This window comes from Aquipseudomonas alcaligenes NBRC 14159, from assembly GCF_000467105.1.
GTDB classification, from domain to species: domain Bacteria; phylum Pseudomonadota; class Gammaproteobacteria; order Pseudomonadales; family Pseudomonadaceae; genus Aquipseudomonas; species Aquipseudomonas alcaligenes.
The window spans coordinates 1-53433 of the sequence record NZ_BATI01000013.1 but is presented as its reverse complement, the minus strand read 5'-3'; the positions used below and the strand labels follow the sequence as shown (position 1 = coordinate 53433).

Genomic DNA, 53433 nt, shown 5'->3' with positions numbered 1-53433 from the left:
ATCACCACGGCGTCGGAGGGGGTTTCCTTGAGGGTCGAGAGCAGGTACTGACTGGTACGCATGTTTGGCCGTTATGTCGGTTGCGGGGGCAAATAATGACTCGGCATTGTACGGTGCCAGCCATGTGGCGTACAGGATGGAGCGGGAGTCGAAGATGGCGGAGCTGACGGCGGGCCAGGTGCAGGCCCTGATCCGGGCGGGGGTGCCGATGGCCGAGGATATCGATCTGCGGATCGACCGCCTTGAGGCCGATCTGGCGGTGGCGCGGGTACCTTTCCACGGCAAGCTGGTGCGGCCGGGGGGCACCCTGTCGGGGCCGACCATCATGTCACTGGCCGATGCCGCCATGTACGCGGTGGTGCTCGGGCGTCTGGGGCGGGTGGAGATGGCGGTGACCGCCAACCTGAACATCAACTTCCTGGCCAGGCCCAAGCCGCTGGACCTGATCGCCGAGGCGCGCATCCTGCGCTTGTCCAGGCGCCAGGCGGTGTGTGAGGTGCAGCTTTACTCGCAGGGTGAGGAGGGCGAACTGGTGGCTCATGTCACCGGGACCTACGCGTTGCCACAATAACGCAATAAGTTGCGACGGCGTATAAAAAGAACCCGGCCTAGGCCGGGTTCTTTTACAGCTCGAAGGATGCTTACAGAATATCCAACGGATATTCGGTGATCACGCGAACTTCGTCCAGCGCGCTGGAGCCGCCGGAGTAGACCCAGCCCATGTCATTGTTGCTACGCCAGGTGGCCTGGCGGACGGTGATGGAAAGATCCTTCGCGGGGCCTTCCTGGAACACATACTTGACTTGAAGGTCGCGCTCCCACTCCTTGCCGTCGCTACCATAGGCGCCAGCAAATGCACCGTTCACGTCGGCATTGGTGCCGTCGACATCGCTGCCGGTGATGTAGCGGGCCATGAAGCTCAGGCCGGGTACGCCGAAGGCGGCCATATCGAGATCATAGCGGACCTGCCAGGACTTCTCGCCAGGGCCGTTGAAGTCGGAGTATTGGACGGAGTTGGCCAGGAAGACCGAGTCACCGTAGTTGAAGCCATCCATCATGATGTAGTCCATAGGTTCGTCGCCGTTATTGCGCTGATGGGCGAGGGTGAACTTATGGGCGCCTAGGGTGTAGGCAGCAGCTAGGGAGAAGATTGTGTTGTTTAGTTCGCCGGCCTTGGCTGAGCCTTCGTCCACGGTACGATAGATGTTGAAATCGAAGTTCAGTGCTTGGCTGTCGCTGAACGCAATGTTGTAGTTGGCGTTGCCGTAGTACTGGCGCCAGATGTCTTCCAGCTCGGAGCCGTACAGGCTTACGCTGAAGTCATCGCTGAAGCTGTAACTGCCGCCGACATAGTCGGCGCTTTTAGCTGTAACGCCAGCATAGGAAGTGGCGATTTCGCCGTCGCTGTTGGTGCTCATGCTGCCGTCGCGAATGGACGTGAAGTGGCCGGCATCCAGGCTAAGGTTCTCGATTTCGCTGCTTGACAGCTGGAAGCCTTCTGCACTGGCTGGCAGCAGGCGGGCGGTGCTAGTGGCGAAGACCGGGGCGGTCGGGAACAGGTTGCCGTACTTCAGTTCGGTATTGGAGATGCGCATCTTCACCGCGCCACCGGCGTAGGAGTAATCGTCTTCCGCGCGACCATCGCTGTCGATCGGCAGCAGGCCGGTGCCTGTAGTGCCGCGGCCGCTGTCGAGCTTGATGCCCAGCATGCCGTGGGCGTCTACGCCGAAACCTACGGTGCCTACGGTATAGCCCGACTCGTAGAGAGCGGTAATGCCGTGGGCCCACTCTTGACGATAGTTCTGATCGTCAGCGCTTCCGCCATTGCCTGCGCCATTGTTGCGGAAGTCGCGGTGTAAGAAGAAGTTCTTGTTCAGAACGTCGAAGCTGCTGTCTTCAACAAAGCCCTTGGACTCAGACTGCGCGCTGGCGAAAGCCAGTTGGGTGGTACCTGCGGTCACGGCCAGAGCCAGTGCGCTCCACTTCATCACTTGCATTGTGATTGCTCCTTTGGTTTAGAAGAGTTGTGCTACCCATTGTGTTGTTGTATGGGCGGCTCTTTCTTTTTGTGTCGGCGCTAACTTATAGCACGCTGATTTAAGTTGGCGACAGATATCATTGATTCCCTACGCTTTATTCAATTGCGTGTCGCAAAATTGCAATTGCGGTGTCGCTTTTCTGTAGGTTGTCGCCGCATGCGGCTCCCGCACCAGGCTGCTTCGAAAAGTCTGCAAATCCAATCGCTTAGGGGCTTTTGTCGTCCATGGCGAGTGTCGCGAACCGTTCGAGGGTTGCTCGGTACTGACGGTGCCAGTGCTAAAGCAACTTTCATGCACAAAATGCCGGTGCTGCAAAAAATATTCGTACTCGGCTTCCGGATCGCCTGATGGCGGCGGTCGAGCCGCTCCGGGCCTGGGTTTGCGTTCGCTTGAATGCAGTCATGGTGGCTGTCTTGCCCACTTGGGAGTAAACCGCAGGCGTTACCTGACGCTGGTGGAATTTACCCGCTGGTAACGCTTTTTCCTGTGCGCCTGTTCAATTTGTGGGCGTTGGAGGCTGCTCTGCTCGTTCCTGGGGCGCAGTGGGCGGGAGAGGTAGCGTGGCCAGGCGGTGGGTTGCAGTGGCGGTGCATTGTTTTGGGGCTGCCTGGTGCTGGCGAGCGGCAGGCGTTAGCCTTTCGCGAATGGATAGGTCTAACTCTGTTCACCCGCCGGTTACCCGCTCAAAGGACATACGATGTTTGCTCTCGACCCCCGCTTGCAACAGGACACCCTGGCTATCGGAGATTTTCCCTTATGCCGGCTGTTGCTGATGAACGACGCCAACTACCCCTGGTTCATTCTGGTGCCGAGGCGCGAGGCGGTCAGCGAGCTGTTTCATCTGGACCAGGCCGATCAGCAACAGCTATGGCTGGAAACCACGCGCCTGGCGGAAACGTTCAAGGATGCCTTCGTTGCCGACAAGATGAACGTTGCCACCCTGGGTAATGTGGTCAGTCAGCTACACATGCATGTGATCGTCCGGCGCCGAGACGACCCTGCGTGGCCCGCACCGGTCTGGGGGCGCCTGCCGGCACGTCCCTATGAGGTGGCCGAGATCGCCGCATTGCAGCAGCGCTTGCGGCTGGTGCTGACCAATGACTTCCAGTTTGCCGAGGGTTGAGAAATGGAGCTTGAGCAGCGCGTCATCGAGCTGGAAACCCGGCTCGCCTTTCAGGATGACACCATCACGGCGCTCAATGACGTGGTGGTGGAGCAGCAGCGTGTGCTGGAGCGTCTGCAGTTGCAGATTGCCGCTCTGGCACGTCGTCAGGAGGAAATGGCCGGCCAGTTCGGTATCGCCGAGGATGAGGCGCCGCCACCGCATTACTGAATAAATGAAAAAGCCCGCGTTCTGCGGGCTTTTTTATGGGGGCGTTCAGCGCTGGCCGGGCAGGGCCACTACCACGTCTTCGGCCTGCAGGCCCTTGTCGCGCTGCATGACCGAGAACTCGACGCGCTGGCCTTCGACCAGGATGCGGTGGCCCTCGCCGCGGATGGCGCGGAAGTGCACGAAGATGTCATCGCCCTGGTCGCGGGAAATGAAGCCGAAGCCCTTGGAGGTATTGAACCACTTCACCGTGCCGGTTTCGCGATTCTCGTCGAGCTCGCGGCGGGTGGTCTGGGGGCGCGGGTTGCGCTTGCCCAGGTTGATGGCCAGGTGCAGCAGGACTGCGGCCAGCAGTATGGCGAGGCTCAGGGCGACCGCCGGCTGGTTGCCGATCTGCGCCAGCGGGGCGAGCAGGATCAGTGCCTGCAGTACGCTGGCAAATACCAGCAGGGCCGATGCCAGGGCCTGCAGCTGGTTGCGCAGGCCGGCATGGCGTACCGGCAGCAACGGAGCCAGGAACAGGTTGGTCAGGCCGAACAGGGCCAGATAGAGCGCGTCGGGTTGTTGCAGGTAGGGCAGGGTTGCGCTGCGCAGGCTGGGCGCAAGGGACAGCAGCAGGGCGCCGCAGCCCGTGATCAGGTGAACGATCTTCAACATAGTCAAGAAACTCGCTTGTTCGAGATGGCTTATCGAGGAGCGGAGCCGGCGTGAACCCGATGAATGGATGCGACGGTCCGCCTATGCCGCCGTCGCGCGGCACAGGCAGTATTTAACCGCAAAGGGGATGGCCACTCAAATCAAGCGCTTAGCGCGGTTTCCGGGGTGGGTGGGTGGATCTGGTTGCGGCCATTGCGCTTGGCCTTGTAGAGCGCATCGTCGGCCCGGGTGACCAGGCTGTCGAAGGTGTCGCCCGGCTCGGCCAGGGCCAGGCCGAAGGATGCGGTGATGGTATCCAGTACCTTGTCGGTGCTGCGCACCTTGACCCGCAGTGCCTGGATTTTCTGGCGCAGCTGTTCGGCGAAGTCGCTGGCGGTGCCGATGTCGAAGCAGTCCTGGAGGATCACGCAGAATTCCTCGCCGCCGTAGCGGGCGGCCACGCCGCGGGCGGGCAGCAGGTCGCGCAGCAGTTGGCCGACGTGCTGCAGCACGCGGTCACCCAGGGGGTGGCCGTACTGGTCGTTGAACTGCTTGAAGTGGTCGATATCCAGCATCACCAGTGCCAGGCCCTTGGTGTCGCCGGCCAGTGCCTGTTCCAGCAGGCGGGTGAATGCATGGCGGTTGAAGACGTGGGTCAGGCTGTCCAGGGTGGCGGCGGCCTGGGCGCGCTCCAGCTGGCTGCGCAGGTTCTGGATCTCCGACTGGGCGGCGCGCAGGCGATAGAGGAACTGTTCCTGCTGATCCTGCATCTGCTGGGTGCTCAGCTGCAGCTCGTTGAGTACGCCGGGCAGGTCGTCGACTATCGGCTCCTGCAAGGCGGCCAGGCCCTGGGACAGGCTGGCCTGGTAGTGCTGGCTGCCACTGACGCTGCGTGCCACGCCGTGCTCGATGTCGTCGACCAGCTCGATCACCTGCTGCTGGCCGGTACGCGCCTCCTCCAGCTCGCCATGGATCACGTATTCACGGAACAGTTTGAGTGCGGTTTCCGGGGGGAAGCTGATGAAGTCGTTGACGATCTTGTCCAGGCGCCGGTTCAGCTCGGGCTCCTGGCCCTGGCAGTAGGTGTACCAGAGGGCGTAGTGCACCGGGTTCGGCGGGATGTCGTGGCGCACCATGTGCGGCACCGCCTGCTTGAGCAAGTCCGCGGCCTCGCGGGTTTCTTCCGGGTATTGCTCGAGGATGGAGGGAGCTTTCGGCGGCTGGCTCATGCACGTCACTGTGGGGTGGGGCGAATGGACAAAGAATAGAGTAGTTGGGGGCGGATCGCCTCGCAAAAGGCCCGGTCTGGCCGGGCCTTTCGTCTGCGCCGAGTGGTCAGGCCGCCAGCAGGCTGCGCAGCATCCAGGCGGTCTTCTCGTGCACCTGCATGCGCTGGGTCAGCAGGTCGGCGGTCGGTTCGTCACTGACCCGGTCCAGCAGCGGGAAGATGCCGCGGGCGGTGCGCACTACCGCTTCCTGCCCCTGGACCAGCAGTTTGATCATGTCCTCGGCGGAGGGTACGCCTTCCTCTTCCTTGATCGACGACAGGCGTGCGTAGGCGGCATAGGTGCCCGGTGCCGGGAAGCCCAGGGCGCGGATGCGCTCGGCTATCAGGTCCACCGCCAGGGCCAGCTCGGTGTACTGCGCCTCGAACATCAGGTGCAGGGTGTTGAACATCGGACCGGTGACGTTCCAGTGGAAATTGTGGGTCTTCAGGTACAGGGTGTAGGTGTCCGCCAGCAGGCGGGACAGTCCTTCGGCAATGGCGGCGCGGTCCTGTTCGGCGATGCCGATGTTGATTTCCATACCTTTATCTCCTCTCAGGTTGCCGGGGCAGACGCCCCCCTCGATGGCGGCAGCCTATCACAGGGCGGGCGGCGCTCGGCTTGTCTTGTGTCAATCGGGCTCATGGTCGCTGGCTATGGCGCTCGCCCGCTGTCACAGATGGGCCAGCTCCGGTCTGAGTTGCAAGGTGCGGTTGAAGTGCTCGACCCAGTGGCGGCTGAACTGCTGGCCGGCCAGGTTGTTGAGCTCGAGGATGGCGCGCAGGCGCGGGCGCTTGCTCAGGGTCTGGTGGGCGCGCTCGTGGGTGCGGGCGTCGAAAGTGTCGGTGATGTTCAGCAGCAGGGCGCCGGGGTGGATCTCGGCTTCGCGCAGGCCTTTCGGGTAGCCGCTGCCGTCCGCATGCTCCTGATGTTGCAGGATGATTTCGCGCGCGCTGGCCCAGGCCGGCATGTGTTTGAGCAGTTCACCGGCCAGGCGCGGGTGACTCTGCATCAGACGGCGCTCCTCGCGGCTGAGTGCGCTCCGCTTGTGCAGCAGGTCCAGTGGTAGAAAGGCCATGCCGAGGTCGTGCAGGCATACCGCGGCGGCCAGTTGTGCCGGCTCCACCGGTTCTCCGGCGCTGTGGTTGATGGCCAGCGTCAGTTCGAGCAGGCGCAGGCCGCGGCCATGCCAGAAGAACGAGCGATGCTCGCCGGCGCTCATCAGTTCGATGAAGAACTGCAGGTCGGCATCCAGGGCGATGGCGTGGCGTTCGAACAGTTGGCGGATCTGTTCCTGGCTGGCGACCTCGGCCGGTTGCAAACGGGTGCTGGGGTCCAGGTGCTGCAGCAGGGTGCGGCGGATCTCGTCCTGCTGCGCCGGCGGGGCGGCCGCCAGCGCCCGCAGGGCCTGGCACTGGCTGGCGATGCTGTGCGGATCGGGTGGCTCGGCCAGCCCCAGCGCCGCATCGATCAGGCTGCGCAGCTGGTCGAGGCTGAGCAGCAGGATGTCGCCGAGCAGGCTGTCGAAGTGCAGGGCGCCCCCGCGCAGACGCTCGAGCACGTCCTCCATGGCCTGTGGCAGCGGCAGCAGGTTGTTCAGCTCGACATAGCCCAGGCTGCCCTTGATGGTATGTACCAGGCGGAACAGTTCGCGCAGGCGCGAGCTGTCGTCGGGAAAGCGTTCCAGCTCGATCAGCAGCTGCTCGCAGCGCGGCAGCTGCTCGGCGGTGTCGAGGCGGAACTCCTCCAGCAGTTCACTGGGGATGTCGGCGGTGCGGGGTAGGGCCATGGGCGGTCTCCGCGAGGCGGGAGTATCAGTATAGGAAGGTGCCGCATGGTCGCGCGGGCGGTGGGCTGCGCCTGGGCGATTAACCCTATATAATCGCGCCCCTTGTTGCGGATGCGGAATCGCACCGATCACGGCGCCTGGGCGCCATTGGTCGCCTGTTTCTGCTGTTTCCCCTCCGAATTGCAGAAAATGCCTGCTGCCTGTCGGGGTTTGCCCCGGGCGCGAATTCAAGACTGATTAGAGAAGCGAACCACGATCATGATGCGCAGCCACTATTGCGGCCAGTTGAACGAGAGCCTGGACGGCCAGGAAATCACCCTTTGCGGTTGGGTCCATCGCCGTCGCGACCATGGTGGCGTGATCTTCCTCGACATTCGCGACCGTGAAGGCCTGGCCCAGGTGGTATTCGACCCGGATCGCGCCGAGACCTTCGCCAAGGCCGACCGCGTGCGCAGCGAATACGTGGTCAAGATCACCGGCAAGGTGCGTCTGCGCCCGGCCGGTGCGGTCAACCCGAACATGGCCAGCGGCGCCATCGAGGTGCTGGGCTACGAGCTGGACGTGCTCAACGAGGCGGAAACCCCGCCGTTCCCGCTCAACGAATACACCGATGTCGGCGAGGAAACCCGCCTGCGCTACCGCTTCGTCGACCTGCGCCGCCCGGAAATGGCCGAGAAGCTCAAGCTGCGTTCGCGCATCACCAGCAGCATCCGTCGCTACCTGGACGACAACGGCTTCCTCGACGTCGAGACCCCGATCCTGACCCGCGCCACCCCGGAGGGCGCGCGTGACTACCTGGTGCCGAGCCGTACCCATGCCGGCAGCTTCTTCGCCCTGCCGCAGTCGCCGCAGCTGTTCAAGCAACTGCTGATGGTGGCCGGCTTCGACCGCTACTACCAGATTGCCAAGTGCTTCCGCGACGAGGACCTGCGTGCCGATCGTCAGCCGGAATTCACCCAGATCGACCTGGAAACCAGCTTCCTCGACGAAAACGACATCATGGGCATCACCGAGACCATGATCCGCAACCTGTTCAAGGAAGTTCTGGGCGTCGAGTTCGGCCCGCTGCCGCACATGACCCTGGCCGAGGCCATGCGCCGCTTCGGCTCCGACAAGCCGGACCTGCGTATTCCGCTGGAGCTGGTGGATGTCGCCGACCAGCTCAAGGAAGTCGAGTTCAAGGTGTTCTCCGGTCCGGCCAACGATCCCAAGGGGCGCGTCGCCGCCCTGCGCGTGCCGGGTGCCGCGTCCATGCCGCGCAGCCAGATCGACGACTACACCAAGTTCGTCGGCAACTACGGTGCCAAGGGCCTGGCCTACATCAAGGTCAACGAGCGCGCCAAGGGCGTCGAGGGCCTGCAGTCGCCGATCGTCAAGTTCATCCCGGAAGACAACCTCAAGGTCATCCTCGACCGTGTCGGTGCCGTCGACGGCGACATCGTGTTCTTCGGCGCCGACCGCGCCAAGGTGGTCTGTGATGCCCTGGGTGCCCTGCGCATCAAGGTCGGTCACGACCTCAACCTGCTCACCTGCGAGTGGGCGCCGCTGTGGGTGGTCGACTTCCCGATGTTCGAGGAGAACGACGACGGCAGCCTGACTGCCATGCACCACCCCTTCACCGCGCCCAAGTGCAGCCCGGCCGAGCTCGAGGCCAACCCGGCCGCGGCCCTGTCGCGCGCCTACGACATGGTGCTCAACGGTACCGAGCTGGGTGGCGGTTCGATCCGTATCCACGACAAGACCATGCAGCAGACCGTGTTCCGCGTGCTGGGCATCAGCGAGGAGGAGCAGCAGGAGAAATTCGGCTTCCTGCTGGACGCCCTCAAGTACGGTGCGCCGCCCCATGGCGGCCTGGCCTTCGGCCTGGATCGCCTGGTGATGCTGATGACCGGCGCCAGCTCGATCCGCGAAGTGATCGCCTTCCCGAAAACCCAGAGCGCGGCCTGTGTCATGACCCAGGCGCCGGGGGTGGTGGACAACAAGGCGCTGCGCGAGCTGCACATCCGCCTGCGCGAGCAGGCCAAGGCCGAGTGAGTCGAACAGGAGCCTGGCATGCCAGGCTCCTTGCATTCTGCTAGAGCAAAACTGATCTGAAACAGACGGAGTGAGTTATGGCCGGTCATTCCAAATGGGCCAACATCAAGCACCGCAAGGGGCGTCAGGACGCCAAGCGTGGCAAGATCTTCACCAAGCTGATCCGCGAGCTGACCGTGGCCGCCAAGCATGGCGGCGGCGTGCCGGCGGACAACCCGCGCCTGCGCCTGGCAGTGGACAAGGCCCTCACGGCCAATATGTCGCGCGATGTGATCGACCGCGCCATCGCTCGCGGCACCGGCAACACCGAAGCCGACAACATGGTCGAGCTGAGCTACGAGGGTTATGCGCCGAGTGGCGTGGCCATCATCATCGAAGCCATGACCGACAACCGCAACCGCACCGCCGCCGACGTGCGCCATGCCTTCACCAAGTGTGGTGGCAACCTGGGCACCGATGGTTCCGTGGCCTACATGTTCGAGCGCAAGGGGCAGATCAGCTTCGCCCCCGGCGTGAACGAGGACGCCCTGATGGAGGCGGCCCTGGAGGCCGGCGCCGACGATGTGGAGATGGGCGAGGACGGTTCGGCGCTGGTGTCGACCAGTTTCGCCGACTTCCTGGCGGTCAACGAGGCGCTCACCGCCGCCGGTTTCAAGGGCGAAGAGGCCGAGGTGGCGATGATTCCGTCGACCATGGCGCCGATCACCGACCTGGACACCGCCAAGAAGGTGCTCAAGCTGATCGACATGTTGGAAGACCTGGACGACGTGCAGAACGTCTACCACAACGCAGAAATCTCCGACGAGATCATGGAGCAGCTCGACTGATCGCGGCTCGTCGACCAAGGCCGGAAGTCGCCTCGCGCGCTTCCGGCTTTTTTATATCGGCGGCGCTCCGTATACTCGCGGCTGGATAAATAGACAGTGCCTTGGTGCGCGGAGCTGAACCCGGCATGACCCTGATTCTTGGCATCGACCCCGGCTCGCGCATCACCGGCTACGGCGTGGTGCGCGACACCGGGCGCGGCTGCGAATACGTGGCCTCCGGCTGCATCCGCACCGGCGAGGGCGATCTGGCCAGCCGCCTGCAGAAGGTGTTTCGCGGCGTGGGCGAGGTGATTCGCCTGCACGAGCCGGTGACCATGGGCATCGAGCAGGTGTTCATGGCGAAGAACGCCGATTCCGCGCTCAAGCTCGGCCAGGCGCGTGGCGCGGCGATAGTCGCCGGCATCGAGGCTGGGCTGGATGTCAGCGAGTACACCGCCAGCCAGGTCAAGCAGGCCATCGCCGGTACCGGCGGGGCGGACAAGCAGCAGGTGATGATGATGGTCATGCACCTGCTCAGGCTCACCCAGAAGCCGCAGATCGACGCATCCGACGCCCTGGCCATCGCCCTCTGCCACGCCCATCACCGGCAGAGCCTGATTCCCCACGGCCTGCTTGGCGCCAAACGGCGCAGCGGCCGCCTGCGCCTGTAAACAGAAGGAAGCGAATTCGTGATTGGACGCCTCAAGGGCACCCTGGCGGAGAAGCAGCCGCCGCATTTGATCCTCGACGTGAATGGTGTCGGCTACGAGCTGGAGGTGCCGATGACGACCCTCTACCGTCTGCCGGCGGTGGGGCAGGGGGTGACGCTGCATACCCATCTGGTGGTGCGCGAGGATGCTCACCTGCTCTATGGCTTCTTCGAGAAGCGTGAACGCGAGCTGTTCCGCGAGCTGATCCGCCTCAATGGCGTCGGCCCCAAGCTGGCTCTGGCGCTGATGTCCGGGCTGGAAGTGGATGAGCTGGTGCGCTGCGTGCAGGCCCAGGATACCTCGACCCTGGTGAAGATCCCCGGGGTCGGCAAGAAGACCGCCGAGCGCCTGCTGGTGGAGCTCAAGGATCGCTTCAAGGCTTGGGAGACCATGCCGTCCATCGCCACGCTGGTGGTGGAACCTCGTGCCGGCGTGGCAGTCTCAAGCGCGGAGAACGATGCCTTGAGCGCATTGATCGCCCTCGGCTTCAAGCCGCAGGAAGCCAGCAAGGCCGTGGCGGCGATCAAGGAAGAGGGTCTGTCCAGTGAAGAAATGATCCGTCGAGCCCTCAAGGGCATGGTCTAAGCAGTGATCGAAGCCGACCGTCTCATTACCGCCAGCAGCCGCGACCGCGACGAGCAGCTGGATCGCGCCATCCGCCCCCTGGCGCTTGCCGAATACATCGGCCAGCCGGTGGTGCGCGAGCAGATGGAGCTGTTCATCCAGGCCGCCAAGAACCGCCAGGAAGCCTTGGATCACACCCTGATATTCGGCCCGCCCGGCCTGGGCAAGACCACCCTGGCCAATATCATCGCCCAGGAAATGGGCGTGTCGATCAAGAGCACCTCCGGCCCGGTGCTGGAGCGCCCGGGCGACCTGGCGGCGCTGTTGACCAATCTGGAGGCCGGCGACGTGCTGTTCGTCGACGAGATCCATCGCCTGTCGCCGGTGGTCGAGGAAGTGCTGTATCCGGCCATGGAGGACTTCCAGCTCGACATCATGATCGGCGAGGGCCCGGCTGCCCGCTCGATCAAGCTCGACCTGCCACCCTTCACCCTGGTCGGCGCCACCACCCGCGCCGGCATGCTGACCAACCCGCTGCGCGACCGTTTCGGCATCGTCCAGCGCCTGGAGTTCTATTCCAGCGAGGACCTGGCCACCATCGTCAGCCGTTCGGCCGGCATCCTCGGGCTGCATATCGACCCCGAAGGCGCCTTCGAGATCGCTCGTCGCGCCCGTGGCACGCCGCGTATCGCCAACCGCCTGCTGCGCCGCGTGCGCGACTTCGCCGAGGTGCGCGCCGGCGGGCAGATCAGCCGCAGCATCGCCGACCAGGCGCTGAACATGCTGGATGTCGACGAACGTGGCTTCGACCACCAGGACCGGCGTCTACTGCTGGCCATGATCGACAAGTTCGATGGCGGACCGGTGGGTATCGACAACCTGGCGGCGGCCATCGGCGAGGAGCGCGGCACCATCGAGGACGTGCTCGAGCCGTACCTGATCCAGCAGGGCTACATCATGCGCACGCCGCGGGGCAGGGTGGTGACGCGGCATGCCTACCTGCACTTCGGCCTGAATCTGCCGAAGCGCCTGGGCGAGGCGCCGGTCGCGGACCTGTTCGGCGGCGACGAATAGTTGCAAAACAACGGCTTGCCCGGATTGGCAAGGCCAGGAGTAAACACTAGAGTATGCGCGCGCAAAACGAGGCCCAGCCTTTTGCCCTCAAGTGTCGGGTGTATTACGAGGACACCGATGCCGGCGGCATCGTCTACTACGTCAACTACCTCAAGTTTATGGAGCGGGCTCGTACCGAGTGCCTGCGCAGTCTGGGCTTCGCCCAGTCGCAGCTGGCGGGGGAGAACCTGCTGTTCGTCGTGCATTCCGCCGAGGCGCGCTATCACGCGCCGGCCCGGCTGGACGACGAACTTTTTATCACGGCCGAGGTGATCGAGTTAAACCGTGCCAGCCTGCGCTTTCGTCAACAGGTGCGGCGGGCAACGGATGAGGCGCTGCTCTGCGAGGGGCAGTTCGTGGTGGCCTGTGTGCGCACCGACAATTTGAAACCCCGTGCCATTCCCGAGGCGCTGCGTGCAGCCTTCGCCGGCATGGGTCAAGTCACAGCAGGAGAGTAGCGTGGAAGCAACAGCCAACGCCGTTGACCATATGTCGATGTGGAGCCTGATCAGCAACGCCAGTCTGGTGGTGCAGCTGGTCATGCTGAGCCTGGTCGCCGCCTCGGTGGTGTCCTGGATCATGATCTTCCAGCGCAGCACCATGCTGCGTGCGGCGAAGAAGTCGCTGGAGGTGTTCGAGGAGCGCTTCTGGTCGGGCATCGACCTGTCCAAGCTGTACCGCCAGGCCGGCAGCAACCCGGACCCGGATTGCGGCGTCGAGCAGATCTTCCGCGCCGGCTTCAAGGAATTCTCCCGCCTGCGCCAGCAGTCCGGCGTCGATCCGGATGCGGTGATGGACGGCGTGGCCCGTGCCATGCGCGTGGCCATCTCGCGTGAGGAAGAGAAGCTCGAGCAGAGCCTGCCGTTCCTCGCTACCGTCGGCTCCACCAGCCCTTATATCGGCCTGTTCGGTACCGTGTGGGGCATCATGAACTCCTTCCGTGGCCTGGCCCAGGTGCAGCAGGCGACCCTGGCCACCGTGGCCCCGGGTATCGCCGAGGCGCTGATCGCTACCGCCATCGGCCTGTTCGCGGCCATTCCGGCGGTGATCGCCTACAACCGCTTCTCCGCCGGTGGCGATCGCCTGATCAGCCGTTACTACACCTTCGCTGACGAGTTCCAGGCGATCCTGCACCGCAAAGTGCACACCAGCGAGGACTGAGGCTCAGCCCATGGCCAGAATTCGCAACAGACGCAAGCCGGTCGCCGAGATGAACGTCGTGCCTTATATCGACGTGATGCTGGTGCTGCTGGTGATCTTCATGGTGACCGCGCCGATGCTCAACCAGGGCGTCAAGGTCGACCTGCCCAAGGTCTCCAGCGAGGTGCTGCCGCAGGACAACAACTCCCGCGTGCTGACCATCTCGATCAAGGCCGACAAGACCTACTACTGGAACATGGGCGACGAAGTCGATCCGGACCAGGGCAAGGCCAGCGAAACCGCCACCGCACTGCCGGCACTGGTGCAGACGGTGAGCGCGATCATGAGCCAGAACGCTGCCCAGGGTAAGAAGGTCCAGGTCTTCGTACGCGGCGACAAGGCGGTCGACTACGGCTCGGTCATGGCCGTTATGGGCGGCCTGCAGGAAGCCGGCGTGGGCAACGTCGGGCTGATCACCGAGGCGCCCTGATGCAGCAGAAGAGCGTGCGCTCCTCGTCGGAAAGCTATTTCTGGCCAACGGTCTGGGCCGTGACCATTCACGTCCTGCTGTTCGCCATGCTGTTCGTCAGCTTCCACTTTGCTCCCGAGCTGCCGCCGGCTAAGCCGATCGTCGAAGCTACTTTGTATCGAATGAAGTCGCAGAGTCAGGCCACCACCCAAACCCCTCAGAAGATCGCCGGCGAAGCGCAGAAAACCAAGGCTCGCCAGTACGAGGTGGAGCAGATGGAGACCAAGAAGGAAGAGCAGAAGAAGCAGGAAGCGGCGGAACAAAAGAAAGTCGAGGCGGCCAAACAGGCTGAGGCCAAGAAAGCCGAAGAGGCGAAGAAGGCAGCCGAGCAGAAGAAACTGGCCGATATCGCCAAGAAAAAGTCCGAGGAAGAGAAGAAGAAAGCCGCCGTCGAGGAAGCCAAGAAGAAGGCTTATGAGGCGGAGAAGAAAAAGGCCGAGGCGGCGAAGAAGAAGCTCGCAGAAGCAGAGAAGAAGCGTAAGCAGCAAGAGGCTGCGCGCAAAGCGGCAAATGATCAGAAGGCGCAGGCCCTGGCCGAGCTGTTGGGCGATACCACCGAGCGGCAGCAGGCGCAGGCCGATGAGGTGGGCGACCAAGTTGCCGGAAACTACGATGACTTAATCCGGCGTTATGTTGCGCAAGTTTGGAATCGGCCGCCATCAGCGAGAAATGGCATGAGTGTGACTGTGCAGGTGAATATGCTGCCCGGTGGGCTCATTTCCAATGTGTCGGTGGTGCGTTCGAGTGGTGACGTTTCATTTGATAATTCCGCGGTAACTGCTGTCCGTAGTGTTGGGCAGATTGCTGAAATGCAGGGTATCAGTTCGTCTGATTTCGCCCCCTACCGCTCGTTCAAAATGACCTTTACACCAGAGGATCTGGATCTGTGATTAATTTTCTTCGAGGTTTGCTCGTTGTTCTTTGCTGCGCAGCAGGCTTGGCTGTTGCCGAAGAGAAGAACATTTCTGTTACTTTCGGCGCAGACCGTGCCATTCCCATCGCCGTAGTGCCCTTTGGCTGGCAGGGTGGCACCGTGCTGCCCGAGGACCTGGCCACCGTGATCGGCAACGACCTGCGCAACAGCGGCATGTACGAGCCTATTCCGCGGCAGAACATGATCAGCCTGCCGACCTCGGCGGCCGAGATCATCTACCGCGACTGGCAGGCCCTGGGCGCCCAGTACGTGATGGTCGGCAGCATCGCGCCGAGCGGCGCGCGCCTGCAGGTGCAGTTCGCCCTGTTCAACGTGGCGACCCAGCAGCAAGTGGTGGCCGGCACCGTCGGTGGCACCACCGACCAGCTGCGTGACATGGCCCACCATATCGCCGACCAGGCCTTCGAGAAGCTCACCGGCATCAAGGGCGCCTTCTCCACCAAGATGCTCTACGTCACCGCTGAGCGTTTCGGTGTGAACAACACCCGCTACACCCTGCAGCGCTCGGACTACGACGGCGCCCGTGGCGTGACCCTGCTGCAGTCGCGTGAGCCGATCCTGTCGCCGCGTTACGCGCCGGATGGCCGCCGCATCGCCTATGTGTCCTTCGAGCAGCGTCGCCCGCGCATCTTCATGCAGCACATCGACACCGGTCGCCGCGAGCAGCTGACCAACTTCGAGGGCCTCAACGGTGCCCCGGCCTTCTCGCCGGATGGCAATCGCCTGGCCTTCGTGTTGTCCAAGGACGGCAACCCGGAGATCTATGTGATGGACCTGGGCAGCCGCCAGATCCAGCGCGTGACCAATTCCGGCTCGATCGAGACCGAGCCGTTCTGGGGCAAGGACGGGCAGACCCTGTACTTCACCAGCGACCGCGCCGGCAAGCCGCAGATCTACAAGCAGAGCATCTACGGCGGCGCGGCCCAGCGTGTGACCTTCACCGGCAACTACAACGCCAACCCGAAGCTGTCGGCCGACGAGAAGACCCTGGTGATGATTCACCGCCAGGACGGTTTCACCAACTTCAAGGTGGCCGCCCAGGACCTGGTGACCAGTCGCCTGCGCATTCTTTCCGAGACCAGCCTGGACGACTCGCCCACTGTTGCGCCCAATGGCACCATGCTAATCTACGCCACCCGCCAGCAGGGTCGCGGAGTGCTGATGCTCGTGTCCACCAATGGACGCGTCAGGCTGCCGATTCCCACCGCGCAAGGTGATGTTCGGGAGCCGTCCTGGTCTCCCTTCCTGAACTGATGCGGTAACAACTTTTTCTGCTGTAAACACACCTAGAACTCATTAGGAGCTCCACCATGGAAATGCTGAAATTTGGCAAATTTGCCGCTCTGAGCCTGGCCCTGGCCGTGGCTGTTGGTTGCTCGTCCAAAGGCGGCGACAACTCCGGCGAAGGCGCTGTTGACCCGAACGCTGGCTACAACGCCAACGGCAGCGGCGTTGACGGTGCTCTGAGCGAAGAAGCCGCTCTGCGCGCCATTACCACCTTCTACTTCGAGTACGACAGCTCCGACCTGAAGCCGGAAGCCATGCGCGCTCTGGACGTACACGCCAAGGACCTGAAAGGCAACGGCGCTCGCGTCGTTCTGGAAGGCCACACCGACGAGCGCGGCACCCGCGAGTACAACATGGCTCTGGGCGAGCGTCGTGCCAAGGCCGTTCAGCGCTACCTGGTTCTGCAGGGCGTTTCCCCGGCTCAGCTGGAACTGGTTTCCTACGGTGAAGAGCGTCCGGTTGCTACCGGTAGCGACGAGTCCTCCTGGGCTCAGAACCGCCGCGTCGAACTGCGCAAGTAATTCGCCATGCGTAAGTGCCCTCGTGTCCTGACCTCTCTGGTATTCGCCCTGCCGCTTGCGGCGGTGGCGGAGGTTCCCGTGGTGGATGGCGGCTCGGCGAGCAGCTATCCGCCGGTCGGTTACGGTACGAGCGGCGCCTACGCCGGAGCCGGGGCAGCCGCCCCGGTTTCGGCGCAGGGCGAGCTGTTCATGCAACTGCAGCAGATGCAGCAGGACATCGCGCAACTGCGTGGCCTGGTTGAAGAACAGCAAAACGAGATCGCACGCCTCAAGCAGGAAAGCCAGGCGCGTTATCAGGATCTCGACAGCCGCCTGCAAGGCGGTGCCGCCGGTGCTCCACAGGCACCTGCACAGAATTCCCCGGCCGATGGCGCGATCAACGCCGCCGGCACTCCCGCTGCCCCGGCCCAGCAGGCGCCGGTCGCCAGCAACGAACCGGCCGACCCGGCGAAGGAAAAGCTCTACTACGATGCTGCCTTCGACCTGATCAAGGCCAAGGACTTTGCCAAGGCCAGCCAGGCCTTCGAAGGTTTCCTGCGCAAGTTCCCGCAGAGCCAGTACGCCGGCAATGCCCAGTACTGGTTGGGTGAGGTGAACCTGGCCCAGGGCAATCTGCAAGGCGCTGGCAAGGCCTTCGCGCAGGTGGCGGCCAGCTACCCGACTCACGCCAAGGTGCCGGACTCGCTGTTCAAGCTGGCTGACGTCGAGCAGCGTCTGGGCAATACCGATCGCGCCAAGGGCATCCTGCAGCAGCTGATCGCCCAGTACCCCGGTTCTTCCGCCGCTCAGTTGGCGCAGCGCGACCTCCAGCGTCTGCCCTGACCCGGCCGTCGTTCGGTCAGAAAGCCCGCGCTTGTCGCGGGCTTTTTCGTTACTATCGCCGCCCCGATTTACCCGCAACGGAGGCGGATGGCCTGTTTCGCCGTCACGCCCGGTGCCCTCATGCAAACAAACCTGCGTATTACCGAGATTTTCTACTCGTTGCAGGGCGAGACCAATACCAGTGGCCTGCCCACCGTATTTGTCCGCCTCACCGGCTGCCCGCTGCGCTGCCAGTACTGCGACACCGCCTATGCCTTCAGTGGTGGCGAGATCATGAGCCTGGAGGCCATCCTCGAGCGGGTAGCCGCCTTCAAGCCGCGTTATGTCTGCGTCACCGGTGGCGAACCGCTGGCGCAACCCAATTGCATCCCCTTGCTCGAACAGCTGTGTGACGCCGGCTATCGCGTGTCGCTGGAAACCAGCGGTGCCATGGATATTGCCTCTACGGATCGGCGGGTCAGCCGGGTGGTCGACCTGAAGACCCCGGGCTCGCAGGAAGTTGCACGCAACCTCTACAGCAACTTGGATGAGCTGACCGGCAACGACCAGGTGAAGGTCGTCATCTGCTCGCGCGAGGACTACGACTGGGCTGTCTCCAAGCTGATCGAGTACCGCCTTGAGCAGCGCGCCGGTGAGGTGCTGTTCTCGCCCAGCCACGGGCAGGTGGATGCTCGCGCCCTGGCCGACTGGATCGTCTCCGACAACCTGCCGGTACGCTTCCAGCTGCAGTTGCACAAGATTCTCTGGAATGACGAGCCGGGACACTGACATGACCGACAGGAAAGCCGTGGTACTGCTCTCCGGTGGCCTCGACTCCGCCACCATCCTGGCCCAGGCCAAGGCGGCGGGTTTCGCCTGCTACAGCATGAGTTTCGATTATGGCCAGCGTCACCACGCCGAGCTGCAGGCGGCCGAGCGGGTGGCGCAGCAGATGGGGGTGGTCGAGCACAAGGTGATCGGCCTCAACCTCAACGGCATCGGTGGTTCGGCCCTCACCGACAGCAGCATCGCCGTGCCCGAGGCACCGACCGAGGGTATTCCGGTCACCTATGTGCCGGCGCGCAATACCGTGTTTCTCTCCCTGGCGCTGGGCTGGGCCGAAGTGCTGGGCGCCCACGACATCTTCATCGGTGTGAATGCGGTGGATTACTCGGGGTATCCGGACTGCCGTCCGGAGTTCATCGAAGCTTTCGAGCGAGTGGCCAACCTGGCGACCCGCGAGGGGGTGGAGGGCCGAGGGTTCCGTATTCAGGCGCCGCTGCAGAATCTGTCCAAGGCGCAGATCGTGCAGATCGGTGTGCAACACGGCGTCGACTACGGCCTGACCGTGTCCTGCTACCAGGCGGACGACGACGGGCGTGCCTGCGGCAAGTGCGACAGCTGCCGCCTGCGCGCTGCGGGTTTTGCGGCTGCCGGGGTGGCCGATCCCACCCGCTACGCATAATTTTTTCTTTGGAGTGTTGATTTCCTGAATTAAATCAGTATCATGCGCTCCGCGTTGGGTCGTTAGCTCAGTCGGTAGAGCAGTTGGCTTTTAACCAATTGGTCGTAGGTTCGAATCCTACACGACCCACCATATCGCTAAAGCCAGTCGAAAGACTGGCTTTTTTTATGCCTCGAAAAAGCGGCTTGGCGGGCGGCCCAAGGCCCGGTGATATACTGCCCGCTCGCGTTTCAGCGCACTCAGGTTTGATGACATGACTCAGATTTCCGAACGCCTGCTGGTGCAGGCCCATCTTGCCGCCAAGCAGCCCAAGCCGCTGACGGTCGAGGAGGAAGCCTTCTACCGCAGCGAGATCGCCGCCGAGCTGAAGAAGCAGAATGCCGTGCTGGTGGCGCATTACTACTGCGATCCGGTGATCCAGGCTCTGGCCGAGGAAACCGGAGGTTGCGTCTCTGACTCCCTGGAGATGGCCCGTTTCGGCAACCAGCACGCGGCGCAGACCGTGGTGGTGGCTGGGGTCAAGTTCATGGGCGAGACTGCCAAGATCCTCAATCCGGAAAAGCGCGTGCTGATGCCGACTCTGGACGCCACCTGCTCGCTCGACCTGGGCTGCCCGGTGGAGGAGTTCTCGGCCTTCTGCGACCAGCACCCCGATCGCACCGTGGTGGTGTACGCCAACACCTCGGCAGCGGTAAAGGCGCGGGCCGACTGGGTGGTGACCTCCAGTTGCGCGCTGGAGATCGTCGAGAGCCTGATGGACAACGGCGAGAAGATTCTCTGGGCGCCTGATCAGCACCTGGGGCGCTACATCCAGCGCGAGACCGGTGCCGACATGCTGCTGTGGGACGGTGCCTGCATCGTTCACGAGGAGTTCAAGGCCAAGCAGCTGGAAGACATGAAGGCGCTCTATCCGGAGGCCGCCATCCTGGTGCACCCGGAGTCGCCGGAGGCGGTGATCGAACTGGCCGATGCGGTGGGTTCGACCAGTCAGCTGATCAAGGCGGCGCAGACCCTGCCGAACAAGACCTTCATCGTCGCCACCGACCGCGGCATCTTCTACAAGATGCAGCAGCTGTGCCCGGACAAGGTCTTCGTCGAGGCGCCTACCGCCGGCAACGGCGCCGCCTGCCGCAGCTGCGCGCACTGCCCGTGGATGGCCATGAATACCCTGCAGCGCACCCTGCAGTGCCTGCGTGAGGGCAGTAACGAGATCCTGGTCGATGCGGCGCTGATTCCGCGCGCGATCAAGCCGCTCAAGCGTATGCTGGACTTCACCCAGGCGGTACGGCTGAAGCTGGCTGGCAACGCCTGAGAGCCTGTCTACGATCTCTTGATCGTCGGCCATGCTGCGTTGAAATTGGGCTCGGGCTGCTCATTTACAGCTCGTAAACTCCGCGTCCTCGCCCAATTTCGCCTTGCCTGGCTCTAGCTCAAAAGCTCGTAAACAGGCTCTGCGTTACGAGCGCGCAGAAAAAAGCCCGGCGATTGCCGGGCTTTTTAATGGCCGGGTTCAGCGCATCATCTTGTCCAGCGCGCGTTTCTCTTCCATCAGCTCCTGCTGGCGGGCGTCGATGCGCGAGGCCAGGGGGAAGTTGCTGCTGGCGCGGCGCTTGGCCAGGTCGAGCTGCTCCAGTGCCTGGTCGTAGTCGCCAACCAGGGCGAAGAACTCGGCGCGGGCCTGGTGCAGGCCGATGATGTTGCGCGTCAGGCCGCGCACCTCTGCAACCTGATACCACACGTCCGGATCGTTGCTGCGTTGCTTGAGCAGCTGGTCGAGGGCGACTTCGGCTTCCTTGGTCTGGTTCTGCTTGAGCAGCAGGTCGATGCGCGCCTGCTCCAGCGGGTAGCTATCAGGATACAGGCTGCGCACCCGCTCGATACGCTGCTGGGCGTCGCTCAGTCGGTTGGCCGCGCTGTCCAGTTCGATCATGGCCAGGTTGTAGGTGAGATCGTTGGGCTTCTTGGTCAACAGGGCGTTCAGCTCGCTGCGCGCCTCGGCGAGGCGGCCGCCCTTGATGTGGGCGATGGCCAGGCCGTAGTGAGCCGCTTCCAGCCTGGGGTTGCTGTCGAGCATGGCGCGGAAGCGCTTGGCGGCGATGCCGGGGGTTTCCTCGAACATCAGCTGGGTGCGCGCCCGCATCAGCTGGTAGCCGAGGCTGTCGGAGATGCCCTGGGAGGGGTACTGCTCGGCGCGGTTGCGGGTGTCGGCGATGCGCGACTCGGTGACCGGGTGGGTGAGGAGGAATTCCGGCGGCTTGGAGTCGTAGCGATACTGGCGCATCAGGCGCTCGAACATGCTGGGCATGGCGCGCGGATCGTAGCCGGCTTTCTCCAGGTTGAGCAGGCCGATGCGGTCGGCTTCCTGTTCGTTCTGTCGGGAGAAGCGGCGCTGCTCCTGGATGGCGGCGGCCTGCGCACCCATGATGGTGGCGATACCGGCGTCTCCGGCGCCGGCAGCGGCAGCAACGATGCCGGCGAGCATGGCGGCCATCACCGGTACCTGCATGCGTTGCTGGGCCTCGACACCGCGGGCGAAGTGGCGTTGCGACAGGTGCGCCAGTTCGTGAGCCATCACCGAGGCGTATTCGCCCTCGGTCTGGGCGTGCAGCAGCAGGCCGCCGTTGACTCCGACGATGCCGCCGGGGGCGGCGAAGGCGTTGATCTGCGGGCTGTTGAGCAGGACGAATTCCAAGCGGCGGTCTTCCAGCTGGCTGGTCTCGGCCAGGCGATAGACGCTGGTTTCCACATAGTCCTTGAGCTGCGGATCGGACAGCTGATCGATCTGCCCGCGCAGGACGCTGAGCCAGGCGCGGCCAAGGCGGTGTTCCTGTTCCGGCGAGACGATCGATGAACTGGCGTCGCCCAGCGACGGCAGGTCGCTGGCGCCTGCGGGCAGTGCGAGGCAGGCCAGGGCGAGCAGGGTGGGGCGCAGAAGATTCATGCACGGGGCTCTTGGTGAAACGAGGGGCTTACTGTAGCTGCCTTGCCGCGCTGCTGGCCAGGGTTGTGCGTTATCCTTGGCGGCCTTCGAGGAGAGTGCGCATGACCGATATTCCCCCTTGTGATGCCGAGCTGGACGCCACCGGCCTGAGCTGCCCGCTGCCGCTGCTCAAGGCCAAGCTGGAGCTCAATCGCCTGGCCAGTGGTGCGGTGCTCAAGGTCACCGCCACCGACGCCGGCTCGCAGCGCGACTTTCGCGCGTTCGCCCGGCTGGCCGGGCATGAGCTGCTGCGCGAAGAAGAAGAGGGCGGGGTGTTCCGCTACTGGCTGAGAAAGGCCTGAGGCCTGCTCAGCGAAAAAGGGCCGCTGATGCGGCCCTTTTCCTGTGAGTCAGCTCTTGTTCAGTGCTTGTGCTGCAGCCAGCACTTCATCCACATGGCCCGGGACCTTGACGCCGCGCCACTCCCGACGCAGCACGCCCTGCGCGTCGATCAGGAAGGTGCTGCGGTCGATGCCCAGGTATTCCTTGCCGTACAGCTTCTTCAGCTTGATCACGTCGAACAGCTGGCAGAGCGCCTCGTCCTTGTCGCTGATCAGCTCGAAGGGGAATGCCTGCTTGCACTTGAAGTTCTCGTGAGACTTCATGCCGTCGCGCGAGACACCGAAGACCACCGTGTTGGCGGCCTGGAAGGCGGCGTGCTGGTCGCGGAAGTCCTGGCCCTCTGTGGTGCAGCCCGGGGTGCTGTCCTTGGGATAGAAGTAGATCACCACTTGCTGGCCCTTCAGAGCGCTGAGGGAGACCTGCTGGCCGCTGGTGGCGGCGGCGTTGAAGTCGGCAACCGGTTGGTCGAGGGAGACGGCCATCATTCACTCCTTACGGGTTTTGCGGGCGCCAGGGTTCGATCAGCGCGTCCAGGTTCAGGGCGTCGGCAAAGTCGAGGAACTGGTCGCGCAGCCAGCTGATCTGGGTGCCCGGTGGCAGGGTCACGGTGAGCGTTGCATTGAGCAGGGTGCCGCCGGTTTGCGGCGCCTGGTAGGTGTCACAGGTGATGTTTTCCAGCTCCACGCGGTGGTCGCTGAAGAACTGGCACAGCTCGTTGAGAATGTCCGGGCGGTAGGCGCAGCTGACGTAGGCCACGTAGGGCAGCGCGTTGGGGCGCACGTCCAGGGCGGCACTGCGGATCATGTTGACGCTGAAGGCGTGGCGCTTGGCCAGCGCCGGCAGCACGCCTTCAAGGCGGGCCAGAGCGTCCCAGCTGCCGTTGACCTGCAGCACCAGGGCGCTGTACTCGCCATGGCGAGTGAGGCGGCTACTGACCACGCCGCAGCGGTTCTCCTGGCTGGCCCGGCAGAGCACGCTGGTGAGCTCCATGGGGTTGGCGCCGAGTGCGCTGATGACGAGGAATTGTTCGCGAACCTGAGGGGTGGACATGCAGCTTTCCTGAAACGATGGGCGCTCGGCACACGCTGGCCGAACAAAGGCTGAAGGGTAGCGAAAAGCGCCGCTCAGGGGAATGCTGCGGCGGTTGTGCAACACCTGAGCCGCCAGTACCATTACGGCTCTCTTTTTCCGGCAGGAGCGGTTGCATGATTTCGGGCAGTATGGTGGCACTGGTCACGCCCATGGACGCACAAGGCGGTCTGGACTGGGACGCCCTGAGCAAACTGGTCGACTTCCACCTGCAGGAAGGCACCAACGCCATTGTTGCCGTCGGCACCACCGGCGAATCCGCGACTCTGGATGTCCACGAGCACGTGGAAGTCATCCGCCGCGTGGTCGACCAGGTGGCCGGGCGCATCCCGGTGATCGCCGGTACCGGCGCCAACAGCACCCGCGAAGCCGTCGAGCTGACCCAGAACGCCAAGAGCGTGGGCGCCGATGCCTGCCTGCTGGTCACCCCCTACTACAACAAGCCGACTCAGGAAGGCCTGTACCAGCACTTCCGTCACATCGCCGAAAATGTGGCCATCCCGCAGATTCTCTACAACGTGCCGGGCCGTACCGCCTGCGACATGCTGCCGGAAACCGTCGAGCGCCTGTCCAAGGTTGCCAACATCATCGGTATCAAGGAAGCCACTGGCGACCTGCAGCGCGCTCAGGACATTCTCAGTCGCGTGAGTTCCGACTTCCTGGTCTACTCCGGCGACGATGCCACCGCCGTCGAGCTGATGCTGATGGGCGGCAAGGGCAATATCTCGGTGACGGCCAACGTCGCCCCGCGTGCCATGGCCGAGCTGTGCGCCGCCGCGATGCGCGGTGATGCCGCCACCGCGCGGGCGATCAACGAGCGCCTGATGCCGCTGCACAAGAATCTGTTCATCGAATCGAACCCGATTCCGGTGAAGTGGGCCCTGCATGAGATGGGACTGATGCAGGACGGCATCCGCCTGCCGCTGACCTGGCTCAGCCCGCGTTGTCACGAACCGCTGCGGCAGGCCATGCGCCAGTCCGGCGTCCTGGCTTAATCGAGGAATACTTGCGCATGAAGCGACTGGCTGGACTCTCCACCCTTGCCCTGATCATCTCCAGTACCAGCGGCTGCGGCTGGCTGTGGGGCGACGAAGGTTACTTCCGTGACCGCTCCACCGACTATCTGGACGCGCGCCAGACCGCGCCGATGCAGATGCCGGCCAATGTCGACGCCAAGCGCATCGATCCGCTGTTGCCGGTGCCGGCACACGTGGCGACCAGCTCCGAGACGCCTCAGAGCTTCGAGGTACCGCGTCCGCAGGCACTCGGTGCCGCGGCCGAGTCCAACGAATTCAGCCTGCAGAAGAGCGGCGACTCGCGTTGGCTGGTGGCGCAACGTACGCCGGCGGAAGTCTGGCCGGTAGCGCGTTCCTACTTCGAGAACAACGGCTTCCGCATCGCCGAGGAGCGTCCGCAGACCGGTGAGTTCATCACCGAGTGGCAGGGCGCGCAGGACCTGGCGCCGTCCATGGGCCGCCGTGTCGGCAGCCTGATGAGCGACACCGATAACCAGGTGCGGGTGCGCGTGCGCATCGAACCGGGCGTGGTGCGCAACACCAGCGAAGTCTTCGTGGTCAGTGCCGAGCGTGAAGAAGGCAGCAGCGCCGACGTGGGCTTCCCGGCTCGCAGCGGTAACGCCAGCCTGGAAGCTTCGCTGCTCGACGGCATGCTCGCCGACCTGGGCAGCACTGCCGAGCACGGTTCGGTCTCCCTGCTGGCGGCGCGCAGCTATGACGCGCCCAGCCGCGTGAGCCTGACCCAGGATGGCGCCGGCAACCCGGTACTCAACCTCAGCACCGACTTCGACCGTGCCTGGTCCAGCGTGGGTCGTGCCTTGGAACTGGGGGATGTGCGCGTCGACGACATCAACCGCAGCCTCGGCGTGTACTACGTCAACCTGGCCGAGGGCGCGAAGAAGCCCGAGGAGAAGAAGGGCTTCATCAGCGGCCTGTTCGGCAGCGAGCCGACCAAGGAAGAGATCGATGCGCGCGCCGAGCGTTATCAGGTACGCCTGACCCGCAACGCCGGCGGCGACGTGCAGGTCACCGTGGAGAAGGACATCAACACCGTGGCCCCGGAAGACGTGGCCCGCCGTGTACTGACCCTGATCCAGGAAAACCTCGGCTGATCCGCTCCGGCCGCGGCCGGAGCCACAGCGAACCGATAGGCGAAACCCTCAGGGTTTCGCCTGTTTCGTTTTGAACCAGGCGGAAAATCGACATGACCACACCTACTACCCTCAGCCTGAAGAAGATCTACTCCGGCAAGGTCCGCGACCTCTACGAAATCGATGAAAAGCGCATGCTGATGGTCGCCAGCGACCGCCTGTCGGCCTTCGACGTGATTCTCGAGGAGCCGATTCCGGAGAAGGGCAAGATCCTCACCGCCATCTCCAATTTCTGGTTCGACAAGCTCAAGGACCTGGTGCCCAACCACTTCACCGGCGACCAGGTCGAAGACGTGGTGCCGGCCGCCGAACTGCCGTTGGTCGAGGGCCGCGCGGTGGTGGCCAAGCGCCTCAAGCCGGTCGCGGTGGAGGCCATCGTGCGCGGCTACATCGTCGGTTCCGGCTGGAAGGAATACCAGAAGAGCGGCACCGTCTGCGGCATCCAGCTGCCGGCCGGGCTGAAGGAAGCGGCCAAGCTGCCGCAGCCGATCTTCACCCCGTCGACCAAGGCCGCCGTCGGCGACCACGACGAGAACATCAGCTTCGCGCAGTGCGAGGCCATCATCGGCGCCGAGCTGGCGGCCAAGGTGCGTGACACCGCCATCGCCCTGTACAGCGCGGCGGTCGAGTACGCGGCCACCCGCGGCATCATCATCGCCGACACCAAGTTCGAATTCGGTCTGGACGAAGACGGCACCCTGACCTTGATGGATGAGGCGCTGACCCCCGACTCCAGCCGCTTCTGGCCGGCCGACAGCTACGCCGAAGGCAGCAACCCGCCCAGCTTCGACAAGCAGTTCGTGCGCGACTGGCTGGAATCCACCGGCTGGAACAAGCAGCCGCCAGCACCGGCCGTGCCTGCCGATGTCGCGCAGAAGACCGCCGACAAGTACCGCGAGGCACTGACCCGCCTGACCCAGTGACATCTGTCTGGACGAACGAAGGGAGCTGCGGCTCCCTTTTTTCATCCCGGCGGCGCAAGCGCCTGATCAGCCAAGAAAAATTGCTGGACTAAAGGCGCTCAGCTGGTATCATGCGCACCGCTTTGGGAAGATGCCGGAGTGGTCGAACGGGACGGATTCGAAATCCGTTGTGTCAGCAATGGCACCTAGGGTTCAAATCCCTATCTTCCCGCCATTCATAGAAGAGCCCCGTAACTCGTCGAGTTACGGGGCTTTTTGTTTGGGCTTTGTCATGGGTATCCGTCCGCTGGAGCCCGCGTTGCCGGCGGATAGCGCGGAATACGTCAATCCCCGCCACTTTCTTGATTTTGGTCATGCAGCGTGATGCTGCAGGGGCCAGCATGGCCTCAAGGGTTTCATCGAGAGGCGCAGATGCGAGAGTGGTGTTCGGGGCTGGTGTTGAGTGGCGGGCGTGGCTCGCGCATGGGCGGGGCGGATAAGGGGCTGGTGCATTGGGGCGGCAGGCCGATGGTCGAGTGGGTCTGCCGGCAGATGCGGCCGCTGGTCGCTGAGCTGGCGATTTCCTGCAATCGCAACGCGGCGATCCATGCCTCGTTCTGTGACCGTACCCTGAGTGACGCGCACACCGACTATCCGGGGCCGCTGGCCGGTATCCTGGCTGGGCTGCGCTCCCTGCGCGGTACCCATCTGCTGGTCGCGCCCTGTGACCTGCCGGCGATCGATCTGGCCTTGCTGGACGAGCTGCAGCAACTAGCATTTGCCAATCCCGAGCGGATTGCCGTGGTGCGGCAGGGCGACAGGCTGCAGCCGCTCCTCTGCGTGCTGCCGCGAGCTCTGCTGGCGGCGGTCGAGTCCGCCTGGGCCGCTGGCGAGCGTAGCCCGAACCGTCTTTGGCTGCGCCTGGGCACCTGCGAGCTGGCCTGCGGGGAAGATGATCCGCGCCTGCTCAACTTCAATTGTCCCGAGGTGCTGCTGGCGGCCCGCCAGTCGGCTCAGGGTGTGTGGGGAAGTTATGTTGATCATCGATAAGCGCAAGGCCATGGCCGTTGCGCCGATTTTGCGCCTGGGTTTCCGGCCGTTCTTTCTGCTCGGCGCGGTGCTGGCCGCCTTGGCCATTCCGGTGTGGATCGCCGCCCTGCAGGGCTGGGCGTTGCCGGCGCCCGTGGGTGGCTGGCTGGCCTGGCACCGGCATGAGCTGGTGTTCGGTTTTGCCGGCGCCATCATCGCCGGCTTCCTGCTCACGGCGGTGCAGACCTGGACCGGTCGGCCGAGCCTTTCCGGGCGGCCGCTGGCTCTGCTGGTCGGACTCTGGCTGCTAGGGCGGCTGAGCTGGTGGCTGCCCTCGGCTTGGCCCCTGTTGCTGTTCAACCTGGCGTTTCTGCTCGCGGTGGCTGGGGTCATGGCACGGCTGCTATGGGCCGTGCGGCAGCGGCGCAACTATCCCATCGTGTTGGTGCTGGTGCTGCTGGCCTTGGTCGACCTGCTGAATCTGCTCGGCGTGCTGCTGCAGCACGACGCTTGGCAGCGCCAGGGCAGCCACGCGGCGCTCTGGCTGGTGGCGGCGATGATGACGCTGATCGGCGGGCGGGTGATTCCCTTCTTCACCCAGCGCGGCCTCGGTCGGCTGGAGATGGTGCAACCCTGGGCCTGGCTGGATCTGGCGCTGCTGGTGGGTACGCTGCTGTTGGCACTGCTGACCGGCGCAGGGCTGCTGCTGCAGCCGCACTGGGGCTGCGCGGTGCTGCTACTGGGCCTGGGCCTGGGGCATGGCATTCGCCTGCTGCGCTGGTTCGATCGTGGCCTGTTGCGAGTGCCCTTGCTGTGGTCACTGCACCTGGCCTATGCCTGGATGGTGCTGGCCTGCCTGGGCCTGGCGCTCTGGCATGCCGGTGTGGCGCTACCCTTCAGCCAGGCGCTGCATGCGCTGACGGTAGGGGCCATGGCCGGGCTGATCCTGGCCATGCTGGCGCGGGTTTCGCTGGGCCATACCGGCCGGCCGCTGGAGTTGCCACGCGGTTTCGCCGTCGCCTTCGTGTTGCTCAACCTGGCGGCGCTGCTGCGGGTGCTGGGCGTCTCCTTCGCCCACCAGCCGGCGCTGTGGCTAGCGGCGCTGGCCTGGGGGCTGGCCTTCGCGCAGTTTCTCTACTGCTACGGCCCCATGCTCTGTCGTACGCGTGCCGATGGCCATCCAGGCTAGGGAGACAGCATGCTCTATCTGTTGCTCAAGTTCGTTCATCTGACTGCAGCAGCCTGCTTCATCGGCGGGGTGTTCTTCGAGGTTATGATCCTCAGCCGCGCCGCCAGGCAGCTGGACGAGGCGCCCCGCGCGCAGTTATCCAGGGCGCTCGGGCAGCGCGCCCGCCAGGTCATGCACTGGGTGGTGCTGGCGCTCTACGGCGCGGGCGTCGGCCTGGCCTGGCATTACCGTGCCGCGCTCGCGCAACCCTTCGCCAGCAGCTTCGGCACCTTGCTGACATTGAAGATCTGCCTGGCGCTGAGCATCCTCGGGCACTTCATCTTGGTGGTCTTGCTGATGCGCAGCGGACGCATGACACCCGCGCGCTCGCGGCTGATCCACCTCAGCGTGCTGGTGCAGATGCTCGTCATCCTGTTCCTGGCCAAGGCGATGTTCCTGCTCAGCTGGTGAGTGCCGGCGATGATCCTGATCAAGAAGCGATGAGCTTGATACAGCGTCATCCGTACCATCCAGCTTGCTTCTGCTGCGCGGCGCTCACGCCTAGCCTGGCTGCCATTACCCAGTAAGAGGATGGCGTCATGGATTTTGCCTTCAGCCCCAGAGTGGAAGCGCTGCGTCGGCAGCTGCAGGATTTCATGGACGCCCACGTGGTGCCGCGCCATGCCCAGTGGCTGGCGGAGGCGCGAGGCGGCGGCCTGCCGGTTTCCTTCATGGCCGACCTCAAGGCCCTGGCGCACAGCGAGGGACTGTGGAACCTGTTCCTGCCCGACCTGCGCGATGACGAACCGGGCACCCGCCTGAGCAACCTCGAGTACGCGCCCCTGGCGGAAATCATGGGGCGCATTCCCTGGGCCAGCGAGGTGTTCAACTGCAGCGCGCCGGATACCGGCAACATGGAGCTGCTGCACCTGTTCGCCAGCCCCGCGCAGCGCCAGCGCTGGCTACTGCCGTTGCTGGCTGGCGAGATCCGCTCGGCCTTCGCCATGAGCGAGCCGGATGTGGCCAGCGCCGATGCGAGCAATGTGCAGACGTTGATCCGTCGTGACGGCGAGCACTACGTGCTGAACGGGCGCAAGTGGTTCATCAGCAACGCCTGCCATCCGCAGTGCCGCCTGCTGATCGTGATGGGCAAGAGCGCTCCCGACGCCGATCCGCATCGCCAGCAGAGCCTGTTGCTGGTGCCCTTCGATACGCCCGGGGTGCAGGTGCTGCGCAATATCCCGGTGCTCAACCATGTGTCGGCCGAAGGCCATGCCGAGATCCTCCTGCGCGAGGTGCGGGTACCCCGTGATCACCTGCTCGGCGCGGAGGGCGACGGTTTCATGATGGCGCAGGCGCGCCTGGGACCGGGGCGCGTGCACCACTGCATGCGCGCCATCGGCATGGCCGAACTGGCCTTGCAGCTGCTGCTGGAGCGCTGCCAGGAGCGCCGCGTCTTCGGCCGCTATCTGGCGCAGTACGCCAATATCGGCGACTGGATCGGCGAGTCGCGGCTGGATATCGAGCAGGCGCGCCTGCTGGTGCTCAAGACCGCCTGGATGCTGGATACGGTGGGTGCCAGGGCGGCGCGCCGGGAGATCGCCATGATCAAGGCGCAGGTGCCGCGCATGCTATGCCGGGTGGTCGACCGCGCGATGCAGGTGTTTGGCGCCATGGGCCTGAGCCCGGATACGCCACTCGCGGACTTCTACACCCAGGGCCGCGCGTTACGCTTCGCCGACGGCCCCGATGAAGTGCACCTGCGCAGTCTGGCGCGCTGGGAGCTGGAGGCCAGCGCCCGGCAGCGTGGACAGACGGTCGCCTATCTCACGCCACCCGGGTGAGGCTCAGAACGGCAGGTCGTGGCCGAAGGGTTGCAGGTGGGCCAGCAGCAGGAACAGCGAGACCAGCACGGCGTTGATCGACCAGGCCACGGTCAGGAAGCGCGCGATCTCGCCGTAGATCGGCTCACGCACGTTGCCGGCGTTGCGCCAGACCGCGTTCAGCACCCAGGCGGTGTAGCCGATGAAGGCCGTCAGCAGCAGGGCCAGCGTCACGCTGTCGAGTTGCTGGTAGAACAGCAGGATGCCGCCGAACAGCAGGTGGCTGAGCAGTACGCCCTGCAACCAGAACACCTTCCATAGCGGGCTGCTGCCGGGGGTGTCGAGGCGGGAGAGAAGTTTTTCTGTGTGCATGGTGCGACTCCTTGAGGGAAACGTCATGTTCCAATCTAGACGAGGGCAACAATGACTCGACCCGCATCACGCGGGTCGAGCCTAGCCATTACACATCCAGAGTAGTCAACTAACCGATCGGGCACCTCCTTGCGCGCGCTGCGGCACGCTCCTGGGCGCGGGGGAGAAGAAACCGATGACCACCTGCCAGGCCATGGCCAGGGCGCCGATGATGAACACCACGTCGCCGAAGGTGCGTACCCAGCGCAGGGTCTGCAGCAGGTCCTGCTGCATGAAGGCCTCGCTGCGGGCGTACCACAGGCCCTGGCTGACGCTGGCGTGGAACTGGATGATGCCGATCGGCAGCAGGCTGGTGGCGATCATCAGCACCAGGCCGGCGTTGAGCCACCAGAAGGCGACCTTCATCAGCCCCTCGTTGAACTGCAGCTGCGGACGGATGTAGCGCAGCACCAGCAGGGTGAAGCCCAGGGCGAGGAAACCGTAGACCCCGAACAGCGCGGCATGCGCGTGCACCGGCGTGGTGTTGAGGCCCTGCACGTAGTACAGCGAGATCGGCGGGTTGATCATGAAGCCGAACACCCCGGCGCCGAGCATGTTCCAGAAGGCCACGGCGACGAAGCACATCAGCGGCCACTTGACCCGTTCCATCCAGGCCGCGCGGCTCTTCAGGCGCCAGTTCTCCCAGGCCTCGTAGCCGAGCACGATCAGCGGCACCACTTCCAGGGCGCTGAAGGTGGCGCCCACCGCCATCACCGGCGTGGTGGTGCCGGCGAAGTACAGGTGGTGGAAGGTGCCGGGCACGCCGCCAAGCATGAACAGCGAGGCCGAGGCCAGGCTGGCAGTGGTGGCCATGCGTTTGGACACCAGGCCCATGCTGGAGAAGATGAAGGCCAGCGCAGTGGTGGCGAACACCTCGAAGAAGCCTTCCACCCACAGGTGCACCACCCACCAGCGCCAGTACTCCATCACCGACAGGTGGGTGCGCTCGCCGTAGGCGAAGCCTGCGCCGTAGAACAGGCCGATGGCGATCACCGAGGCCGACAGCAGGGCCAGCAGGTTCTTGTCGCCGGGTTGGCGGAAGGCCGGCAGGATGCCGCGCAGCATCAGCAGCAGCCAGAAGGCCACGCCGGCGAACTTGCCGATCTGCCACAGGCGACCGAGGTCGACGTACTCATAGCCCTGGTGGCCGAGCCAGAAGTTCCACTCGGCCGGCATGATCTGGGCGATGGCCAGGTAATTGCCGACGAAGGAGCCGAGCACCACGACCACCAGCGCCCAGAACAGTACATCGACGCCGAGCTTCTGCAGTTTCGGGTCCTTGCCGCCATTGATGATCGGCGCCAGGAACAGGCCGGCGGTGAGGAAACCGCTGGCGATCCAGAACAGCGCGCTCTGGATGTGCCAGGTGCGCAGCAGCGAGTAGGGGAACCACTGCGACAGCGGGAAGCCGTAGAAGTCCTGGCCCTCCACCGTGTAGTGGGCGGTGGCGCCGCCGAGCAGCACCTGGAAGCTGAACAACCCGACCACCAGCAGCAGGTACTTGCCCAGCGCCTTCTGCGAGGGCGTCAGCGCCACCAGGCTGAGCGGGTCCTGAGCCGGCGCGACGGGTTCGTCCTCCTCGTGATCGCGCAGGAAGGCCCAGGCCCAGACCAGGAAGCCGATGCCGGCGATCAGCAGGATCACGCTGGCGATCGACCACATCAGGTTCTCCGCGGTCGGCTGGTTGCCGATCAGTGGCTCGTGCGGCCAGTTGTTGCTGTAGGTCGCCTCCTGCCCCGGGCGCTCGGTGGCGGCCACCCAGGCGGTCCAGAAGAAGAAGCGGGTCAGCTGTTCGCGCCGGGTGGCGTCGGGCAGGGTGTTCTCCTTCATGGCGAAGCTCTTGCGGCTGCCCTGCAGCGCCGGATCGTTGCCGAACAGCGCGTCGTAGTAGGCGGCAGTCTGCGCCATGGCGTTGATGCGACGCTCGCTGAGCACCAGCCGCTCGCCCTGTACCTGGTTACCGCGGTATTCGCGCTTGAGCTGCTGGCGCAGCAGCGCCTGGTGATCCTCGTCCACCTCGGCGTAGGGCTTGCCATAGGCCTGCTGCGCGGCCAGGTCGAGCCAGGCGCTCAGCTCGCGGTGCAGCCAGTCGGCGGTCCAGTCCGGCGCCTGGTAGGCGCCATGGCCCCAGATGGAACCGAGCTGCATGCCGCCCACGCTCTGCCAGGCGGTCTGGCCGTCGAGGATGTCTTCAGCGGTGAACAGCGTGGCGCCGTCGGCGCTGACCACCTGCGCGGGGATGGGCGGCGCCTGGCGATACACCTCGCGCCCGAACCAGCCGAGCACGCAGAAGGTCACGCCAAGTACGGCGATCAGCGCCCACCAGAGTTTGCGGTACTCACCCATGTTGCACCTCCTCGCCGAGGGCGCGCGGGAACAGCAGGTTGTTCTCCAGGTGGATGTGCTGCATCAGGTCCAGGCGCAGCTCGTCCAGGCCGCGGTACAGCGCGCGCCAGGTATTGCAGGCGTTGGCCGGCGGCTGCATGTCGTCGGTCAGCTCGACGATGCGCTCCAGCGCGTCGCCGTGCTGGTCGTGCTCGTAGCGCATCACCGAGATGGGCCCGCCGACCATCACCCCGGCGCCGCGCTGGATCATCGGGAAGAGAATCTGCTCCTCCTTCTGCATGTGGCTTTCCAGTTCCTGCTGCATGTCGATCAGCAGTTCGGTCAGGCCCAGCGGGCAATGCTCGCGGCCGCCATGCACCTGCTCGACCCGCGCGGCGAGGCGGATCAGCTCGGGCAGCTGCGCGCGGTGGACTTCGTGATAGCGCTGCAGGATGTGCTCGATCAGGCGCTCCGCCGGCACCTTGCGCCAGTCCGCGTCCAGGGCGTCCTCGCCGCTCAGCGAGAGCAGACGCTGCTGCACCTGCTCGGCATTGATGCCGCGCTCCAGGGCTGCCTGGCGCAGGCTCTTCTGGCCGCCGCAGCAGAAGTCGAGATGGAATTCGTGAAACACCCGGGTGGCGCCGGGCACGTTGCAGGCGATGCTGCCCAGGGTGCTGTCGAGCAGTTGCATGGTCATGGAGGGGATCCTTTCAGGCATGTTGGTCTGCCTGCTCCATCGCAAGGGCCGTGCCGGGTTTTCGCTTGACGAAAATCAAGGGCTTGCGCGCTGCTCGGGTCTAATCTACCTGGCAAATGTCAGGTACTGGATACCCGAAATGGTAGATTTCACCCCCTTGCAGAACGCCCTGCTCGCCGACCTGGCCGGGGAGTTGCCCGCCGCCATCCGCCTGCAGCGCCTGGTGGCCAGCCTGCGCGAAATCTTTGCCTGCAGCGCCGTGGTGCTGCTGCGTCTGGATGGCGAGAGCCTGCGCCCGCAGGCGGCGGTGGGGCTGGCCCACGAGACGCTGGGGCGCAGCTTCGTGATCGCCAGGCATCCGCGCCTGGCGCAGATCATGGCGCAGCGCGAGCCGTTGCAGTTCGCCGCCCACAGCGAGCTGCCCGACCCCTACGACGGCCTGCTGCAGGACAGCCCCGACGAGCCGCTGCCGGTGCACGACTGCATGGGCATGAGCCTGTACCTCGACGGCCGCCTGTGGGGCGCGGTGACCCTGGACGCGCTGCGCCCCGGCAGCTTCGATCGCGGCGCGACCCAGCGTCTGCAGCGCTATGCCCTGCTGATCGAGGCGGCCCTGCGCGTCTGTCGCCTCGAAGGCGAGGTACGCAGCCTGCGCCTGGCCCGGCGCGAGGAAGGCGAGGGCGGCGACGAGACGGGCGGCATGATCCTCGGCGAGAGCCCGGTGCTGCGCCAGCTGCTCGACGAGCTGGGCGTGGTGGCGGACTCCGAGCTGCCGGTGCTGCTGCAGGGCGAAACCGGGGTCGGCAAGGAGCTGTTCGCCCGCTGGCTGCATGGCCGCTCGCCGCGCGCGCGCAAGCCGCTGGTCTACGTCAACTGTGCGGCGCTGCCGGAAACCCTGGCCGAGAGCGAGCTGTTCGGCCATGTGAAGGGCGCCTTCTCCGGCGCCGCCCAGGACCGTCCCGGACGCTTCGAGGCGGCCAACGGCGGCACCCTGTTCCTCGACGAGATCGGCGAGCTGCCGCTGTCGATCCAGGCCAAGCTGCTGCGCGCCCTGCAGAACGGCGAGATCCAGCGGCTGGGCGCCGATCGCCCACGGCATGTCGACGTGCGGGTGATCGCCGCGACCAACCGGCGCTTGCACGAGGAAGTGCGCGAGGGGCGTTTCCGCGCCGACCTCTACCATCGCCTGTCGGTCTACCCGGTGCATATCCCGCCGCTGCGCGAGCGCGGGCGTGACGTGCTGGTGCTGGCCGGGCATTTTCTCGAACTCAACCGCGCGCGCCTCGGCCTGCGTTGCCTGCGCCTGTCCGCCGATGCCGAGCGCGCCCTGCTGGCCTACGCCTGGCCGGGCAATGTGCGCGAGCTGGAACATGTGATCAGCCGCGCCGCGCTCAAGGTGCTCAGCCAGGCCGAGTCGCGTACCGCGCTGCTCAGCATCGAGGCGCCCTGGCTGGGGCTGGATGGCTCGGCCCCGGTGACGGCCAGCGCCCCGGCGGCGTTGCCGCTGGCATCCAGCGAGAGCCTGCAGCAGGCCATGGACCGTTATCAGCGCGAATTGATCCAGAACGCTCTGGCCCAGCATGGCGGCAAGTGGGCCGCCGCCGCCCGCGCGCTGGCCATCGACCCGAGCAACCTGCGCAAGCTGGCGCGCCGGCTCAACCTGATCTGACCCCGGAGAAACCTATGCTGACCCATCTCGATGCCCAAGGCCGCGCCAACATGGTGGATGTCACCGATAAGACGATGACCTGCCGCGAAGCCCTGGCCGAAGCGCGCGTGCGCATGCTGCCGGCGACCCTGGCGATGATCGCCGACGGTCGCCACCCCAAGGGCGATGTATTTGCCGTGGCGCGCATCGCCGGCATCCAGGCGGCGAAGAAGACCTCCGATCTCATCCCGCTGTGCCACCCGCTGCTGCTCACCAGCGTCAAGGTCGAGCTGGAGGCCGAGGGTATCGACTGCGTGCGCATCGTCGCGCGCTGCAAGCTGGCCGGGCAGACCGGCGTGGAGATGGAGGCGCTGACCGCCGCCAGCGTTGCCGCGTTGACCATCTACGACATGTGCAAGGCGGTGGACCGCGGCATGTGCATCGAGGCCGTGCGCCTGCTGGAGAAGAGCGGCGGCGCCTCGGGCACTTACCGGGCGCCTTGATCAAACGCAAGGTGGGCGCCGGGGCGTGCCAGCAGACTGGCGCGGTCTCATTGTGGAGAAGTTGCCATGCACAGGAGCGATCAACTGAGCGGCATGCGTCGCCAGTACCAGGCCCATAGCCTGCTCGAACGGCAGGCGCCCGAGGCGCCGCTGACGCTGCTGCACGACTGGCTGGAGCAGGCCCTGGCGCACGAGCCGCCGCCGAGCGAGGCGAACGCCATGACCCTGGCCACCGTCGATGAACAGGGCCGGCCGCATTGCCGCGTGGTGCTGCTCAAGGGCATCGACGCCCGCGGGCTGGTGTTCTACAGCCATCACGGCAGCGCCAAGGGCCAGGAGCTGGCCGGCAATCCGCGCGCGGCGCTGCTGTTCCACTGGCCCGCGCTGGAGCGTCAGTTGCGCATCGAGGGCGAGGTCGAACAGGTGGCCGGCGAGGAAGCCGATGCCTATTTCGACAGCCGTCCGCTGCCCAGCCGGCTGGCCTGCTGGGCCAGCGAGCAGAGCCAGGTGATCAGCGGCCGCGGTGAACTGGAGGCGCGCCTGGCCCTGGCCAAGTACCGCTTCCTCGATGCCGAGCCACCGCGCCCGCAGGGCTGGGGTGGCTACCGGGTGGTCCCGCACAGCCTGGAGTTCTGGCAGGGGCGAGCCGATCGTCTGCATGACCGCCTGCGTTACCAATTGACTGCCGGGGGCTGGCGCCGCGAGCGCCTGGCCCCCTGAAAACGGAGGAGAGAAGGATGCTGGAAGTCCATTACTTCGCGGGCTATCGCGAGCGCCTGGGGCTGGATCGCGAGCGCCTGGACTGGCAGCCGCAGCTGGCCAGTGTCGAGCAACTGCGCCAGAGCCTGGTGGCGCGGGGCGGTGCCTGGTCGGCGCTGGCCGCGCAGAACCTGATGTGCGCGCGCAACCAGGAGCTCTGCGGGCTCGATCAGGCTCTGCAGGACGGCGACGAGATCGCCTTCTTCCCGCCCGTCACCGGAGGCTGAAATGAGCGTGCAGGTGCAGACGCCGAGCTTTTCCGCAGCGCAGCTGCTCGACCAGTTGCAGGCGCGCTGCGCCGGCGCCGGCGCCGTGGCCAGCTTCGTCGGCCTGGTGCGTGACTACGGCGATGCCGGGGAGGTGCGGGCGCTGTTCCTCGAACACTACCCCGGCATGACCGAGCGCGCGCTGGCCGCCATCGAGGCCGAAGCGCGGGCCCGCTGGCCTCTGCAGGACGTGTTGATCGTGCACCGCCACGGCCTGCTGCAGGCCAGCGAGCCGATCGTCTTCGTCGGCGTGGGCAGCGCCCACCGCCAGGCGGCCTTCGAGGCCTGCGCCTACCTGATGGATCAGCTGAAGACGCGGGCGCCGTTCTGGAAGAAGGAAATGGGCGAGCAGGGCGGCCAGTGGGTGGACGCGCGCGCCAGTGATGCGGCGGCGGCCCAGCGCTGGTAGCCCTCAGCTCGGTAGGCGCAGCGGTTGCTCGGTATCCGCCGCCGGTTCCGGCACCTCGATACCCCAGTCACCGTGCAGGTACCAGTCATCGCCGATCATCTCGGCCGGGTGCATGGTGCGGTCCGCGCCGTTGCCGCAGGCCAGCGAGTCCGCCGGGCAGTAGCGGTCGCACCCCCAGCAGATGCGTTCGGGGTGGCTGGGGTGCAGCGGAAATTTCTTGGCCATGTGAACACCTCGCGGCCTCTGTTTCGCGTTCAGGCTAGTGCCCGGACGGCTGGCAGCCTTGACCGGGGTCAAGGTTTGGCGAATCGCCCCCTGGTGATACCTCCATTGGGGAATGGGCGGTTCGCTCCCGCAGGCTCAGGCTGCACCCAGTCATACTGTGGAGGCGCCAACATGGCTCACCTGTCCAACCCCGAGTTCCAGGCACTGCGCATTGCTGTGCTGACCGTCAGCGATACCCGCAACCTGGCCAGCGACGGCTCGGGCCAGACCCTGATCGAGGCGCTGGAGGGCGCCGGGCACGCGCTGGCCGAGCGGGCACTGGTGCCCGACGACATCTGGCAGATCCGTGCACGCCTGTGTGCCTGGGTCGCCGATCCGCTGGTGCAGGTGGTACTGATCACCGGCGGTACCGGCTTCACCGCGCGGGACAACACGCCGCAGGCCGTGGCACCGCTGCTGGACAAGATGGTCGATGGCTTCGGCGAACTGTTCCGGCAGATTTCCCTGAGCGAGATCGGCACCTCCACCGTGCAGTCGCGCGCCCTGGCCGGCATCAGCAACGGCACCCTGGTGTGCTGCCTGCCCGGTTCGCCCGGCGCCTGCCGCACGGCCTGGAACGGCATCCTTCGCGAGCAGCTGGACTGCCGCACGCGGCCGTGCAACTTCGTTCCCCACCTCAAGCGCCTGCCCGAGCAGGCCACGGCGCTGTGCGGGTCGCGCGCATGAACGCCTGCGCGTGTGACCAGCCCGGGCTGCGCCCGGTCGATGAAGCCATCGCCGACCTGCTGGCCCAGGTGCCGACTCCGCCGGCGGCCGAATGGGTGGCGCTGGAACAGGCCCAGGGCCGCACCCTGGCCGAACCGGTACACGCCCTGCGGCCGATGCCGGCCTGGGACAACAGCGCCATGGACGGTTACGCGCTGCGTGCCGCCGACCTGCAGGGTGCGCCGGGTTACCTGCCGCTGGCCGGGCGTATCGCCGCCGGCGATGCGGCGCAGGAGGAGCTGCCACCGGGGCATGCAGTGCGCATCTTCACCGGTGCACCGCTGCCGCCCGGCGCTGACAGCGTGGTGCCGCAGGAACTGGTGCGGCTGGAGGGCGAGGGCGTGTGGCTGCCCGCCTGCACCAGCGGCGACCACGTGCGGCGGCGCGGCGAGGAATTCGAACGCGGCACCTGCGTGCTGCCGGCGGGCATCTGCCTGCGTGCGCCGCAGCTGGGGCTGCTGGCCAGCCTGGGGATCGCCGAGGTGGCGGTGCACCGGCGCCTGCGCGTTGGCCTGCTGAGCAGCGGCAACGAGCTGCGGGAACCGGGCGCGCCGCTGTATCCCGGGCAGATCTACGATGCCAACCGCTACAGCCTGCGTGCCGCGCTGCGCGGCTGGGGCCTGGAAGTGGACGACTGCGGCGTGCTGGAGGACGAACTGAGCGCCAGCCGCGATGCCCTGAGCCTGGCGGCCTCCGAATGGGATGTGCTGATCAGCTCCGGCGGCGTTTCGGTCGGCGAGGAGGATCACCTCAAGCAGGCGGTGCGCGAGCTGGGCGAGCTGCACCTGTGGCGCCTGGCCATCCAGCCGGGCAAGCCCTTCGCCTTCGGCCGGGTGTGCGGCACGCCGTGGATCGGTCTGCCCGGCAACCCGGTGGCGGCGCTGCTCACCGCCCTGGTGGTGGCGCGGCCCTTCCTGCTGGCGGCGCAGGGGCGCAGCAACGTGCTGCCCCGCGCGCTGCCATTGCCCGCCGGTTTCGCCTGGCCCAAGGCCAATGCGCGGCGCCAGTACCTGCGCGCCCGGATCGAGCACCAGGATGGCGAGCTGCGCGTGGTGCCCCATGCCCAGCAGGGGTCGGCCATGCTGAGCGCCATGAGCTGGGCCGAGGGCCTGGCCGTGGTCGAGGCGGGGCGCACCCTGGGTGCTGGCGAACTGGTGGAGTTTCTGGCGCTGGACACTTTGCTGGCCTGAGAACCTGTTCAAAGCCTGCTGCGCGTCGGCCAAACGACGTTGAAAACATCCCGGGACACGGCGTAGCGGAATGCTCATTTACCCTTCGTAAACTCCGCTTCCTTGGCTGTTTTCGCCGCCGTTTTGCTCTAGCTCGCGAGACTTTGAATCAGGTTCTGAGCGGCTTGACCGCAATCAAGGCGGGCAGGCCCACGGCGCCTAGAGTGGCGCATCGCCGTTGGAGCAGGAGTTGACTCATGCATCTGGTCTGTCCGGCGGGCAGTCTGCCCGCCCTCAAGGCTGCCCTGCAGCAAGGCGCGGACGCCATCTACGTAGGCTTTCGCGATGACACCAATGCCCGCCATTTCGCCGGGCTCAACCTGGACGAACGCCAGCTGGAGACGGGCCTGCAGCTGATCCGTCAGCGCGGTCGCCAGCTCTATGTCGCCGTCAACACTTACGCCCAGCCGCAAGGCTGGGCGCGCTGGCAGCGCGCGGTGGACCAGGCCGCCGCACTCGGGGTGGATGCCCTGATCGCCGCCGACCCCGGCGTGCTGGCCTACGCCAGCCGGCGCCACCCCGATCTCAACCTGCACCTTTCGGTGCAGGGCTCGGCCACCAATGCCGCCGCCCTGGCGTTTTATCAGCAGCGCTACAACATCCGCCGCGCCGTGCTGCCGCGGGTGCTGTCGCTGGCCCAGGTGCGCCAGGTGGCGGAGAAGAGCACGGTGCCGCTGGAGGTGTTTGCCTTCGGCAGCCTGTGCATCATGGCCGAGGGCCGCTGCCACCTTTCGTCCTATGTCACCGGCGAATCGCCCAACCTCTGCGGCGTCTGCTCGCCGGCCAAGGCGGTGCGCTGGCAGGAGGAGGCCCAGGGCCTCAGTTCGCGCCTCGGCGGCGTGCTTATCGATCGCTACGCGCCGGAGGAGCCGGCTGGCTACCCGACCCTGTGCAAGGGCCGCTTCCTGGTCGACGGCCAGCGCTTCCACGCGCTGGAGGAGCCGACCAGCCTCAATACCATCGACCTCATTCCGCAGCTGGCCGAAATGGGCATCGCCGCGGTGAAGATCGAGGGGCGGCAGCGCAGCCCGGCCTATGTCGAGCAGGTCACGCGGGTCTGGCGCGAGGCGCTGGATGCCCATGCCGGCGGCCGCTTCGCCGTGCAGGAACGCTGGCGCAAGGACCTGGCGGGGCTGTCCGAAGGCAGCCAGACGACCCTCGGCGCCTATCACCGATCCTGGCAGTGAGGAGCCTATGAAACTGAGTCTGGGACCCGTGTTGTTCTACTGGAGCCGCAGCAAGCTGCTGGATTTCTACGCCGAGATGGCTGCCCAGCCGCTCGACATCATCTACCTGGGGGAAACGGTCTGCTCCAAGCGGCGTGCGCTGTCGCTGGACGATTGGCTTGGCCTGGCCCGCGAGCTGCGCGAATGCACCCGCGCCGAGCTGGTGCTGTCCGGCCTGGCGCTGGTCGAGGCGGCCTCCGAGCTGTCCAGCCTGCGCCGCCTGTGCGACAACGGCGAGCTGCTGGTGGAGGCCAACGACATGGGCGCGGTGCAGCTGCTCGCCGAGCGCGGCCTGCCCTTCGTCGCCGGGCCGGCGCTCAACCTATACAACGCGCATGCCCTGCGCGAGTTGCTGGAGTGCGGCCTGCAGCGCTGGGTGCCGCCGGTGGAGTGCTCCGGCCGCCTGCTGCAGGACTGCCTGCAGCAGCTCGATGCCCTGCAGATCGCGCGGCCCGAAGTGGAGCTGTTCGCCTACGGCCATCTGCCGCTGGCCTACTCGGCGCGCTGCTTCACCGCGCGGGCGGAGAACCGGCCCAAGGACGACTGCCAGTTCTGCTGCCAGAACTACCCGGAGGGCATCCCGTTGCTCAGCCAGGAGGCGCAGCCACTGTTCACCCTCAACGGCATCCAGACCATGTCCGCCGAGGTCGGCAACCTGCTGGCCGACTATCCGTCGCTGGCCGCCTGCGGCGTTGATGCGTTGCGCCTGAGCCCGCGCAGCGAAGGCATGGGGCAGGTGATCGGCGAGTTCGCCGCGGTGCGTGACGGGGCGCTGCCGCCGCTCGCGGTCAGCGGCTGCAACGGCTACTGGCATGGCCGCCCCGGCATGCTGACGGTCGAGGGGGTAGGGCTATGAGCTTGGCGCAGTGGCTGGTGAAACTCGGCGAGCCGTTGCTGCCGTACGGGCGCCACGTACCCTTCGCCGTGCAGTGCCGGGTCATCGAGCTGGCGGCCGCGCGCCTGTTCGCCGCGCCGCTGGCCGAGGGCGCCTTCGACCTGCTGCAGGAGCGCTGGTTGCGCCTGGAGGTCAGCGATCTCGGGCTGGCCTGGTGCCTCAGCTGCCAGGGCACGCAGCTGCGCGTGGCGCAGCGCGAGGCCGTGGATGTGTGCATCCGCGGCACCTGGCGCGACTTCCTGTTGCTGGCCAGCCGCCAGGAGGACCCGGATACCCTGTTCTTCCGTCGGCGCCTGGTGATCGAGGGCGACACCGACCTGGGCCTGGGCGTGAAGAACCTGCTCGACGGCCTCGACCCCGACCAGCTGCCGCCCAGGCTCTGGCGACTGGTGCGTGAGCTGGGGGCGGCGGTGCACTGACGCCGGCGCTGTACCTACAGCAGGCTGCTCAGCAGCGCGCCCAGGGCGCCGCTGCCGAGTACTACCAGCCAGGGCGGCAACTTCCAGAACAGCAGGGCAGTGAGGGCCACGAGGGCCAGGCCGAAGTCCTCGGGGCGGTGAATCGCGCTCGTCCAGACAGGCTGGTACAGCGCTGCCAGCAGCAGACCGACCACCGCCGCGTTGACCCCCATCAGTGCCGCCTGCGTGCGGCGGTTGCGCCGCAGTTGCTCCCAGAACGGCAGCGCGCCCAGCACCAGCAGGAACGAGGGCAGGAAGATTGCCAGCAGGGCGACCAGGCCGCCAAGCCAGCCGCCCGGCGCCTGGTTCATCGAGGCACCGAGAAAGGCGGCGAAGGTGAACAGCGGGCCGGGAACGGCCTGCGCCGCGCCATAACCGGCGAGGAAGGCGTCGCCGTCGACCCAGCCTGTTGGCACCACCTCGGCCTGCAGCAGCGGCAGCACCACATGCCCGCCACCGAAGACCAGCGAGCCGGCCCGGTAGAAGGCGTCGACCATGGCCAGCAGCGGGCTGGGGAACAGGCTGGCGAGCAGCGGCAGCCCGAGCAGCAGGGCGCAGAACAGGACCAACCAGAGCAGCCCCGTGCGGCCCCGGATGTTGATCGGCAATGGCTCATGCGCCGTGCCCGGCTGTGGTCGGAACGCCGCCAGGCCGATGAGCGCGGCGACGATGATGACCCCCACCTGGCCCCAGGCCGACGGTACGAGCAGCACGCAGCAGGTCGCCGCCACCATGATGGAGAGGCGTGGCACATCGGGGCACAGCGTGCGCGCCATGCCCCACACGGCCTGGGCGACCACCGCCACGGCGACCACCTTCAAGCCGTGCAGCACGCCGGCCGGCATGGCATCGCCATAGCTGGCGATACCCAGCGCAAAGAGGATCAGGGCAATCGCGGAGGGCAGGGTGAAGCCCAGCCAGGCAGCCAGCGCGCCCGCATAGCCCGCGCGCGACAGCCCCAGCGCCATGCCCACCTGGCTGCTGGCCGGCCCCGGAAGGAACTGGCACAGGGCGACCAGATCCGCATAGCTGCGTTCGCTCAGCCAGTTTCGGCGCACCACGAACTCGTCGCGGAAGTAGCCCAGGTGAGCGACCGGGCCGCCGAATGAGGTCAGGCCCAGGCGCAGGAAAATCAGGAAAACAGCCCAGGGGCTACGGTGGGTGGCGGTGTGCTCGGTCATGGTGGTGTGGCTTGAGCGGTTGCGGGCTGGCGAGAGTGGCAGCCTGGGAGATTCTTGTCAGCCCTGTGCCGCGGGCGTCGAGTCACGGCGTTGCCCGCTCACCCCGGTCGCGGCGGGCCGCCCAACCCTACTGCATGGCCGATGACGAATGTGTGACAGGGCCGGCGCGGCGGGTGCCAGCGCGGATGAACGCGCTGGCGAGCGCTTCAGCGGTCCTTGAGCAGCGCCTCGATTTCGGCCGGGCTGAGTACCTTACCCATGGCCACCACCTGATCGTCGATGGCCAGCGCCGGGGTCGACATCACGCCCATGGCGGCGATCTCGCTGATCTCCGTGACCTTGATCACCTCGGCCTCGCGGCCCAGGTTGGCCAGGGCGGTTCGGGTGTTCTCGGTGAGGGTGACGCACTTCTTGCAGCCGCTGCCGAGGATTTTGATGATCATGTGGGCTCTCCTGGAGTGACGAGATCAGAGGAACAGGTGGGCGAAGCTGTTGAACAGGAAGCCGATCAGCATGATGCCGGCCACCACGATGGTGAAGAACAGGGCGAGCAGGGGCGCCTTCACCACCTTCTTCAGCATGATCAGCGAGGGCAGCGACAGCGCCGTTACCGCCATCATGAACGCCAGTACCGTGCCCAGGCCGACGCCCTTGGCCACCAAGGCTTCGGCGATCGGCAGGGTGCCGAAGATATCGGCATACATCGGTACCCCGACCAGCGTGGCGAGCGGTACCGACCACCAGTTGTTCTGGCCGATCAGGGCGCTGATCAGCTCGGCTGGAATCCAGTTGTGGATGGCGGCGCCGATGCCCACGCCGATCAGGATATACAGCCACACCCGCTGGATGATGTCCGTGACCTGTTCGCGCGCATAGCGCAGGCGATCCGCCAGGGTCAGCTGTTCCGCGGGCAGGTCGAGCGCCCGGTGCTGGGTCACGAAGGCTTCGACGTAGCGCTCCATGCGCGCCCGGCCGATCAGGCTGCCGCCAATGACTGCCAGCGTGATGCCGAGCACCACGTAGGCCAGGGCTATCGACCAGTTGAAGATGCTGGCCAGCAGGATCATCGAGGCCAGGTCGACCAGTGGCGAGGAGATCAGGAACGAAAAGGTCACCGCCAGCGGCAGCCCGGAACTGGTGAAGCCGATGAACAGCGGAATCGACGAGCAGGAGCAGAACGGCGTGACCGTGCCGAGCAGCGCACCGGTGAGGTTGGCCCTGAAGCCGCGCATGCCGCCGAGAATGCGCCGGGTGCGCTCGGGCGGGAAGTAACTCTGCACCCAGGAGATGACGAAGATCAGCACCGACAGCAGGATGAAGATCTTGATCACGTCGTAGATGAAGAAATGCAGACTGCCGCCCAGGCGGCTGGCCATGTCCAGACCGAAGACCTTCTCGACCAGCAGGCGCACCAGCTCGGACAGCCAGTTCATGCGCAGTAGCTGGTCGTTTAGCCAGGCGAAGATGTCCATGGCTCAACTCCTCACGGGCGCGGCAGGGCGCGTTCGTACCAGGCGCGGCTGCGATTGACCATGCGTACCAGCCAGAGCATCACCGGTACCTCGATCAGTACCCCGACCACCGTGGCCAGCGCGGCGCCGGAGTCGAAGCCGTAGAGCACGATGGCCACGGCCACCGCCAGTTCGAAGAAGTTCGAGGCGCCGATCATGGTGGCGGGCCCGGCCACCTCGTGGCGCACCCGCAACCGGCGGCACAGCCAGTAGCCGAGCGCGGCGATGAACAGGGTCTGCAGCAGGATCGGCACGGCGAGCAGGCCGATCACCAGCGGCTGTTCGACGATGGCCTCGCCCTGGAAGGAAAACAGCAGCACCAGGGTGGCCAGCAGGGCTAGGATGGAGAAGGGCGAAATCTTCGCCAGCGCGGCCTGGAACGCCTCTGCACCGCGCTTGCGCAACTGCGCGCGGAGGAACTGGGCGATGGCCAGCGGGATGACGATGTACATCAGTACCGAGAGCAGCAGGGTGTCCCAGGGCACCGGGATCGACGAGACGCCCAGCAGCAGGGCGACGATGGGTGCGAAGGCGAACACCATGACCAGGTCATTCAGCGCGACCTGGGTGAGGGTGAAGTTGGCGTTGCCGTTGCACAGGTTGCTCCACACGAACACCATCGCCGTGCACGGCGCGGCGCCCAGCAGGATCAGCCCGGCCATGTAGCTGTCCAGCTCGCCGGCCGGCAGCCAGTCGGCGAACAGCACCTTGATGAACAGCCAGCCGATCAGCGCCATGGAAAACGGCTTGATCGCCCAGTTGACCAGCAGGGTGACAGCCATGCCGGCCTTCTGCTGGCGAACCTCATGCAGCGCCGCGAAGTCGATCTTCATCAGCATGGGGATGATCATCACCCAGATCAGCAGGCCGACCGGCAGGTTGACCTGCGCCACCTCCAGCGCGCCGATGGCCTGGGCGGCCTCGGGCACCACCAGGCCGAGTACGGTGCCGGCGACGATGCACAGGAACACCCACAGCGTCAGGTAGCGCTCGAAAAAGCCGAGCGGCGCGCCAGAGGCCTGTTTTGTCGCGACTTCACATGCAGGGGTCATCTTTTGCTGCCCATCCTCGGCTTACTAGTGGCTCAATAATATTCGCTTTACCGAATATATGAAGAATAATATATTCGCTGCCGTGCATATTTGATAGAGATCAACATGAGCCAGAAACAGCGTGTGCTCTTTCTCTGTGTAGCCAACTCCTCGCGCTCGCAGATGGCCGAAGCCCTGTTGCGCCACCTCGACCCTGAGCATTTCGAGGCCTTCAGCGCCGGCAGCGCGCCCACGCAAGTGGATGAGCGTGCGCGCGGCGCCTTGCAACAGCTTGGCATCTCTTGCGAGGGGCTGTTCAGCAAGTCCATCGGGCAGGTGGCCGGCGAGCCCTTCGACTACGTGATCACCCTGTGTGACAAATCCGCTCTGGAGTGCCTGGCGCTGCCCGGGGCGGGCGAGTACATCGCCTGGAATTTCGCGGACCCGGCGACCAGCACGCACAAGGACGCCTACCGCAGAACCCTGCACGAGATCCACGAGCGCCTGAAGATGTTCGTGCTGATCAAGAGCCGGCCGGCCGCGCCCGTGGCTGAAAGCGGCCTGCTGTCGCCGACCGAGCTGTTCAAATGCCTGGCCGATGAGACCCGCGCGCGCATCGCGCTGCTGGTCAGCCTGGAGCAGGAACTGTGTGTCTGCGAGCTGACCGCGGCGCTCGACGAGGCGCAGCCGAAGATTTCCCGCCACCTGGCACTGCTGCGGGGCAGCGGCCTGCTGGAGGACCGGCGCAATGGCCAGTGGGTCTACTACCGCCTGCATCCGCAACTGCCGGAGTGGGCGAGCGAGGTGCTCAGGCAGACCCTGGAGCACAACGCCGAATGGTTGCGCCAGGACGTCGAGCGTCTCTGGCAGATGCGCGACCGGCCGGGGCGCAAGCCCCTGTGCGCCTGACAGGCTTCACTACCACGCGTTCCACCTATCCGCTTCGCCGTTAACGAGGATTCACCATGACCATCAAAGTAGGCATCAACGGCTTCGGCCGCATCGGCCGCCTGGCCCTGCGCGCCGCCTGGGACTGGCCCGAGCTGGAGTTCGTGCAGATCAACGACCCGGCCGGCGACGCCGCCACCCATGCCCATCTGCTGAACTTCGACTCGGTGCACGGCCGCTGGCAGCACGAGGCGGGCAGCGACGGCGACGCCGTGGTGATCAATGGCAAGCGCATCCGCGTGACGGCCAACAAGGCCATCGCCGACACCGACTGAAGCAGCTGCGACCTGGTGCTCGAAGCCAGCGGCAAGATGAAGACGGTCGCCGTGCTGCAGGGCTATCTGGAGCAGGGCGTGAAGCGCGTGGTGGTCTGTGCGCCGGTCAAGGAGCCAGGCGCGCTGAACGTGGTGATGGGCGTCAACCAGCAGCTGTTCGATCCGGCGCAGCACCGCATCGTCACGGCGGCGTCCTGCACCACCAACTGCCTGGCGCCGGTGGTCAAGGTGATCCACGAAGCGCTGGGCATCCGCCACGGCTCGATCACCACCATCCACGATCTGACCAACACTCAGAGCATCCTCGACACGCCGCACAAGGACCTGCGCCGCGCCCGTGCCTCAGGGCTCAGCCTGATCCCCACCACCACCGGCTCGGCCACGGCGATTGCCGAGATCTTCCCCGAGCTGCGCGGCAAGCTGAATGGCCACGCCGTGCGCGTGCCGCTGGCCAACGCCTCGCTGACCGACTGCGTGTTCGAAGTCGAGCGCGCGACCAGCGCCGATGAGGTCAACGCGCTGCTCAAGGCGGCCGCCGAGGGCCCGCTGAAGAACATCCTGGGCTACGAGGAGCGCCCGCTGGTGTCCATCGACTACCGTACCGACCCGCGCTCCTCGATCATCGATGCGCTGTCGACCCTGGTGGTCAATGGCACCCAGGTAAAGGTCTATGCCTGGTATGACAACGAGTGGGGCTACGCCAATCGCGCGGTGGAGCTGGCGCGGCTGGTTGGTCAGGCCGGCTGATTGCCGTGTCCCGTCGCCACGCAGGGTGGAAAACGACCGTGGGTCTTTTCCACCTGGCCCGTGTCACTGCTGGTGTCCAATCAACGGGCGCCTCCACCAGGTCCGACCATGCACGCTCTCACCCGACTTTCCCCTGAAATCCGCCAGTACCTGCTGGTCACCGGCAACTACTGGGCCTTCACCCTCACCGACGGCGCGTTGCGCATGCTGGTGGTGCTGCACTTCCACGCGCTGGGCTACACGCCGCTGCAGATTGCCGCGTTGTTCCTGTTCTACGAGATATTCGGCGTGGTCACCAACCTGGTCGGTGGCTACCTTGGTGCGCGCCTGGGCCTGAACCGCACCATGAACCTCGGCCTGGGCCTGCAGGTGCTGGCCCTGCTGATGCTCACGGTGCCGGCCGCCTGGCTGACGGTGCCCTGGGTGATGGGCGCGCAGGCGCTGTCCGGCATCGCCAAGGACCTCAACAAGATGAGCGCCAAGAGCTCGATCAAGCTCCTGGTGCCGGGCAACCAGCAGGGCACGCTGTACCAGTGGGTGGCCATCCTCACCGGCTCGAAGAATGCGCTCAAGGGCGTCGGCTTCTTCCTCGGCGGTGCGCTGCTGGCGCTGCTCGGCTTCAGCGGCGCGGTGCTGGCGATGGCCGCCGTGCTGGCGCTGATCTGGCTGGGCAGCCTGATGCTGTTGAAGAAGGACCTGGGCAAGGCTCGCGCCAAGCCGAAGTTCCGCGACCTGCTGTCGAAGAGCCGGGCGATCAACATCCTGTCGGCTGCCCGCCTGTTTTTGTTCGGCGCCCGCGACGTGTGGTTCGTGGTGGCGCTGCCGGTGTACCTGAGCACGGTGTTCGGCTGGGACTTCTGGATGGTGGGTGGTTTTCTCGCTGCCTGGGTCATCGGCTACGGCATCGTGCAGTCCTTCGCGCCGCGTATCACCGGCAAACAACGCGGACAGGTGCCGGACGGCCGCGCCGCTTTCGTCTGGGCCGCGCTGCTGGCCGGCCTGCCGGCGTTGATCGCGCTGGGCCTGGCCGCCGGCTGGTCCGCGCAGCTGGTTCTGCTCGGCGGGCTGCTGCTGTTCGGCGCGCTGTTCGCGGTGAACTCCTCGCTGCACAGCTACCTGATCGTCAGTTACGCCAAGGAAGACGGCGTATCGCTGGACGTGGGCTTCTACTACATGTCCAACGCCCTGGGGCGGCTGATCGGCACGCTGCTCTCGGGCTGGGTATTCCAGGCCCATGGGCTGGTTGTCTGCCTGTGGGTCTCCAGCGCCTTCGTGCTGGCCGCTGCGCTCATCTCCAGCGCCTTGCCCAGGCATGCTGGGGCTGCGGGGTAGGGGAGGCGATCAGACTGCGGCCTGATCTGGATTTCGGAGTTGTCGGGTACCCAGGATTTTGCTGAGCTCTGGGAGAGGCAGATATCGGCCGATTCTGTTGAAAAACTCCCTTGACGATTTCCTTTGCCAAAGGTACGCAACTGAGGCTGAAATCTGACTCGTTGCGGTGGTCGAGCAGCTCTAGATTTCACGTAGAAACGTTCGATTAGGATGTTTTTCAGGCTGCGAACAAGCAGCTCTGCCGCACACCGAGTTTTTCAACAGAATTGGCTAGAAGCGGCCGCTCGAATACGGCTGCCTAAGACCCAAAATCCGAGCGCTCATATCTCCCCCTGAAGCGCTAATGTTTTACTCTGCGCAGAGCACAGGCCAGCCATGTTTTGAGCGCCAAACTTGCTCTCCAAGACGGAGAACAGTTTCTTTACATGGGCAATCAGCCATGAATCTGCTGAGTGTGAAAAAGTTAAATATCCACTCGTAGTTGTAAAGCGCTGGGTACTTAGAAAGTGCGAGGCCTGCGGTTCCTGGGTCGGCAAAGGTGTGGTCTCGGGCGCGAGCTTGCAAGTTCGATGCTAAACCAGAGTAGACGTATTTAGTGTTGAAGTATGGAGAGAGGCTATCCGAATAACGACTGGCTCTATGCTGAAGGTCGTAATTTCTGACCTTCGTAATCTTATGATCCTTTGCTCTTGAATAGGTAGGGCTCCAGATGGCTTGTTGCTGTAAAAGGCTAATAGGGGCGTTCGTGCTTATGTAGTACCAACCGGGTGTATTCGGGACTCCACCGAGGCGATGCCACTGATCATTTCTCAAGTCGATTTGCACGCTGGAGTGTGTGCTGTCGAGATAACTGGCCAGATCGTTCATACGGATCTCAATGCTGAAATGAAATCGTGCCATGAAGCGGCGCTGGTTTGAATGATGTCAAAAAATGTAAACGCTCTACAAGATTTAACTACTGCCTCTGAAACCCTAACCGTGGAGAGCCAGCCACTCCTCACGGTGCCGCCTCTTACGCTGTAGCTTTTGATCTGGAAGCCTCTGTAACATAGCGCGCATGTTCTACCTTGCTGAATCTTGGCCAATCAAGGTTTATGCGAACATCACGGCTAAAATCGGAGAGCCATTTGAACATTTTGGCAATACCCCTCGTCTCGCTCTGACGTCCCCATAACAAGGGAGTTAGATATAACTGACATAGAGACCATATTACCGCTTCCCACTCAAGCTGGTCTGCGTCTATAGAGTGAGTCGCTTTGGCTTAGATAGGTATCATTAAGCGGCAGCTTCTGGCCGATGAAGCGGACTTCCAAAACTGAACTCGGGTTCTGCTGATTGAGATGAACCCAAAGAGTGCGAATGCTGAGTCGCCATGTCGTTTCCCGATTACTACCAGCTGCCAGACAACAACCAGATGGCCATTCACCTGTTCGGCAATGTGGTACGCCCGGCGCCAGTAACGCAGTTGATCAGCGAACTGACGCGTGCTGCGTAAACCTATCCGCCTAGCTATTCAGCTAGCTCAGTGATGTAGTCGAACTTGATGATCTTGTGCCAGATCAGAAGGCTCAGGAGGGCAATAGGAAAGCCGGGGATGGAGAAAATCAAGATGTAGCCACGCGCCAACCATCCAAAGCGCCACTCCTTCGCTCGCTCCCAGACGTGCCCCATGATCTTGGCCAGCCAAACAGCGTAGAAAACACAGAAGAAGTAAATCGGCAACAGGCTTGGGCTTTTCCGCTCTCCGCCAAACATTATCCCGAGCAAGAACCAAGCTAGGCAGGCCAAGCACAGCACACCAGACCAGCGCACACAGAACACCAAGAAACCCTTCATCCCTTTTCCTTGCATTGATTCAGGCGGATGCTCGCCAAATACTCGGAGGCAAAGCTATATCAGGGCAACACCAAAAAGCCACTACCCACCAGACAAACCCATGCCTGGCGCACGGCAGCTGATGTAAGGATGCGGGAGCGTAACGGCTAGTCCTTCTCAAGCCTGAACAAGAACAGTCAGGAGTGATTGCTTTGGGTCGGCAAGCAGTCCTGGCTGAGCAACTTTTTTTGGCCGATAACGGCTGTTAACAGCGACCACCGCTTGCCCGTCACTGCCTTGGCGGCGATCCGTCTGCACCCCATGGCAGCCCTTTTCAGCCACTTGCTGAGCATCCCCTCTCTCAGCAAACGCCTTCCTCACCCACCGCCCTGGGGGCGTGAAAGCGCTTCTGCATGCGTTCGCTGCCCAGCAGGTCGACCACGCCGTGGTAGACCTGTTCGACCGTCTCGCTGCTGAAGTCCTCGCCGTAGCGTTTCTTCAGGCCGTACTGGCTGAGGACCAGATGCTGGCTGGCCTTGACCCCGTGCTGGTCGAGGCAGCCGCGCACGCATTGCAGCGGGCAGCCGTCGATGGCGAGGATCGGCCGGCCGCTGTTGGCCTTGCTGACCAGCGAGGCCACGCGTCCGCCGACGCCGGCGATGCACGACATTTCCGCCAGCCCGGCGCGGTCCAGGCGCACGGCCAGGGTGTTGGCCAGTTGCGCCACGTTGGAGCAGCCGGAGCAGGAGTAGACCAGGGGCAGTTTCGGGTCGTGCATGGGGAACTCCTCTCGTGGGACGCGATGTTGTCTATTCGTGGTAGTTGGCCAGGCTGGGGCGGTCGAGTACGCGGATCACCCGGCGCTCCATGGCGATCAGGCCGGCATCGATCAGGCGGTGCAGGATGCGCGAGAAGGTTTCCGGCTGGATGCCCAGCTGCGAGGCGATCAGGCGCTTGGGCACGCACAGCTGGATATGGCCGTTGCCGGCCTCCTGCTCCTGGCACAGGTAGCGCGCCACCCGGCGGCTGGCGTTGCCCAGGGTCAGGGTGTCGATTTCGTTGAGACGCTGGTGCAGGCGCACGCTGAGGCTGCCGAGCAGCTCCAGGCAGGCCTTGGGCTGCTCTTCCAGCACGCGGCGATAGTGCGCGCCGTCGATGCTGACCAGGCTGCTCGGCTTGAAGGCCGATGCGGTCACCGGGTAGTGGCGGGCGCCGCTGAACAGCAGGGCTTCGGCAAAACTCTGGCCGGGGGCGATGACCTCCACCAGCTTTTCCTGGCCTTCCGGCAGCACGCGGGTCAGGGTCATCTGGCCTTCGAGCAGCAGGTAGAAGCGGTCCGCCGTATCGCCCTGATGGAACAGGGCGGAGCCGGCTTCCAGGCGACGGTGGTTGGCCAGGCAGCAGACCTCCTGGAAGAGGGGCTCCGGCAGCCGGTCGAACAGATGGTGCTGGCGTAGAGACGCCTGGGTTGCGCAGTCGGTAAGCATGGTCCACCTCCATGTCCGGCATGGTAGGTGGGGGGCTGTGGTCGGCCCATTCCTCTGAGGCGCTACCTCCAAAGAGGCAGTTTCACTGCTCCGGCCGCTCCAGACGCTGCAGGCTGTGCAGCAGGCTGCTGCTGACATGGTGCAGCCAGGGCGCGCCAGGTTCGTGCGGTGGCGTGCTGTGCAGCCGGTCCAGATCGCTCAGCAGGTCGGCGATTTCCTCATGGCAGCGGGCGAGGCTGCTCAGCTCGTTGAGTGCGCCGTGGCAGCGCACCCGGCATTCCAGCAGCAGCGCGGGGCGGTCGATCTGCAGTGCCGCGGTGTCGCGCACGGCCAGCAGGCAGACCGTGCGCTGGCTGTAGGCATAGGCCTGGCCACAGAGGGCCAGCCAGCGCGCCACCGGCCCCGGGCCGCCGACGGCCAGTGCCGCGGCGAGGGCCAGGGTGCGCGCCAGCAGGCTCTCGGACAGCAGCAGGGCAATGCGTCGCAGGTCGTCGCCGCTGGCAGCCGGCAGCAACAGGGCGTAGCTGTGCAGCAAGGGCTGCAGGGCCGCGGCCTGTTGTTGCAGGGCATCGTCTGTGAGCAGGCACTGCAGTTGGCGCGTGCTCGCCTCCAGGCCGGCCAGGCTCTCCTGCAGGTGACGCCGGGCGATGCCATTGTCGTCGAGCAGGCAGTAGAGCAGGGCATGCTGGCCGAGGAAGGCCAGGCGATTGGCCTGATGCAGGGCCTTGATCTGCCGCTGGCCGCTGTCGAGCGGCGCTTCGAAGCCCGGCAGGCCGAGCAGCAGCAGGGAACGCAGGAACGATGCCATGGCCGCCTCCCGGTCTTAC

The 53433-nt window shown here is 65.2% G+C and carries 60 protein-coding genes, 2 tRNA genes and 1 pseudogene (1 of these 63 only partly in view); 42 read left to right on the top strand and 21 right to left on the bottom strand.

Annotation, left to right across the window (positions count from 1 at the left end):
• Positions 1 to 62, bottom strand: the 5' end (the start) of a protein-coding gene (locus PA6_RS09440) for a proline--tRNA ligase (protein WP_021700679.1). It extends 1654 nt beyond the left edge of the window; the window shows 62 of its 1716 coding nt (coding positions 1–62); it begins with the start codon at positions 60 to 62; the stop codon falls past the left edge of the window.
• Positions 63 to 163: 101 nt separating this feature from the next.
• Between PA6_RS09440 and PA6_RS09435 the strand changes: the two genes are divergently transcribed.
• Positions 164 to 571 carry a PaaI family thioesterase gene (locus PA6_RS09435; RefSeq protein WP_115288039.1) on the top strand — a complete coding sequence of 136 codons (408 nt, stop codon included), beginning with the start codon at positions 164 to 166 and terminating at the stop codon, positions 569 to 571.
• Between the two features lie 70 nt (positions 572 to 641).
• On the opposite strand, the gene PA6_RS09430 is transcribed toward PA6_RS09435, so the two are convergent.
• Positions 642 to 1997, bottom strand: a complete 1356-nt coding sequence (locus PA6_RS09430; protein ID WP_021700677.1) for an OprD family porin — start codon at positions 1995 to 1997, stop codon at positions 642 to 644.
• Between the two features lie 739 nt (positions 1998 to 2736).
• Here PA6_RS09430 and PA6_RS09425 point away from each other — a divergent pair.
• Complete coding sequence (locus PA6_RS09425; protein WP_021700676.1) at positions 2737 to 3162, top strand: HIT family protein; 426 nt, start codon at positions 2737 to 2739, stop codon at positions 3160 to 3162.
• 3 nt (positions 3163 to 3165) lie between these two features.
• Complete coding sequence (locus PA6_RS09420; RefSeq protein WP_021700675.1) at positions 3166 to 3372, top strand: SlyX family protein; 207 nt, start codon at positions 3166 to 3168, stop codon at positions 3370 to 3372.
• Between the two features lie 45 nt (positions 3373 to 3417).
• On the opposite strand, the gene PA6_RS24770 is transcribed toward PA6_RS09420, so the two are convergent.
• From PA6_RS24770 to PA6_RS09400, 4 genes are all read right to left on the bottom strand, one after another.
• The gene (locus tag PA6_RS24770) at positions 3418 to 4026 is read right to left on the bottom strand and encodes a cold-shock protein (protein ID WP_021700674.1); all 609 of its coding nucleotides are present in this window, start codon (positions 4024 to 4026) and stop codon (positions 3418 to 3420) included.
• Positions 4027 to 4166: 140 nt separating this feature from the next.
• On the bottom strand, positions 4167 to 5234 hold the full coding sequence (locus PA6_RS09410) for a GGDEF domain-containing protein (RefSeq protein WP_021700673.1): 1068 nt from the start codon (positions 5232 to 5234) through the stop codon (positions 4167 to 4169).
• Positions 5235 to 5340: 106 nt separating this feature from the next.
• On the bottom strand, positions 5341 to 5811 hold the full coding sequence (locus PA6_RS09405; RefSeq protein ID WP_021700672.1) for a Dps family protein: 471 nt from the start codon (positions 5809 to 5811) through the stop codon (positions 5341 to 5343).
• A 132-nt stretch (positions 5812 to 5943) separates the two neighbouring features.
• Positions 5944 to 7059, bottom strand: a complete 1116-nt coding sequence (locus PA6_RS09400; protein ID WP_021700671.1) for an HD domain-containing phosphohydrolase — start codon at positions 7057 to 7059, stop codon at positions 5944 to 5946.
• A gap of 258 nt (positions 7060 to 7317) precedes the next feature.
• Between PA6_RS09400 and aspS the strand changes: the two genes are divergently transcribed.
• From aspS to nadA, 16 genes are all read left to right on the top strand, one after another.
• Positions 7318 to 9093, top strand: a complete 1776-nt coding sequence (gene aspS / locus PA6_RS09395; protein ID WP_021700670.1) for an aspartate--tRNA ligase — start codon at positions 7318 to 7320, stop codon at positions 9091 to 9093.
• 77 nt (positions 9094 to 9170) lie between these two features.
• On the top strand, positions 9171 to 9920 hold the full coding sequence (locus PA6_RS09390; RefSeq protein ID WP_021700669.1) for a YebC/PmpR family DNA-binding transcriptional regulator: 750 nt from the start codon (positions 9171 to 9173) through the stop codon (positions 9918 to 9920).
• 125 nt (positions 9921 to 10045) lie between these two features.
• Positions 10046 to 10570 carry a crossover junction endodeoxyribonuclease RuvC gene (ruvC, locus tag PA6_RS09385; protein ID WP_021700668.1) on the top strand — a complete coding sequence of 175 codons (525 nt, stop codon included), beginning with the start codon at positions 10046 to 10048 and terminating at the stop codon, positions 10568 to 10570.
• Between the two features lie 18 nt (positions 10571 to 10588).
• Positions 10589 to 11194, top strand: a complete 606-nt coding sequence (gene ruvA / locus PA6_RS09380) for a Holliday junction branch migration protein RuvA (RefSeq protein WP_021700667.1) — start codon at positions 10589 to 10591, stop codon at positions 11192 to 11194.
• Positions 11195 to 11197: 3 nt separating this feature from the next.
• Positions 11198 to 12247: a Holliday junction branch migration DNA helicase RuvB gene (gene ruvB, locus PA6_RS09375; protein WP_021700666.1), complete on the top strand. Its 1050-nt coding sequence runs from the start codon at positions 11198 to 11200 to the stop codon at positions 12245 to 12247.
• Between the two features lie 53 nt (positions 12248 to 12300).
• A complete protein-coding gene (ybgC, locus tag PA6_RS09370) occupies positions 12301 to 12744 on the top strand; it encodes a tol-pal system-associated acyl-CoA thioesterase (protein ID WP_021700665.1) in 444 nt (147 codons plus the stop codon).
• Between the two features lie 31 nt (positions 12745 to 12775).
• The gene (tolQ, locus tag PA6_RS09365; RefSeq protein WP_043216495.1) at positions 12776 to 13447 is read left to right on the top strand and encodes a protein TolQ; all 672 of its coding nucleotides are present in this window, start codon (positions 12776 to 12778) and stop codon (positions 13445 to 13447) included.
• Between the two features lie 10 nt (positions 13448 to 13457).
• On the top strand, positions 13458 to 13916 hold the full coding sequence (gene tolR, locus PA6_RS09360) for a protein TolR (protein WP_021700663.1): 459 nt from the start codon (positions 13458 to 13460) through the stop codon (positions 13914 to 13916).
• Positions 13916 to 14845, top strand: coding sequence for a cell envelope integrity protein TolA (tolA, locus tag PA6_RS09355; RefSeq protein ID WP_021700662.1), 930 nt, complete (start codon positions 13916 to 13918; stop codon positions 14843 to 14845). The genes tolR and tolA overlap by 1 nt, the downstream gene beginning before the upstream one ends.
• On the top strand, positions 14842 to 16143 hold the full coding sequence (gene tolB / locus PA6_RS09350; protein WP_021700661.1) for a Tol-Pal system beta propeller repeat protein TolB: 1302 nt from the start codon (positions 14842 to 14844) through the stop codon (positions 16141 to 16143). Before tolA ends, tolB begins: the two co-directional genes overlap by 4 nt.
• A 56-nt stretch (positions 16144 to 16199) precedes the next feature.
• Positions 16200 to 16697, top strand: coding sequence for a peptidoglycan-associated lipoprotein Pal (gene pal, locus PA6_RS09345; RefSeq protein WP_021700660.1), 498 nt, complete (start codon positions 16200 to 16202; stop codon positions 16695 to 16697).
• Positions 16698 to 16703: 6 nt separating this feature from the next.
• Entirely contained in the window at positions 16704 to 17519 is an 816-nt protein-coding gene (gene ybgF / locus PA6_RS09340; RefSeq protein WP_021700659.1) for a tol-pal system protein YbgF, read from the top strand.
• A 120-nt stretch (positions 17520 to 17639) separates the two neighbouring features.
• Entirely contained in the window at positions 17640 to 18287 is a 648-nt protein-coding gene (gene queE, locus PA6_RS09335) for a 7-carboxy-7-deazaguanine synthase QueE (protein WP_043216493.1), read from the top strand.
• 1 nt (position 18288) lies between these two features.
• Positions 18289 to 18963 carry a 7-cyano-7-deazaguanine synthase QueC gene (gene queC / locus PA6_RS09330; protein WP_021700657.1) on the top strand — a complete coding sequence of 225 codons (675 nt, stop codon included), beginning with the start codon at positions 18289 to 18291 and terminating at the stop codon, positions 18961 to 18963.
• 56 nt (positions 18964 to 19019) lie between these two features.
• Positions 19020 to 19095, top strand: a tRNA-Lys gene (locus tag PA6_RS09325).
• A 121-nt stretch (positions 19096 to 19216) separates the two neighbouring features.
• The gene (gene nadA / locus PA6_RS09320) at positions 19217 to 20275 is read left to right on the top strand and encodes a quinolinate synthase NadA (RefSeq protein ID WP_021700656.1); all 1059 of its coding nucleotides are present in this window, start codon (positions 19217 to 19219) and stop codon (positions 20273 to 20275) included.
• A 198-nt stretch (positions 20276 to 20473) separates the two neighbouring features.
• Here the strand turns inward: nadA and PA6_RS09315 are convergent, their stop codons facing one another.
• Positions 20474 to 21904 (bottom strand): M48 family metalloprotease, encoded by a 1431-nt coding sequence (locus tag PA6_RS09315; RefSeq protein WP_021700655.1) that lies wholly within the window; start codon positions 21902 to 21904, stop codon positions 20474 to 20476.
• Positions 21905 to 22005: 101 nt separating this feature from the next.
• Here PA6_RS09315 and PA6_RS09310 point away from each other — a divergent pair, with 101 nt between their 5' ends.
• Entirely contained in the window at positions 22006 to 22245 is a 240-nt protein-coding gene (locus tag PA6_RS09310) for a sulfurtransferase TusA family protein (protein ID WP_021700654.1), read from the top strand.
• Positions 22246 to 22293: 48 nt separating this feature from the next.
• On the opposite strand, the gene PA6_RS09305 is transcribed toward PA6_RS09310, so the two are convergent.
• Both PA6_RS09305 and PA6_RS09300 read right to left on the bottom strand, forming a co-directional pair.
• Complete coding sequence (locus tag PA6_RS09305) at positions 22294 to 22767, bottom strand: peroxiredoxin (RefSeq protein ID WP_021700653.1); 474 nt, start codon at positions 22765 to 22767, stop codon at positions 22294 to 22296.
• Between the two features lie 10 nt (positions 22768 to 22777).
• Positions 22778 to 23335, bottom strand: a complete 558-nt coding sequence (locus PA6_RS09300; RefSeq protein ID WP_021700652.1) for a glycine cleavage system protein R — start codon at positions 23333 to 23335, stop codon at positions 22778 to 22780.
• Between the two features lie 155 nt (positions 23336 to 23490).
• Here PA6_RS09300 and dapA point away from each other — a divergent pair, with 155 nt between their 5' ends.
• From dapA to PA6_RS09260, 8 genes are all read left to right on the top strand, one after another.
• A complete protein-coding gene (gene dapA / locus PA6_RS09295) occupies positions 23491 to 24369 on the top strand; it encodes a 4-hydroxy-tetrahydrodipicolinate synthase (RefSeq protein ID WP_021700651.1) in 879 nt (292 codons plus the stop codon).
• A gap of 17 nt (positions 24370 to 24386) precedes the next feature.
• Entirely contained in the window at positions 24387 to 25502 is a 1116-nt protein-coding gene (gene bamC / locus PA6_RS09290) for an outer membrane protein assembly factor BamC (protein ID WP_021700650.1), read from the top strand.
• 92 nt (positions 25503 to 25594) lie between these two features.
• Positions 25595 to 26464, top strand: coding sequence for a phosphoribosylaminoimidazolesuccinocarboxamide synthase (locus PA6_RS09285; protein WP_021700649.1), 870 nt, complete (start codon positions 25595 to 25597; stop codon positions 26462 to 26464).
• Between the two features lie 124 nt (positions 26465 to 26588).
• A tRNA-Ser gene (locus PA6_RS09280) sits at positions 26589 to 26678 on the top strand.
• 197 nt (positions 26679 to 26875) lie between these two features.
• Entirely contained in the window at positions 26876 to 27493 is a 618-nt protein-coding gene (gene mobA / locus PA6_RS09275; protein ID WP_021700648.1) for a molybdenum cofactor guanylyltransferase MobA, read from the top strand.
• The gene (locus PA6_RS09270; protein ID WP_043216488.1) at positions 27477 to 28661 is read left to right on the top strand and encodes an NnrS family protein; all 1185 of its coding nucleotides are present in this window, start codon (positions 27477 to 27479) and stop codon (positions 28659 to 28661) included. The genes mobA and PA6_RS09270 overlap by 17 nt, the downstream gene beginning before the upstream one ends.
• 9 nt (positions 28662 to 28670) lie before the next feature.
• On the top strand, positions 28671 to 29111 hold the full coding sequence (locus PA6_RS09265; protein WP_021700646.1) for a CopD family copper resistance protein: 441 nt from the start codon (positions 28671 to 28673) through the stop codon (positions 29109 to 29111).
• A gap of 128 nt (positions 29112 to 29239) precedes the next feature.
• A complete protein-coding gene (locus tag PA6_RS09260) occupies positions 29240 to 30484 on the top strand; it encodes an acyl-CoA dehydrogenase family protein (RefSeq protein ID WP_021700645.1) in 1245 nt (414 codons plus the stop codon).
• Positions 30485 to 30487: 3 nt separating this feature from the next.
• On the opposite strand, the gene PA6_RS09255 is transcribed toward PA6_RS09260, so the two are convergent.
• From PA6_RS09255 to ytfE, 3 genes are all read right to left on the bottom strand, one after another.
• Positions 30488 to 30835, bottom strand: coding sequence for a hypothetical protein (locus tag PA6_RS09255; RefSeq protein ID WP_021700644.1), 348 nt, complete (start codon positions 30833 to 30835; stop codon positions 30488 to 30490).
• Between the two features lie 105 nt (positions 30836 to 30940).
• Entirely contained in the window at positions 30941 to 33220 is a 2280-nt protein-coding gene (locus tag PA6_RS09250) for a nitric-oxide reductase large subunit (protein WP_021700643.1), read from the bottom strand.
• Positions 33213 to 33896, bottom strand: coding sequence for an iron-sulfur cluster repair protein YtfE (gene ytfE, locus PA6_RS09245; RefSeq protein ID WP_021700642.1), 684 nt, complete (start codon positions 33894 to 33896; stop codon positions 33213 to 33215). Before ytfE ends, PA6_RS09250 begins: the two co-directional genes overlap by 8 nt.
• Positions 33897 to 34035: 139 nt before the next feature.
• Here ytfE and norR point away from each other — a divergent pair, with 139 nt between their 5' ends.
• The 5 genes from norR to PA6_RS09220 all read left to right on the top strand — a co-directional run bounded on the left by norR (position 34036) and on the right by PA6_RS09220 (position 37481).
• Complete coding sequence (gene norR / locus PA6_RS09240; protein ID WP_021700641.1) at positions 34036 to 35565, top strand: nitric oxide reductase transcriptional regulator NorR; 1530 nt, start codon at positions 34036 to 34038, stop codon at positions 35563 to 35565.
• A 14-nt stretch (positions 35566 to 35579) separates the two neighbouring features.
• On the top strand, positions 35580 to 36047 hold the full coding sequence (gene moaC / locus PA6_RS09235) for a cyclic pyranopterin monophosphate synthase MoaC (RefSeq protein ID WP_021700640.1): 468 nt from the start codon (positions 35580 to 35582) through the stop codon (positions 36045 to 36047).
• Between the two features lie 66 nt (positions 36048 to 36113).
• Entirely contained in the window at positions 36114 to 36767 is a 654-nt protein-coding gene (gene pdxH, locus PA6_RS09230) for a pyridoxamine 5'-phosphate oxidase (RefSeq protein WP_021700639.1), read from the top strand.
• 17 nt (positions 36768 to 36784) lie between these two features.
• The gene (moaD, locus tag PA6_RS09225; protein WP_021700638.1) at positions 36785 to 37033 is read left to right on the top strand and encodes a molybdopterin converting factor subunit 1; all 249 of its coding nucleotides are present in this window, start codon (positions 36785 to 36787) and stop codon (positions 37031 to 37033) included.
• A gap of 1 nt (position 37034) precedes the next feature.
• The gene (locus PA6_RS09220) at positions 37035 to 37481 is read left to right on the top strand and encodes a molybdenum cofactor biosynthesis protein MoaE (protein WP_021700637.1); all 447 of its coding nucleotides are present in this window, start codon (positions 37035 to 37037) and stop codon (positions 37479 to 37481) included.
• Between the two features lie 3 nt (positions 37482 to 37484).
• Here the strand turns inward: PA6_RS09220 and PA6_RS09215 are convergent, their stop codons facing one another.
• Complete coding sequence (locus PA6_RS09215) at positions 37485 to 37706, bottom strand: DUF3079 domain-containing protein (protein ID WP_021700636.1); 222 nt, start codon at positions 37704 to 37706, stop codon at positions 37485 to 37487.
• Between the two features lie 171 nt (positions 37707 to 37877).
• On the opposite strand from PA6_RS09215, the gene moaB reads away from it, so the two are divergent.
• The 5 genes from moaB (at position 37878) to ubiT (ending at position 42240) form a co-directional block, all read left to right on the top strand.
• On the top strand, positions 37878 to 38432 hold the full coding sequence (moaB, locus tag PA6_RS09210) for a molybdenum cofactor biosynthesis protein B (RefSeq protein WP_021700635.1): 555 nt from the start codon (positions 37878 to 37880) through the stop codon (positions 38430 to 38432).
• The gene (locus tag PA6_RS09205; protein ID WP_021700634.1) at positions 38429 to 39661 is read left to right on the top strand and encodes a molybdopterin molybdotransferase MoeA; all 1233 of its coding nucleotides are present in this window, start codon (positions 38429 to 38431) and stop codon (positions 39659 to 39661) included. The genes moaB and PA6_RS09205 overlap by 4 nt, the downstream gene beginning before the upstream one ends.
• A 236-nt stretch (positions 39662 to 39897) precedes the next feature.
• A complete protein-coding gene (gene ubiU, locus PA6_RS09200; protein WP_021700633.1) occupies positions 39898 to 40887 on the top strand; it encodes a ubiquinone anaerobic biosynthesis protein UbiU in 990 nt (329 codons plus the stop codon).
• Between the two features lie 7 nt (positions 40888 to 40894).
• A complete protein-coding gene (locus PA6_RS09195; protein ID WP_021700632.1) occupies positions 40895 to 41782 on the top strand; it encodes a U32 family peptidase in 888 nt (295 codons plus the stop codon).
• Positions 41779 to 42240, top strand: a complete 462-nt coding sequence (ubiT, locus tag PA6_RS09190; protein ID WP_021700631.1) for a ubiquinone anaerobic biosynthesis accessory factor UbiT — start codon at positions 41779 to 41781, stop codon at positions 42238 to 42240. The genes PA6_RS09195 and ubiT overlap by 4 nt, the downstream gene beginning before the upstream one ends.
• A 14-nt stretch (positions 42241 to 42254) precedes the next feature.
• Here ubiT and chrA read toward each other — a convergent pair whose 3' ends face one another.
• The 4 genes from chrA to arsB form a co-directional block, all read right to left on the bottom strand.
• A complete protein-coding gene (chrA, locus tag PA6_RS09185; RefSeq protein ID WP_021700630.1) occupies positions 42255 to 43460 on the bottom strand; it encodes a chromate efflux transporter in 1206 nt (401 codons plus the stop codon).
• Positions 43461 to 43666: 206 nt separating this feature from the next.
• Positions 43667 to 43903, bottom strand: coding sequence for a thioredoxin family protein (locus PA6_RS09180; RefSeq protein ID WP_021700629.1), 237 nt, complete (start codon positions 43901 to 43903; stop codon positions 43667 to 43669).
• 24 nt (positions 43904 to 43927) lie between these two features.
• Positions 43928 to 44932, bottom strand: coding sequence for a permease (locus PA6_RS09175; RefSeq protein ID WP_021700628.1), 1005 nt, complete (start codon positions 44930 to 44932; stop codon positions 43928 to 43930).
• 11 nt (positions 44933 to 44943) lie between these two features.
• A complete protein-coding gene (gene arsB, locus PA6_RS09170; protein ID WP_021700627.1) occupies positions 44944 to 46023 on the bottom strand; it encodes an ACR3 family arsenite efflux transporter in 1080 nt (359 codons plus the stop codon).
• Between the two features lie 105 nt (positions 46024 to 46128).
• Between arsB and PA6_RS24430 the strand changes: the two genes are divergently transcribed.
• The 4 genes and pseudogenes from PA6_RS24430 (at position 46129) to PA6_RS24195 (ending at position 50799) form a co-directional block, all read left to right on the top strand.
• Positions 46129 to 46911, top strand: coding sequence for a metalloregulator ArsR/SmtB family transcription factor (locus PA6_RS24430; RefSeq protein ID WP_021700626.1), 783 nt, complete (start codon positions 46129 to 46131; stop codon positions 46909 to 46911).
• Positions 46912 to 46967: 56 nt separating this feature from the next.
• Positions 46968 to 47972 (top strand): annotated as a pseudogene (locus PA6_RS09160) (ArsJ-associated glyceraldehyde-3-phosphate dehydrogenase).
• A 108-nt stretch (positions 47973 to 48080) separates the two neighbouring features.
• A complete protein-coding gene (arsJ, locus tag PA6_RS09155) occupies positions 48081 to 49304 on the top strand; it encodes an organoarsenical effux MFS transporter ArsJ (protein ID WP_021700623.1) in 1224 nt (407 codons plus the stop codon).
• A gap of 1372 nt (positions 49305 to 50676) precedes the next feature.
• A complete protein-coding gene (locus tag PA6_RS24195) occupies positions 50677 to 50799 on the top strand; it encodes a hypothetical protein (protein WP_255209919.1) in 123 nt (40 codons plus the stop codon).
• 14 nt (positions 50800 to 50813) lie between these two features.
• Here PA6_RS24195 and PA6_RS09150 read toward each other — a convergent pair whose 3' ends face one another.
• The 4 genes from PA6_RS09150 to PA6_RS09135 form a co-directional block, all read right to left on the bottom strand.
• Positions 50814 to 51140 (bottom strand): hypothetical protein, encoded by a 327-nt coding sequence (locus tag PA6_RS09150; protein ID WP_021700621.1) that lies wholly within the window; start codon positions 51138 to 51140, stop codon positions 50814 to 50816.
• 340 nt (positions 51141 to 51480) lie between these two features.
• Positions 51481 to 51897, bottom strand: a complete 417-nt coding sequence (locus tag PA6_RS09145; RefSeq protein ID WP_021700620.1) for a putative zinc-binding protein — start codon at positions 51895 to 51897, stop codon at positions 51481 to 51483.
• Between the two features lie 31 nt (positions 51898 to 51928).
• Complete coding sequence (locus PA6_RS09140) at positions 51929 to 52606, bottom strand: Crp/Fnr family transcriptional regulator (RefSeq protein ID WP_021700619.1); 678 nt, start codon at positions 52604 to 52606, stop codon at positions 51929 to 51931.
• Positions 52607 to 52688: 82 nt separating this feature from the next.
• Positions 52689 to 53414 carry a hypothetical protein gene (locus tag PA6_RS09135; protein ID WP_021700618.1) on the bottom strand — a complete coding sequence of 242 codons (726 nt, stop codon included), beginning with the start codon at positions 53412 to 53414 and terminating at the stop codon, positions 52689 to 52691.
• Positions 53415 to 53433: the final 19 nt, after the last annotated feature.

Excerpts from the sequence above, each read along its gene's own strand:
- tolA (WP_021700662.1), top strand. The coding sequence starts at position 13,916 with ATGCAGCAGAAGAGCGTGCGCTCCTCGTCGGAAAGCTATTTCTGGCCA.
- dapA (WP_021700651.1), top strand. The coding sequence starts at position 23,491 with ATGATTTCGGGCAGTATGGTGGCACTGGTCACGCCCATGGACGCACAA.
- PA6_RS09430 (WP_021700677.1), bottom strand. The coding sequence starts at position 1,997 with ATGCAAGTGATGAAGTGGAGCGCACTGGCTCTGGCCGTGACCGCAGGT.
- tolR (WP_021700663.1), top strand. The coding sequence starts at position 13,458 with ATGGCCAGAATTCGCAACAGACGCAAGCCGGTCGCCGAGATGAACGTC.
- nadA (WP_021700656.1), top strand. The coding sequence starts at position 19,217 with ATGACTCAGATTTCCGAACGCCTGCTGGTGCAGGCCCATCTTGCCGCC.
- tolQ (WP_043216495.1), top strand. The coding sequence starts at position 12,776 with ATGTCGATGTGGAGCCTGATCAGCAACGCCAGTCTGGTGGTGCAGCTG.
- PA6_RS24430 (WP_021700626.1), top strand. The coding sequence starts at position 46,129 with ATGAGCCAGAAACAGCGTGTGCTCTTTCTCTGTGTAGCCAACTCCTCG.
- moaD (WP_021700638.1), top strand. The coding sequence starts at position 36,785 with ATGCTGGAAGTCCATTACTTCGCGGGCTATCGCGAGCGCCTGGGGCTG.
- PA6_RS09255 (WP_021700644.1), bottom strand. The coding sequence starts at position 30,835 with ATGCACACAGAAAAACTTCTCTCCCGCCTCGACACCCCCGGCAGCAGC.
- PA6_RS09285 (WP_021700649.1), top strand. The coding sequence starts at position 25,595 with ATGACCACACCTACTACCCTCAGCCTGAAGAAGATCTACTCCGGCAAG.
- moaC (WP_021700640.1), top strand. The coding sequence starts at position 35,580 with ATGCTGACCCATCTCGATGCCCAAGGCCGCGCCAACATGGTGGATGTC.
- ybgF (WP_021700659.1), top strand. The coding sequence starts at position 16,704 with ATGCGTAAGTGCCCTCGTGTCCTGACCTCTCTGGTATTCGCCCTGCCG.
- PA6_RS09420 (WP_021700675.1), top strand. The coding sequence starts at position 3,166 with ATGGAGCTTGAGCAGCGCGTCATCGAGCTGGAAACCCGGCTCGCCTTT.
- PA6_RS09180 (WP_021700629.1), bottom strand. The coding sequence starts at position 43,903 with ATGATCATCAAAATCCTCGGCAGCGGCTGCAAGAAGTGCGTCACCCTC.
- PA6_RS09305 (WP_021700653.1), bottom strand. The coding sequence starts at position 22,767 with ATGGCCGTCTCCCTCGACCAACCGGTTGCCGACTTCAACGCCGCCGCC.
- aspS (WP_021700670.1), top strand. The coding sequence starts at position 7,318 with ATGATGCGCAGCCACTATTGCGGCCAGTTGAACGAGAGCCTGGACGGC.
- moaB (WP_021700635.1), top strand. The coding sequence starts at position 37,878 with ATGGCTCACCTGTCCAACCCCGAGTTCCAGGCACTGCGCATTGCTGTG.
- PA6_RS09150 (WP_021700621.1), bottom strand. The coding sequence starts at position 51,140 with ATGAAGGGTTTCTTGGTGTTCTGTGTGCGCTGGTCTGGTGTGCTGTGC.
- PA6_RS09300 (WP_021700652.1), bottom strand. The coding sequence starts at position 23,335 with ATGTCCACCCCTCAGGTTCGCGAACAATTCCTCGTCATCAGCGCACTC.
- PA6_RS09145 (WP_021700620.1), bottom strand. The coding sequence starts at position 51,897 with ATGCACGACCCGAAACTGCCCCTGGTCTACTCCTGCTCCGGCTGCTCC.
- queC (WP_021700657.1), top strand. The coding sequence starts at position 18,289 with ATGACCGACAGGAAAGCCGTGGTACTGCTCTCCGGTGGCCTCGACTCC.
- PA6_RS09260 (WP_021700645.1), top strand. The coding sequence starts at position 29,240 with ATGGATTTTGCCTTCAGCCCCAGAGTGGAAGCGCTGCGTCGGCAGCTG.
- arsB (WP_021700627.1), bottom strand. The coding sequence starts at position 46,023 with ATGACCCCTGCATGTGAAGTCGCGACAAAACAGGCCTCTGGCGCGCCG.
- PA6_RS09220 (WP_021700637.1), top strand. The coding sequence starts at position 37,035 with ATGAGCGTGCAGGTGCAGACGCCGAGCTTTTCCGCAGCGCAGCTGCTC.
- queE (WP_043216493.1), top strand. The coding sequence starts at position 17,640 with ATGCAAACAAACCTGCGTATTACCGAGATTTTCTACTCGTTGCAGGGC.
- ubiU (WP_021700633.1), top strand. The coding sequence starts at position 39,898 with ATGCATCTGGTCTGTCCGGCGGGCAGTCTGCCCGCCCTCAAGGCTGCC.
- PA6_RS09400 (WP_021700671.1), bottom strand. The coding sequence starts at position 7,059 with ATGGCCCTACCCCGCACCGCCGACATCCCCAGTGAACTGCTGGAGGAG.
- PA6_RS09195 (WP_021700632.1), top strand. The coding sequence starts at position 40,895 with ATGAAACTGAGTCTGGGACCCGTGTTGTTCTACTGGAGCCGCAGCAAG.
- PA6_RS09405 (WP_021700672.1), bottom strand. The coding sequence starts at position 5,811 with ATGGAAATCAACATCGGCATCGCCGAACAGGACCGCGCCGCCATTGCC.
- bamC (WP_021700650.1), top strand. The coding sequence starts at position 24,387 with ATGAAGCGACTGGCTGGACTCTCCACCCTTGCCCTGATCATCTCCAGT.
- chrA (WP_021700630.1), bottom strand. The coding sequence starts at position 43,460 with ATGACCGAGCACACCGCCACCCACCGTAGCCCCTGGGCTGTTTTCCTG.
- PA6_RS09410 (WP_021700673.1), bottom strand. The coding sequence starts at position 5,234 with ATGAGCCAGCCGCCGAAAGCTCCCTCCATCCTCGAGCAATACCCGGAA.
- PA6_RS24195 (WP_255209919.1), top strand. The coding sequence starts at position 50,677 with ATGTCGTTTCCCGATTACTACCAGCTGCCAGACAACAACCAGATGGCC.
- pal (WP_021700660.1), top strand. The coding sequence starts at position 16,200 with ATGGAAATGCTGAAATTTGGCAAATTTGCCGCTCTGAGCCTGGCCCTG.
- PA6_RS09310 (WP_021700654.1), top strand. The coding sequence starts at position 22,006 with ATGACCGATATTCCCCCTTGTGATGCCGAGCTGGACGCCACCGGCCTG.
- PA6_RS09270 (WP_043216488.1), top strand. The coding sequence starts at position 27,477 with ATGTTGATCATCGATAAGCGCAAGGCCATGGCCGTTGCGCCGATTTTG.
- PA6_RS09390 (WP_021700669.1), top strand. The coding sequence starts at position 9,171 with ATGGCCGGTCATTCCAAATGGGCCAACATCAAGCACCGCAAGGGGCGT.
- arsJ (WP_021700623.1), top strand. The coding sequence starts at position 48,081 with ATGCACGCTCTCACCCGACTTTCCCCTGAAATCCGCCAGTACCTGCTG.
- PA6_RS09265 (WP_021700646.1), top strand. The coding sequence starts at position 28,671 with ATGCTCTATCTGTTGCTCAAGTTCGTTCATCTGACTGCAGCAGCCTGC.
- PA6_RS09250 (WP_021700643.1), bottom strand. The coding sequence starts at position 33,220 with ATGGGTGAGTACCGCAAACTCTGGTGGGCGCTGATCGCCGTACTTGGC.
- PA6_RS09315 (WP_021700655.1), bottom strand. The coding sequence starts at position 21,904 with ATGAATCTTCTGCGCCCCACCCTGCTCGCCCTGGCCTGCCTCGCACTG.
- mobA (WP_021700648.1), top strand. The coding sequence starts at position 26,876 with ATGCGAGAGTGGTGTTCGGGGCTGGTGTTGAGTGGCGGGCGTGGCTCG.
- ubiT (WP_021700631.1), top strand. The coding sequence starts at position 41,779 with ATGAGCTTGGCGCAGTGGCTGGTGAAACTCGGCGAGCCGTTGCTGCCG.
- PA6_RS24770 (WP_021700674.1), bottom strand. The coding sequence starts at position 4,026 with ATGTTGAAGATCGTTCACCTGATCACGGGCTGCGGCGCCCTGCTGCTG.
- pdxH (WP_021700639.1), top strand. The coding sequence starts at position 36,114 with ATGCACAGGAGCGATCAACTGAGCGGCATGCGTCGCCAGTACCAGGCC.
- norR (WP_021700641.1), top strand. The coding sequence starts at position 34,036 with ATGGTAGATTTCACCCCCTTGCAGAACGCCCTGCTCGCCGACCTGGCC.
- PA6_RS09135 (WP_021700618.1), bottom strand. The coding sequence starts at position 53,414 with ATGGCATCGTTCCTGCGTTCCCTGCTGCTGCTCGGCCTGCCGGGCTTC.
- ytfE (WP_021700642.1), bottom strand. The coding sequence starts at position 33,896 with ATGACCATGCAACTGCTCGACAGCACCCTGGGCAGCATCGCCTGCAAC.
- ruvC (WP_021700668.1), top strand. The coding sequence starts at position 10,046 with ATGACCCTGATTCTTGGCATCGACCCCGGCTCGCGCATCACCGGCTAC.
- PA6_RS09215 (WP_021700636.1), bottom strand. The coding sequence starts at position 37,706 with ATGGCCAAGAAATTTCCGCTGCACCCCAGCCACCCCGAACGCATCTGC.
- PA6_RS09205 (WP_021700634.1), top strand. The coding sequence starts at position 38,429 with ATGAACGCCTGCGCGTGTGACCAGCCCGGGCTGCGCCCGGTCGATGAA.
- ybgC (WP_021700665.1), top strand. The coding sequence starts at position 12,301 with ATGCGCGCGCAAAACGAGGCCCAGCCTTTTGCCCTCAAGTGTCGGGTG.
- PA6_RS09175 (WP_021700628.1), bottom strand. The coding sequence starts at position 44,932 with ATGGACATCTTCGCCTGGCTAAACGACCAGCTACTGCGCATGAACTGG.
- PA6_RS09140 (WP_021700619.1), bottom strand. The coding sequence starts at position 52,606 with ATGCTTACCGACTGCGCAACCCAGGCGTCTCTACGCCAGCACCATCTG.
- PA6_RS09425 (WP_021700676.1), top strand. The coding sequence starts at position 2,737 with ATGTTTGCTCTCGACCCCCGCTTGCAACAGGACACCCTGGCTATCGGA.